Source organism: Vagococcus lutrae (assembly GCF_023299185.1).
GTDB lineage: Bacteria > Bacillota > Bacilli > Lactobacillales > Vagococcaceae > Vagococcus_A > Vagococcus_A lutrae.
This window is the reverse complement of the sequence record NZ_CP097017.1, coordinates 2,005,858-2,058,387: the sequence shown is the minus strand read 5'-3', so window position 1 is coordinate 2,058,387 and position 52,530 is coordinate 2,005,858. Positions and strand designations below refer to the sequence as shown.

Sequence of the window (52,530 nt, the reverse complement as noted above, 5' to 3'; positions counted from 1 at the left end):
AACTCCGGCAGTAGGACTCGAACCTACGACATCATGATTAACAGTCATGCGCTACTACCAACTGAGCTATGCCGGAATAAAACACAAGCGTGGCAACGTCCTACTCTCACAGGGGGCAACCCCCCACTACCATCGGCGCTAAGAAGCTTAACTACTGTGTTCGATATGGGAACAGGTGTATCCTTCTTGCTATCGCCACCACACTTGGGCTATGTTTTTGAGTGTTGTCCACTCAAAACTGGATTTGAAGTTTTTTACAACTGACTTGAACTTACCGCTTGTGGTTAAGTCCTCGACCGATTAGTATTGGTCCGCTACATGTATCGCTACACTTACACTCCCAACCTATCTACCTGATCGTCTCTCAGGGGTCTTACTTTCTTAAAGAAATGGGAAATCTCATCTTGAGGGGGGCTTCACGCTTAGATGCTTTCAGCGTTTATCCCGGCCACACGTAGCTACCCAGCGATGCTCTTGGCAGAACAACTGGTACACCAGCGGTGTGTCCATCCCGGTCCTCTCGTACTAAGGACAGCTCCTCTCAAATTTCCAACGCCCGCGACGGATAGGGACCGAACTGTCTCACGACGTTCTGAACCCAGCTCGCGTGCCGCTTTAATGGGCGAACAGCCCAACCCTTGGGACCGACTACAGCCCCAGGATGCGACGAGCCGACATCGAGGTGCCAAACCTCCCCGTCGATGTGGACTCTTGGGGGAGATAAGCCTGTTATCCCCAGGGTAGCTTTTATCCGTTGAGCGATGGCCCTTCCATGCGGAACCACCGGATCACTAAGCCCGACTTTCGTCCCTGCTCGACTTGTTGGTCTCGCAGTCAAGCTCCCTTCTGCCTTTGCACTCTTCGAATGATTTCCAACCATTCTGAGGGAACCTTTGGGCGCCTCCGTTACCTTTTAGGAGGCGACCGCCCCAGTCAAACTGCCCATCTGACTATGTCTCCCAGCACGATAAGTGCTGCGGGTTAGATTGGTCATAACACAAGGGTAGTATCCCACCAGCGCCTCACACGATACTAGCGTACCGTCTTCTTAGGCTCCTACCTATCCTGTACATGTGTCACAAACAATCAAAATCAAATTACAGTAAAGCTCCATGGGGTCTTTCCGTCCTGTCGCGGGTAACCTGCATCTTCACAGGTACTAAAATTTCACCGAGTCTCTCGTTGAGACAGTGCCCAGATCGTTACGCCTTTCGTGCGGGTCGGAACTTACCCGACAAGGAATTTCGCTACCTTAGGACCGTTATAGTTACGGCCGCCGTTTACTGGGGCTTCAATTCTGAGCTTCGCCGAAGCTAACCCATCCTCTTAACCTTCCAGCACCGGGCAGGCGTCAGCCCCTATACGTCATCTTTCGATTTTGCAGAGACCTGTGTTTTTGATAAACAGTCGCCTGGGCCTATTCACTGCGGCTGACTTGCGTCAGCACCCCTTCTCCCGAAGTTACGGGGTCATTTTGCCGAGTTCCTTAACGAGAGTTCGCTCGCTCACCTTAGGATGCTCTCCTCGACTACCTGTGTCGGTTTGCGGTACGGGCAGCAGTCTTCTCACTAGAAGTTTTTCTTGGCAGTGTGATGTCAGAGACTTCGGTACTAAACTTCCCTCCCCATCATAGCTTGTCAACTCGGTCATAAGCATTTGACTCATCACCTGACTCACTATTTGGCCACGCTTTTCCAACTGCGTGGATTCTCCTAACCTCCTGCGTCACTCCATTGCTCAAACAAATACTACTGGTACAGGAATATCAACCTGTTGTCCATCGCCTACGCCTATCGGCCTCGGCTTAGGTCCCGACTAACCCTGGGAGGACGAGCCTTCCCCAGGAAACCTTAGTCATACGGTGGACAGGATTCTCACCTGTCTTTCGCTACTCATACCGGCATTCTCACTTCTAAGCGCTCCAGCCGTCCTCACGATCGACCTTCAACGCCCTTAGAACGCTCTCCTACCAACGTTCCATACGGAACGTTCCACAGCTTCGGTAGTATGTTTAGCCCCGGTAAATTTTCGGCGCAGGGTCACTCGACTAGTGAGCTATTACGCACTCTTTAAATGGTGGCTGCTTCTAAGCCAACATCCTAGTTGTCTGTGCAACCCCACATCCTTTTCCACTTAACATACATTTTGGGACCTTAGCTGGTGGTCTGGGCTGTTTCCCTTTCGACTATGGATCTTATCACTCACAGTCTGACTCCCGGACAGAAATAATGGCATTCGGAGTTTATCTGAATTCGGTAACCCGGGATGGGCCCCTAGTCCAAACAGTGGCTCTACCTCCATTATTCTACACGTCCGAGGCTAGCCCTAAAGCTATTTCGGAGAGAACCAGCTATCTCCAAGTTCGTTTGGAATTTCTCCGCTACCCACACCTCATCCCCGCACTTTTCAACGTACGTGGGTTCGGTCCTCCAGTGCGTTTTACCGCACCTTCAACCTGGACATGGGTAGATCACATGGTTTCGGGTCTACGACTACGTACTCATTCGCCCTATTCAGACTCGCTTTCGCTACGGCTCCGCTTCTTCAGCTTAACCTCGCACGCAATCGTAACTCGCCGGTTCATTCTACAAAAGGCACGCCATCACCCATTAACGGGCTTTGACTTGTTGTAAGCACACGGTTTCAGGTTCTATTTCACTCCCCTTCCGGGGTGCTTTTCACCTTTCCCTCACGGTACTGGTTCACTATCGGTCACTAGAGAGTATTTAGCCTTGGGAGATGGTCCTCCCGGATTCCGACGGAATTTCACGTGTTCCGCCGTACTCAGGATACTCATAGGTGTGCGACTGATTTCGCCTACGGGGCTTTTACCCACTCCGGCTGACCTTTCCAGGTCGATTCGACTATCATTCAACACTACCATGGCTGAGTCCTACAACCCCAACAAGCAAGCTTGTTGGTTTGGGCTCTTTCCGTTTCGCTCGCCGCTACTAAGGAAATCGAATTTTCTTTCTCTTCCTGCAGGTACTTAGATGTTTCAGTTCTCTGCGTCTACCTCTAATACGCTATGTATTCACGTAAAAGTAACAGCCTATGAAAGCTGCTGGGTTGCCCCATTCGGAAATCTCTGGATCATAGCTTACGTACAGCTCCCCAAAGCATATCGGCGTTAGTCCCGTCCTTCGTCGGCTTCTAGTGCCAAGGCATCCACCGTGTGCCCTTCTTCACTTAACCTCATTGCTAACACAAAGTGTTAGGCTTTTGGCTTCCGCTAACTAGCGATAGTTAGTTCCACCAATCCTCATTGTTTAGCGTTTTGAACTTAATTGTTAAAAACTCTTTCAACGCGGTGTTCTCGGTTTGTTGTAAAAATTTTACTTCAATATCCAGTTTTCAATGAACAACTATAATGTTTGAGAGTAAACCTCTCAAAACTGAGCAAAGTAAGAACGAACTGTGTAGTTTCCGTAATATTCCTTAGAAAGGAGGTGATCCAGCCGCACCTTCCGATACGGCTACCTTGTTACGACTTCACCCCAATCATCCATCCCACCTTAGGCGGCTGGCTCCCGAAGGTTACCTCACCGACTTTGGGTGTTACAAACTCTCGTGGTGTGACGGGCGGTGTGTACAAGGCCCGGGAACGTATTCACCGCGGCGTTCTGATCCGCGATTACTAGCGATTCCGGCTTCATGCAGGCGAGTTGCAGCCTGCAATCCGAACTGAGAACAGCTTTAAGAGATTAGCTAAACCTCGCGGTCTCGCAACTCATTGTACTGTCCATTGTAGCACGTGTGTAGCCCAGGTCATAAGGGGCATGATGATTTGACGTCATCCCCACCTTCCTCCGGTTTGTCACCGGCAGTCTCGCTAGAGTGCCCAACTGAATGATGGCAACTAACAATAAGGGTTGCGCTCGTTGCGGGACTTAACCCAACATCTCACGACACGAGCTGACGACAACCATGCACCACCTGTCACTTTGTCCCCGAAGGGAAAGCTCTATCTCTAGAGTGGTCAAAGGATGTCAAGACCTGGTAAGGTTCTTCGCGTTGCTTCGAATTAAACCACATGCTCCACCGCTTGTGCGGGCCCCCGTCAATTCCTTTGAGTTTCAGCCTTGCGGCCGTACTCCCCAGGCGGAGTGCTTAATGCGTTTACTGCAGCACTGAAGGGCGGAAACCCTCCAACACTTAGCACTCATCGTTTACGGCGTGGACTACCAGGGTATCTAATCCTGTTTGCTCCCCACGCTTTCGAGCCTCAGCGTCAGTTACAGACCAGAGAGTCGCCTTCGCCACTGGTGTTCCTCCATATATCTACGCATTTCACCGCTACACATGGAATTCCACTCTCCTCTTCTGCACTCAAGTTCCCCAGTTTCCAATGACCTTCCCCGGTTGAGCCGGGGGCTTTCACATCAGACTTAAGGAACCGCCTGCGCTCGCTTTACGCCCAATAAATCCGGACAACGCTTGCCACCTACGTATTACCGCGGCTGCTGGCACGTAGTTAGCCGTGGCTTTCTGGTTAGATACCGTCAAGGTGAGAACAGTTACTCTCTCACTTGTTCTTCTCTAACAACAGAGTTTTACGATCCGAAAACCTTCTTCACTCACGCGGCGTTGCTCGGTCAGACTTTCGTCCATTGCCGAAGATTCCCTACTGCTGCCTCCCGTAGGAGTCTGGGCCGTGTCTCAGTCCCAGTGTGGCCGATCACCCTCTCAGGTCGGCTATGCATCATGGCCTTGGTGAGCCGTTACCCCACCAACTAGCTAATGCAGCGCGGGCCCATCCATCAGTGACACCCGAAAGCGTCTTTTATCTTTCTGTCAGGCGACAAAAAGAATTATGCGGTATTAGCACCTGTTTCCAAGTGTTATCCCCCTCTGATGGGCAGGTTGCCCACGTGTTACTCACCCGTCCGCCACTCCTCTTTCTCGGTGGGTGCAAGCACCCGGTGAAAAAGAAGCGTTCGACTTGCATGTATTAGGCACGCCGCCAGCGTTCGTCCTGAGCCAGGATCAAACTCTCATTAAAAGTATGATAACATCCGAAGATGTTTAGCTCATTTGTTGTTTGCTAGCGAATTGACTTCACTATCAGTTTTTATAAAAAACTGTAAAATTGTGTTTGTTTTTACACTTGTAAAAACGCCCTACACATTTGGTTCGTCTTACTTTGTTCAGTTTTCAAAGGTCTACTTCGTTGCCGTTTGTGACAACCTCTAAATAATATCACAGTTAGTTGACTGTGTCAACAACTTTTTTGAAATTATTTTTTATTTGTTTTTTTCGTTGTCGTTTGTGACAACTTCTAAATAATATCACGATTAGTTGAATCCGTCAACTATCTTTTGAAAAAATATTATTTGTTTTTTTGCCGTCGCTTTTAAAAGCGACAACTTTTAAATCTTAGCACATAATTAATATCAATGTCAACTATTAAAATAAAAAAAGCTAGGAACGATTAATATAATATTTGTGCTGATAAATACTATATCAAACTTCCTAGACATTTGCAAGTATGAATTATTGAAAGATTGGAACGCCAGTCACTTGACCTCGACTTAAGACTTTGCGTAGAGTTTCAGGTGTTTCCCATTGAAAAGACTTCGCAATGTTTTTCACTTCTTGATTTTCATCAATTTCAAAAACATATAATGGTATCTTCTTATCATCGACCTGCACATTTGTTAATTCAACTAAATTCAAATTTGTGACATCAACTAATACATCTGTTTTTAAACGATGAAGAATTGAGGCTAAACTTGTGTAAGTTTCTTCAATTGTGGTCATGATAAAATCAAATTCTGTTTGATTTTGCTTCACTAAAAACTTTTTACTTCCATCTACACCATTTAATATCACTGTTCCAGCAACAAGTTGATTCCCCACAACTTCCACCTCTGTTTTCATTGATTTCCAACATTTGCCAACCTTTTTAATCAACTATAACATATTTTCAGAAAAAAAACACTTATTTATCTGAAAGGCGTGTCATGGCTTCCTCAATCCAAGCTGGCATATTATCCGCTAATGATTGAAAGCCTATCTCATGATGTGGATGCGTAAAGAAATGCTTTTTTCGATAGCGTCGCGTGTAATTTTCTTGGCTAAGACTTCTTAAGGAAAGGCTACATTTTTTTGTATACTCATCTATATCAATAATTTGGACAGTTACCTCCTGTCCAATTTCAAGATATTCTGCAATATCTTTGATATAACCTGATTTCACTTCCGAAATATGGATTAAGCCTTGAAACTCATCATCCACTAAAACAAACGCTCCGTATGGTTGTATACCTGTCACGACACCTGTTACAATGTCTCCTATTTTATACGTCATGACCATCACTCAATTATAAAGTAATCTCGATCGTGTCGATGACCACATCATGGACAGGTTTGTCTTGTGGGCCACGTTGAACGTTCGCGATTTCTTCCACAACCGACATCCCATCTAATACGTGACCAAAGACTGTATGACGGAAGTCTAACCAAGGTGTACCGCCTTTTCGGTAAGCTTCTATGATTTCTTCAGGAAAACCTGCATCTTGCATTTGTCCAATCATATTATCAGGCATTTGATTGCTTTGAACGATAAAGAACTGACTACCGTTTGTATTTGGGCCTGCATTCGCCATAGAAAGAGCCCCTTTAAGGTTGAATAATTTATCTGAAAACTCATCTTCAAATGCTTCACCATAAATACTCTCACCACCCATACCTGTACCTGTTGGGTCGCCACCTTGAATCATAAATTCTGGAATAACGCGATGAAAAATAACACCGTCATAATAACCTTTTTTTGATAATTCAATAAAGTTTTCAACTGTTTTAGGGGCGTGTTCTGGGAATAATACTATTTGAATATCGCCTCTATTGGTTTTGATTGTCGCTTTTGGACCTTGTTGATTTTGTAAATCTAATTGTGGGTAACTCATATTTATCGCTCCTCTTCAAATTAACTGTTCTTTACTATCATACCCAATAATTTCTCTTTTTACTATCATAAAGTTTTAAAATAAAAAGTTTGGCTTATCTTTAAATTTTCACTATAATATGAAAGGATAAGGTAGATAAATGAAAAAGATGGAGGTCTTTTCTTAATGACTGAAACAAAAGAGATATTCGATATTATTATTATCGGTGGTGGACCTGTTGGTATGTTTGCTTCCTTTTATGCTGGAATGAGACAAGCAAAAACGATGATTATTGAAAGTTTACCCGCTCTAGGTGGTCAACTAACAATGTTATATCCTGAAAAAGAAATTTATGATGTCGCTGGCTTTCCACATATAAAAGCCAAAGATTTAGTTACTAATCTTCACGAGCAAATAGATATGTTTAATCATGATATTCACTTAGAAGAGACGGTTAAACACATTGAGCCTCTAGAAAACCAATTGCTCGAAGTAACGACATCAAAAGGATTATATATAACAAAATCAGTGATCATTGCAGCTGGAAACGGCTCTTTCCAACCACGTCGACTAAAAATAGACGACATTGAACCGTGTGAGCAAAAATCTATGCACTATCATATTACTAATCTTGAGCGTTTTAGAGATAAAGAAGTATTAATCGCTGGCGGTGGTGATTCTGCTATTGATTGGGCGCTTACTTTAGAAAATATCGCCAAGACCGTGCATGTCGTGCATCGTCGTAATCAATTTCGCGCACTTGAACATAGTGTCGACTTACTAAAACAATCGTCCGTTCAAGTTCACACTCCTTACGTCATTCAAGCAATCGAACACGAGGAAGGTCAAATTCACACTGTTACCTTACATAACCCGAAAGAAGACTTGAAGGAAACGTTGATGATTGATGAATTAATCGTCAATTATGGTTACAGTTCTTCTCTAGGCCCTATTAAAAATTGGGGTCTCGATTTAAACAAACAATCTATTTCGGTAAATAGCGATATGTCTACCAATATTCCAGGTGTTTATGCCTGCGGTGATATCGTAACGTACGATGGGAAAGTGGCACTCATTGCTACTGGTTTTGGCGAAGCTCCCACAGCTGTTAATAATGCGTTACATTTTGCTAATCCTGATTTACGTGTCCAACCTGGACATAGTACTAGTTTATTCGAAAAAAACAGAACAGAGAAAAGAGGAAACTAAATGGTAACAGATAAAAACATTTTAGAAATGACAGCACGCAACTTACTCAATGAACGTGGTGTTTCCGTTGATGATATAGCGGAACTCGTCCATTTTTTACAAGCTCCCTACGTTGAAAATCTGGATTTAAAAACCTGTGCTGAAAATGTTGATAACGTCTTGAAAAAAAGAGAAGTCCAAAATGCTATTGTGACAGGGATTCAACTTGATATATTAGCGGAAAAAGAAGCATTGCTTGAACCACTTCAAGAAATCGTGACGAGCGATGAAGGGTTGTATGGAATCGATGAAATCATGGCGCTATCGATTGTCAACGTATACGGGTCAATTGGTTTTACCCATTATGGTTATATTGATAAAGTAAAACCAGGTATCCTTGAAAAACTAAACGACAAAAATAGTGGGCACGTTCATACATTTTTAGATGATATTGTCGGTGCGATAGCTGCCGCTGCTGCCAGTCGTCTAGCACATGCCAAAGAAGGTATTGAATCATAAAAAAAGAGTTGCGATGATGAAAATCGCAACTCTTTTTAATTTATGACGCGCCATTGACGTTTTCCTTGAACATAAGCAATCCCCACAAACAGTTCAAACAATATAATCGCTAACACAAAAGAGTGCATGAAAAACATCTCTGGTAAGACGGTTATAATGGGGTCTGTTACTGGATCGAAAAGCCACGCATCGTTATTAAAAAATAACTGATGAAATAACACAAAAAAGGTATCAAATCCTACAAACATAAAAAAGGCTAACACAACTGGCACAATCGCGGCTAATTGGAAAAATCGCGTAAAACGCCACCATTCATTGCGTTTCCAAGAATAATGCATAAACCAAATAGCTGGAAAGAAAGATAAAAGTAATACGGCGTAGTTTAATAAAAACAAGCGTTTCACTTCATAAAAATGTAAAGCACCTGATGCTGAAACAGGAAAATCAGGTAGTGAAAGTGTTGTATTCCACGGGATATTTAAATATCCTAACAAGGCACGATAATTTCTTAATAAATCTTTTTCGCTTAAATCAACCTGATCAAGAATATTCAAAAACGAAATATCAAACTTATAAAGGGGAACCGCATTAATCGTTAACGTAATTGCTAACGAAATAAAAAATAATAAAACGATGGTAAGATAGGTCCGCTCTTGCCATTTCATCATAGCTTGTTACTCCATTCATCCAGACTGTCCAAAACATAAGTTGGCGCTATTGGAAGAGAAGCCACTTCTTCTTTTTGAGTAAATCCTGTTAAGACGAGCAAGGTGTCCATCTCATTTTGAATCCCTGTTTGTATATCTGTTTCATAGTTATCACCCACCATGATGACTTCCTCTTTTTTTAAACCTAGGCGAGCTAGAGCTCCGTCTAAAATATAATGATATGGTTTTCCGATATATACTGGGTCGACTCCAGTGGTCGTTTTAAAAAATCGTACCATAGAGCCTGCGCCTGGCAACAGTCCTTGCTCAGTTGGAATGTTTTTATCAGGATTTGTTCCTATAAAATGCGCGCCGTTTTGAATAGCTAGGGTCGCTAGCGTCATTTTATGATAAGAAATCTCTTTATCTAATCCCACAACGACATAATCTGGATTCTCTTCATCCCAAATATAGCCCGCCTCTTCAATAGGATTAACAAGCCCTTCCTCACCTACAACATACACTTTATTGCCAAGATTTTTTTGCTTCATATAATCGACAGTTGCCAATGAAGCGGTATAAACTTGTTCTTCTTCCACATGAATATCAAACGCATCTCGCAAACTTTCAACAACGGTTTTGGGGCGACGTGTCGTATTGTTCGTGACAAATAAAAAAGGAATATTTTTAGCTTGTAATGTTTCGATAAAACGTTTGCCTGCTGGTATCAGTTCATTCCCACGATAAATCGTCCCATCTAAATCAATTAAATAACCTTGATATGTCATTTCTCTGTTGCTCCCTTTTCATCTGTTTGTCGAATAGTAAAATTACGCGTTGGTTTTGAAGTCTCTTCTTTACGCTGGTCATCTTGTTTCTTACCAGTTTTTTTTCGTATTTTACCTTTTCGTTTATTTTTATTTTGTGAGACTGTTTGTTTTTTCTCATCAATATGAGCCGCTGCTTTTTTCTTTTTCTCAGGTTCACTTTGGATTTTTTCTAACACAAAGTAGGCACAGCCAAAATTACAGTACTCGTATAAATAATCAGCTAATGTTTCGATGCGTTGATCGACAGGCGTTCTTTTTTTATGATTATGAAAGAACCCTTTTAAACGAAGCTGTTCGTAGCCCATATCTCCTACGATAAAATCATATTTTCTTAAAATGTCACTATATCTTTCATCAAACAGACTCATATCAAAAGATTCACGATAATCTTTTACTAGTTCGTATATGTCTTGATTGATTCGATAATGTGTATCAGATATTTTTTCAATATATTTTAACGGTTCTTTTACTGTTTCTTGTACTTGTTCGTCAATCACTTCTTGAATATTCTTTTCTGTCATGTTCGTCACGACCTTTCTAATTATCTCTAATCGCTTGACCAACCACTTCTCTTAAAAGTGAAGGACAAAGCGACGTCACGTCTCCTTTTTCAGTAAGCAATGGAAAAAAGGGGATAAATATAAGATGATCGACCGTCACCATTGTATACACCCTCTCATCTTCTAACGGTTGTTGGTGAATGAAATAACGACCGTCTGCTTGACGTGTTACTCCTCTAAATGCTAAATCACCAAACACTTTCCCTCTAAACCCCATACCTATCATTGGGTAGTGCGTATGTTGGAACGATTGTTCATACAAGTCATCTAATACTTCAACTAACTCCGTTCCTTTCACAGCAATACGGACTAAATGCATGGGATGCGGCAGACTTTGATGTAAGTCGTAACGCGTAACTTTCCCTTTCGGTAGGGCTTTTAAAAATAACCCCGTATTCAAAAGACTAATATCCGCTTGTGCATAATCTTGTATTATTTCAAGACTTTTTTGACAAAAAGTACTTGATACACCCTCGACATCCCATTCTTCATCTATATAGCCAATTGTTTGTTTTTGTAGCTCTTGATTGCCGGTCATAAACCAACCGTCACTTTCTGCTTCATCTGTGACATTCGTAGGTAAACTTGTTAAAGGATAAGTTCTTGCCTGTAAAGGTTGAAGTCCTAAGGCTGTAACTTCTGCCGTCACTTCACCAACGGCGTAACCAAATTTCCCAGCCGCCGCAATCAATGTTTCTCCAACCCATTTCCCTCGCTCATAAAGATGATGTGTATGGGAACCTAAAATAATTTTGATCATAGGAAACGCTCGCGCGATTTCATCGTCTACATCTTTTCCTAAATGCGATAATAATAAAATCTCATCGCAATCGTTTAGCATCTTTGGAACGAGATGCGTTAATGTCTCACAGGCTTCCTGAACGCACCAACCAGCTGGTTTATAGCTGAATGGAAAAGGAGCCGTCAAACCAACGACACCAAGCTTCAAGCCATTATCTAATGGATAGACTGCATAAGACTTTGCCCAATGTGGGAGCGACTGAGTATCACAGTCGGACAAATTAGCTAAGACGACTTCAAACTCGGCTGCTTGATATAAAACGTTAAGCTCATCCTTTGTATTACTTAATCCTTCATTATTACCAATTGTTGCATAGTCATACGCCACTTGATTCATCAATTGAACATTCGCTTGTCCACTGGTTGCTTCTGTTAACGGATGAATACGATCTGAAAAATCACCTAAATCCACCGTCAACACAGTATGTCCTTTTGCTTCTAATTCTTGTTTTCGCTGGTTTAAAAAGCGCCGAATAGCAGGCCAGTGAGCTAAATGTGAATGTAAATCGTTCGTATGTAGAATTGTAAATTGTGACATTTATCCACCTGAATTCTTTGAAATAAAAGACTATTCTTAATCCTAAGAATAGTCTTTTGTCTATTATTCAGTATAATCGTTTTGTAGCTTTTCGACAAGCTTATAAGATAGTCCTAACCCTTTCTCAACATATCCCATAACATCACCGTACTGTTTATGAATTTCTTCTAATGACGTGTAAAGATAGTCAGCTTTAACTTCTAACATGGTTTTAACCCCTGCTTGTTGCTCCAAAGATGCCCCGTTTTTAGCCATCTCTTCAATCATTTGTTGATTAGCAGCCGCACGTAAACGATTGGTTTCAAGATAATCTGACATGATTTGTTTTTCATCAACCTCTAACAGCGATAGCAACAACATGGCGGCAAACCCCGTTCGATCTTTCCCAGCAAAGCAGTGAAAAATAAACGGTTGTGTATCTTGTGCAATTTCTGTGAGAAAGGCGGCATAGCCTTTGCGTGCTGACTCTGTGGTAACAAAATCACGGTATAACTGATACATATAATTTTCGGCGTTTTCTCTAGACGAAACCAGACTTTCTAAACTACCGGAATGGTCTCCTGAATCTTTTGAAATATCAATCGCAAACGTTTTGACATGTGGAAATGACATATTAGGTCGTTGGCGTCGTTCGCCATCTCCTCTAAAGTCAAAAATACGTTGAATCCCATACCTTGTTTGAAAATCACGATAATCATCCGGCGTTAAAGACGTAATTTCACCACTACGATACATAGCATGAGAACGCGTCACGCGGGATTGTGAAGTGGACATGCCACCAAGATCACGAAAATTAACTAAAGACTGCATACTTTCTACCTTCTTTCCATCTCTTTCATTTATCATACCATTTACATTATGTTAAAATAAATATACTTTTCAAATTTATTTAATCTTAATTGGAGGCTTATAATGAATCAAAAAAATCGCTCTTCTTATTTACTCATACTTTTATCTTTACTTGGTATTTTTCATGTCGCTTTTCCACTTTTACAAATCAGCACGGCTCCTGTAAATAAACAAGCTACTCTTCTTTTTAACAGTCTCCAAGTTGCCTTAGGGATATTGCTCCTCTTTTTACCACCCTTTATCGAAAAATTAGCCCGTATTCGTTTACCAAAACAGTTAGTCACACTCTATTGGCTATTTATATACTTTTCCGTCTTCTTAGGAACTGGCTTAGGTTTTTATGGAAAACTACCACTTTGGGATAAGTTCTTACATACATACAGTGCCATGTTATCCGCTTCAGTTGGACTGACATTAATGTTAACACTCATCCCACCTAAAAAATTTAAAAAACACGCCCTCATCGGCTACTTGCTATTTGCGTTTACCTTCTCGATGACAGTGGGAGTTCTTTGGGAGTTTTATGAACACACATTTGATGGCTTGCTCTCTTTAAATATGCAACGACATACGCGTAAAGGAACTCCCTTAATAGGAAGAGAGGCTTTAAAAGACACGATGGGCGACTTATATGCAAATGCTATAGGTGCAACCATCTATTCGGTAGGAACTTATTTTCAACTGCGTCATAACAAGCAGAAACGCTCTCACTTAACCACAAGAAAAATCACTCGCTCTTAGCTAGAAAAACTTATTTTTCTTTAATTGCCATATAATAATAACGCTTAGCAAAAGAATCAAGAGACTGACAAACCAAAAAGCAAATGGACTTTCTGCAAACGGCAAAGCAACATTCATCCCATAAATACCACCCACAATCGTCGGGACAGTCAGCACTATGGTAATAGACGTCAAAACTTTCATCACGTTGTTTTGATTATTTGAAACAATGGATGAAAACATATTACCTAACTCACTCGCCACTTTTAATAATGTCTCCGCCGAAGAATGTGCTTGCTTAAACTCTACTAAAACATCTCGCAGTAGCTCTTTTTCTAAAGTGGTCGTAGCAAATGTCGTAAGCTGTTTCAAGTCTTCTATCACTTTTACATTTTGTTTTAAGGCTTCAATCATAAAAATCAAACTTTTTTGTGTATCCATTAATTGATAAAGCTGCTCATTTTCCGTTGCGACACGCAACTCACTTTCTAGCGTTTCAATTGAATCACGAAGTTGTCTAATTTGATCATTGTACTGATAAGCAATATACCAGCATATTTTTAGCATTGTGGCTTTGGCAAAATCCACACCTTCAAATCGTTTATTAAAGCTTGGCTGATTGACAATTTTTTGTAAAACAGTCGTCGTGTAGTCACCTGCCGTAATCAAGTGGTTATCGACTAAAATAATACTAAAAGGTGACGTATCTATCTGTCGAAAACCGCTTGGACTCATCGTTTCTTCTGAAAACTGCATAAGCACTAATTTTGGCTTATTTTTCTCTTCAGAATAAAATCCTTCAATACGCGAAATTTCTTGAAAATCTAAAACACTTGTTAAGTAATCTTTAGGCATCTCATAAAGGTCATGAAGTTGATTAATCTCTTCCATAGTTGGTTGACAGAGATGCACCCAATTGGCTTCTTTTACATCCCGCACTTCCGTAACCATTCCCATCTCATCTATTTGAAATAATTCCATTTTCTAACACTCCTTTGATTGTCTCTTCTATTATAAGCTATCTTAATACAAAAGTATGGCATTTCATAAAAAAAACGACCAAAAATTGGTCGTTTTTTTAAGATTGGATAGTCTCATGATTTACAATGATTCAAAGGGGGACAGATAAAAATCAATCGAGAGCTATCCAATGATTCACTTTTTCTTAGTCTACTTTGTATGCCCATTTGTAATCATAAGGAGCGCCAGCAGGATTCACTACGACATCTTTCACTTTTTCTGTACGTAAATGAGCCTCTGCTTTTTGATAAAGTGGAATTAAGCCCATTTCATCCATTAAAATTTTCTCTGCATCAAGCAAATCTTGCCAACGTGCTGCTGGGTCATTCGCATTATCAACCGCTGCTGATTTTACTAATTTATCATACTCTGGATTAGAATATTTCCCTTGGTTGTAAGAAATGTTTGATGAGAATAAATCGATAAAACTACTTGGGTCATTGTAATCAGCATTCCAACCAGAGTTTAACATATCAAAGTCTTGTTTTAACCCACGTTCAATACGAATCGTAAAAGTTACTGGACTGACCGTCACATCTAATCCATCTAAATTTTCCATAAACGTACCTTGTAAATATTCTGATACTTTTTTAGCTGAATCTGTATCGGCAGTGAGTATGTCAAAAGATAATTTATCTTTGCCTAGCTCTTTTTTCGCTTTTTCCCAATGTTCTTTCGCTTTGTCTAAATCAAATTTCGCAAAATCACCTGATTCTTTCGCAAAGTCGTGTTCCTTACCATCGATATTTTGTACCATACCGCTTGGAACAAGGCCAGTAGGAGCAATCGAGCCATCTCCAAGAATTTGTTCGACTAATGCCTCACGGTCAATTGTGTAAGATAACGCTTTTCTTACATTTTCATTTTTGAATAGCCCATCATCTTCACTTTGGTTCATTTCCAAATACATCATGGAAGCTTTCTTATCCGTCACAAAGTCCGGATCACTTGCCATTTGTTGTGCTAACTCCCCTGTCAACACGACATCTTCTGCTTGACCGTCTTGATATAAATTCAATGCCGTTGAGGCTTCTTTAATTACCTGTACTTCTACTTTATCTAGTTTAACAGCATCTTTATCCCAGTACGTATCATTTTTCTCATACGCCCACTCAGTATCCGTTCCTGGACCGTCAAAGTCAGCTAAAGTAAATGGACCATTATAAACTGCTTTGTCACTTGTGCTAGCATAATCTTTTCCATATTTTTCAACAATGTCTTGACGTTGAGGATAAAATGTTGAAAAGGCTACTAAATAATCAAAATATGGCGTCGGTTTTTCAAGCGTGACTTCTAGTTCATAATCACTCAACGCTTTCACACCTAATTCCTCTACTGGTTTATCCCCATTTATAACATCTCCACCATTTTTCAAGTTTTCCATGAAGAAAGCATACTCAGAACCAGAATCAGGGTTCGCTGCTCGTTGCCATGCATACACATAGTCTTTGGCCACTACTGGTTCTCCATCTGACCATTTAGCATCTTCTCTTAATTTAAACGTATAAACTAAACCGTCATCACTCACTTCTGCCATTTCTGCTGCTCCAGCAGGTTGTGCTTTTCCTTCTCCGTCAAAACGATACAGTCCTTCATACACACTGTTTAAGGCAACTGAGCTGATAACATCCGTGCTTAACGTTGGGTCAGCTGTAGGCATCTCCGAGCCGACAACCGTTTTAAAAACTTGTTCCTGTGCTAAATCTGCTTTCCCTTTATCTTTTCCGGAGTCACCGGCATCCTTTCCTTCATTGGTTGTGCTACATCCTGCTAACATGACTGGTACCACTAATGCCAATCCTAATTTTACTAATCGTTTATAATTCATTCTTTCCGCCCCTTTTCTCTGCTAGTTTTGCTTGATACATTGGTACTTCTTCATCACTACAATAAACAAAATGTTCTGGACTTATCTCTTTTAATGACCTCACTTGATTATCTTGTGGTGGTGCTTGATATGGAATACGTTGACGTTGGCGCTCATACTCTGGATCGGGTAATGGAATCGCCGAGAGCAAACTTTCCGTGTAAGGATGAACACCGTAGTGATAAATTTCATCACTCGTTCCAATCTCTACTAATTGACCATAGTACATGACACCTATACGGTCACTAATATATTTCACCATCGATAAATCGTGAGCGATGAAAAGATACGTTAAGTTTCTTTCTTCTTGTAATTGTTTTAATAAATTGACCACCTGTGCTTGAATCGAAACATCCAAAGCTGAGATGGGTTCGTCACAGATAATAAATTTAGGTTGTACGGCTAAAGCTCGAGCAATACCAATCCTTTGACGTTGTCCCCCTGAAAATTCATGAGGGTAACGAGTCGCATGACTTTTATCCAAACCGACGAGTTGTAACAACTCATTTACTTGTCGATCACGATCGGCTTCATCTTTGGCTAATTGATGAACATCAATCCCTTCAGCAATAATATCCTTTACTTTCATTCTCGGATTAAGTGAAGCATACGGGTCTTGATAAATCATCTGAACATCTCGTCGAAACTGCTGCATTTCTTTCTTCCCTTTAATCTCACGAATATTTCGTTGATTAAATAATATTTCTCCGTCTGTCGGTTCATATAAACGGATAATGCTTCGACCCGTTGTTGATTTCCCACAGCCAGATTCACCAACTAATCCAAATGTTTCTCCTTCAAAGACGTCAAAACTGACATCTTGAATCGCGACAACTTCATCATCACGACCTTGATTAAATACTTGGCGTAAATGATTGACTTCTAAAATAGCGGATGACACCGACTTCCCCCCTCTCTAACTCATTTGTTCTAAATATTTTTTCTGACGCTCTTGAATCGCAACGGGCGGTAACACTTTCGGTGCTTCATCGGCTAACAACCATGTTGCTGCCTTATGCGTTGGAGACACCTCGAAGAATGGCGGCGCCATTTCAGCATCGATTTTCAAAGCAAACTCATTTCGTGGATAAAAAGCATCTCCTTTAGGTGGCGATAATAAATCCGGTGGTGAGCCTGGGATAGCGTATAATTCATCCGTCGTATCCAATGTTGGCATCGAACTTAACAGTCCCCATGTATAAGGATGTTGTGGATTATAGAAAATCTCTTCTGCTGTCCCAATTTCAATAATTTTCCCTCCATACATGACGGCAACTCGGTCAGCCACATTGGCGACGACACCTAAATCATGCGTGATGAAAATAATCGAAGTGGAAATTTTATCTTGAATTTCTTTCATCAGTTCGATTATTTGAGCTTGAATCGTCACATCTAACGCAGTCGTCGGTTCATCGGCAATTAAAATCTCTGGCCGACAGATCAACGCAATCGCTATAACAATCCGCTGACGTTGTCCACCTGAAAACTGATGAGGATAGTGATGTATCCGTTCAGTTGGATTAGGGATTCCCACTAATCGCAACAACTCGACAGCTGTTTTCAAGGCTTCCTTTTTACTAATCTTTTGATGCTTTCTTAAAGGCTCTGTTACCTGATTACCTATCGTCTTTGTAGGATTAAGCGACGTCATCGGATCTTGGAAAATCATCGCGATTTCCTTTCCTCTAATTTTTTGCATCTCTTTATCTGTTTTTTCTAATAAATTTTGTCCTTTAAAACGTATTTCCCCTGATTCTACGACCGCATTGGTTGATAATAATTGCATAATGGCACGAGTCGTCACTGATTTACCTGAACCAGACTCGCCTACAATGGCTAACGTCTCACCTTTTTTTAAATCAAAATCAACACCTCGAATGGCTTGAACTTTCCCAGCAAACGTTTCAAAGGAAATGTTTAAATCTTTTACTTCTAATAATGTTTCCATCTCATCACTCCCTATTCTGCCATTTTAGGATCAAAGGCATCTCTTAAACCGTCTGCAAGAAGGTTAAAACAAATCATAATGACCGATAACATGATAGCTGGATACCACATTAAATGCGGTAAAAATCGAAACGTTTTATACCCTTCACTCAATAACATCCCTAATGATGAAAGAGGTGGACGAATACCTAACCCGATAAAACTTAAAAAGGCTTCAAAGAATATCGCAGAGGGAATACTAAACATCATCTGAACAATGACAACACTCGAAATATTAGGTAGGATATGCTTCATCGCAATTTTTCCACTAGATTGTCCGAGTGTACGTGCAGCGAGTACATATTCTTGATCTTTTATCTTTAATGTTTGAGCACGAACAATCCGTGCCATTGTAATCCAACCTGTAATCGCCATAGCTAAAATAATGGTTTTCATTCCCGGCTTAAAAATCGTCAGCATGAGAATCATCACGACTAAGTTAGGAATACCGGATAGTATTTCTAATATCCGCTGCATGATATTATCTGTTCGCCCACCTTTCATGGCGGAAATCAAACCATACGTCACGCCAATCGTTAAATCGAGAAAAGCAGCCACAAAGGCAATAATTAAAGATGAACGAGTGCCCATTAATAAACGGGAAAGCAAGTCTCTTCCTAAGCTATCCGTACCGAGATAGAAATGCACATCATTTGGTACTTTCATCTGTTCATATTTATCAACCCGCTTATCTCCTACTACTGCCGTCCCATTAAAACCATTCAAGGAAACTCCAGGTATTTTAGGGGGTAGATTAATATAATTAACATTTTGTTTCGCTGGGTCATGCGGTGAAATCCATTGAGCACTAAAAGCAATCACGGAAATAACCAATAATAAAAATAATGAAATGACCGCTCCACGATTTTTTTTCAAACGTCTCCAAGAGTCTTGCATAAACGTTAAGGACGGAGCAGCTATCTCATCGCTTTGATGAAATTCACGATGTCCTACTGGTTCAAAAAGTTCTGGATTTATCGTTGTTTTTTCAATAGATGCCATTATGAATGTTCACCTCCTGATACACGAATACGAGGATCAATTAAGCCATATAGTAAGTCGACAATTAAAATGACTACGACTAACATAGTTGAAAATAATATCGTTACCGCCATAATCGTCGGGTAATCATTATGTAAGATAGATTTAACAAACTGCTCACCAATTCCCGGTATTGCAAATATATTTTCTACAACTAATGACCCCGTCATAAGTGAAACCGCTAAAGGCCCTAGTAACGTCACAAGTGGAATCAGACTGTTGCGCAAGCCATGTTTAAAGGCAACTTCCCAGCTACTTAATCCCTTAGCACGCGCTAGTTCAATGTAGTCGCTATTTAACACTTCGACCATTTCCGTTCGAATAAAGCGAGCGGTATCAGCGAGCGGTGACATAGCTAAAGCGACAGTTGGTAGAACGGTTGACGCAAACCCTTGATTCCAAAGTGCAATCGGCAACCACTGTAACTTAATCGCAAAAACATATTGTAAAAGAACGGCAAAAACGAAGTTCGGTATCGACCGACCTAAGATAGCAAGTAAAGTGGCACCTGTATCAATCCAAGTATTCTGTCGCATGGCTGCAATCAGCCCTAATAATATTCCTAATACTGTTCCTAGAATAATTGCTTGAATCCCCAACTGCACTGAGGGTCCTATCCTGTCTACAATCAATTTAGAGACAGGTTGATTTTTAAATTTAAATGAGGTACCAAAATCTCCTTTTAAAATATTACGCAAATAAATGACGTAACGCTCGGCAACTGGTTTATCAAGACCAGATTGTTTGTTTAAAATTTCAATTTGTTCTGGTGTTAATTTTTGTTGATTGACATACGGTGAACCTGGAATAAGATTCATCAAGAAAAAGGTTACCGTGATAATCAACCAAAGCGTAATCAACATATACATCACACGCTTTAAAAAATACTGTGAAAAATACTTCATCGTTTCGTCCCCTTTACTTTGCTTTGACATCTTTAAAAAAATGCATTAAGGTAATCTTGACATTCCTTTAATGTTAAAAAATACGAAACAGGTGACTTATGCAAAAATTCCGACTGCCCATTGTAACAAATATTTTCTTTTTAATACTTATCACGCTAATCTCTGTCATAAAAAAGGAAGAAATAACGGTCATGCTATTGTCCGATCGCCTTTTTTTATTTGGCTTATTCACTCTCATGATGAGTGCCTTTGTCCAAATCGTGCGTTCAGGTTTTATCGATAACTTTCAAAAGTCATTTCATCAGCGTTCAAAAAAGAAAAAGTATTCATACGTATTAGCGTCACAGTGGTTTAAAACAAAACCGGTGGTTCTCTTTGCGACAAGTGTTGTTTCTTTCTCCTTATCCTTTCTCCTACTTATCTTTAAATGATAAAACGATAAGTAAAATTAAAAAATAATGAGAATGTTTTTTTGTTTAAAGACAATAATAGTTCATTTCTAATCTAATTGCAATCATTTTTTAAGTAAATTTTCAAATATGTTTCAATTATCAAAAATAAACCACATTGTTTGACAAGTGACACAATGTCATCTACACTTTGAAGTGACGCTGTGTCATCAATAGAAAGGAGGTCACCATGCCTACAGCGACTTTTTTTAATTTAAGAGAGGACAAACAAGAAATCATTGTCCAAGCAGCTCTTTTAGAGTTTTCTCAACGGAGCTTACCTGAGGCATTAGTTTCTAATATTGTAAAAGAAAGTGATATAGCACGAGGTAGTTTTTATAAGTATTTTGAGGATATGGAAGATTTGTATTTATACGTTTATAGTTTAATGTCAAAACGTGCTCACTTAGATGTTATTCAAGCTATTCAAGAAGCGGATGGACATCTGTTCAATGGACTTGAACGTTATATGGAGCAAGTCATCCACCTTTATGAAAACCCTGTTTACTATCATTACTTTAAAACCGTCACCTTAAATTTAAACTACACATTAGAACAGCACATACTTGACTATCGTCAGCAAAATGCTCGTGAAAATACGATGGCCAGTTTCATTGATAAAATTGACCTAAGTTCTTTAGACATTCACTCTGTCGAAGAGCTACGTAGCTTTTTCAAAGTTTTAACTCCTGTTATTCATCAATGCATGAGCGACTATTTTGCTCATTCGTGGGATAACGAAACACTCAAAAAAGAATATCAACGTCGAATTAATTGGCTTAAGAAAGGCGTTGAAATATCAGAATAGAAAGAAGGATTATCATTATGACAAAATTAACACGCACAAGTGCTTTTTACGGAATATTAGGATTAGTTTTAGGTGTTTATTATCGTGAACTAACAAAAATGAATGATTTCACTGGGACGACTCAATTAGGAACAAGTCATACCCATGCTTTTGCTTTAGGGATGTTAGTTTTCTTAATCGTTTTACTTTTAGAAGCAAACTTCAAACTTTCAGAACAAGGTAAAACGTATCGTCTTTTCTATATTTTTTATAATATCGGATTAATCATGACGATTGCGATGCTTACTTTCCATGGTACGATGACAGTATTAGGTAATGAAACAGGTGCAGCGGTTTCTGGTATTGCTGGTTTAGGCCATATTTTTCTAGCAATTGGAATGATGTTATTATTCCATACATTAGCGAAAGCTGTTAAAAATAAATAAAAAAAAGTGTTAGGTTGAAAACCTAACACTTTTTTATTTGATATTATAATTCTGGTGCACGATTTAATTTCGCTGTTAGCATCCAAATATTTTTTTCAACCGCACCTTTTATCTCGATGAATAAATCTTCTGTTACATGATCTTCTTCATCTCCTGCAGCATGAATTCCTTCTAATGTTAACTTTTGTAAATAGCGATAGCCATTAATTAATGTTTCAATATGCTCATCCATACTTACATCATAGCTTCCAGGTTTATCTTCTAATTTAGTATGCTCCGCAAATTCTTTTAAGGTTGAGTAAGGAGCGCCACCAATGGTGATTAAACGCTCAGCTACTTCATCTAAGAAGCCATCTACTTCATCCATATACTCGTCCATTTGAGGATGTAAAGTTAAAAATTCTGAACCACGCATGTACCAATGAGCTTGATGAATCATAACTGAAAATTGACTTAAATCAGCTACCATTTGGTTTAAAACTTTTTTTGTTTGTTCAACGTTCATATTCTTTCTTCCTCCTTAATTGTTTCTACTATAAGTATACGCTTTCGTGACATTTTTTTCAAAGAATCTGCTTGTAAATATAACAAAAACCTATCACTTTAGTGATAGGTTTTTATAACATATTATAAATATTTTTCTAAAATACTTGCTAGTTGTTCTTTACGGTGAACACCGACTAATGTTTCAACGACTTTATCGTCTTTTTTCACCATTAATGTTGGAATACTCATAATTCCAAACTTGCTAGCTGTTGCTGGGTTTTGGTCCACATCAACTTTAGCAATAGTCACTTTGTCGCCCATTTCTGCTGCTAATTCGTCTAAGATAGGTCCTTGAATACGACATGGTCCACACCATGGTGCCCAAAAGTCAATTAAGACTACTCCGTTTTTTGTTTCGCTTGCAAATGTTGCATCTGTTACTTGTTTAACCATTAAAAAATCCTCCTAAAATATTAATATTTCTTTATCTAGGAACATTATAGCAAACGGTTATCGAAGTCCCAAAAAGTCTGCTTGTGAAACAAAAGTTATTTAAATTCTACCACTGTAGCTCCTGAACCACCCTGATTTTGAGGGGCTAAGCCAAATGATTTAATTCCACGATAACTACGTAAAAATTCATTAACACCCGTACGCAGCGCACCCGTTCCCTTACCGTGTACGATAATAATCTGACTGTATCCTGATAAAATCGCTTCATCTAAATAATTTTCTAATTCGTGCATCGCATCATCGTAGCGTTTCCCTCTTAAATCAAGTTGACTTTCGACTTTACGACGGCCTACTTTTCCGCCTGAATCTTTAATCGTTACAATTGAAGAACGTGTTTCTTTTTCAGGTGCTAATTTGGTTAAATCACTTTCCGGAAGCGCCATTTTGATAATCCCCATCTGTACTTCCCACAATCCTTCTTTTTGTTTTCCAATAATTGTTCCACGTTGCCCAAAGCTTTCGACTTTCACATCGTCGCCAACTTTTAATTGCTGTTCTTTTTTCGCTTTTTGTAAGACTTTATTTTTCTTTAATTGTTTTTGCTCGTGTCGTAAATCATCTAGCTGAGCATGCATCTCAATAAACTCATGCTCTTTGACTTGCATTTCTCCTACCCGTTTTTGTTTTTCACGAATATCTGACACTATCGTTTCTGCTTCACGACGTGCTTCTTCGATAAGTTCATTTGCAGCTTCTTTTGCTTTTTCTAGTTCTTTTTCTCGTTCTTGTTTCAAATAGCCCACTGCATTTTTCAACTCAGCTAAAAGAGTTTCACTTTCTTCTACCGCTAAATGCAAGTGAGAAGCTTCTTCTTCCGCTTGTTTTTTAGACGATTCCAAGTCAGAAATCATATCGTTTAAATCATGACTTTCCCCATCAATAAGCTGTTTAGCTTGAGTAATAATCGTAGTGGAAAGACCTAAACGTTGAGAAATTTCAAACGCATTACTGCGCCCTGGCACGCCAATCAATAAACGGTAAGTCGGACTTAGCGTATTCACATCAAACTCCATACTCGCATTCGTTGTAAAGGGACGATTATAGCCATATACTTTTAATTCTGGATAGTGAGTTGTTGCCATTACATACGCATTTCGAGACCCGACTTCATCTAAAATAGCAATCGCTAAAGCCGCACCTTCTTGAGGATCAGTCCCCGCTCCTAGCTCATCAAAAAGCACAAGAGAAGTATCATCTACTTCTTCTAAAATCGACACAATATTCGTCATGTGAGAAGAAAACGTACTTAAGTTTTGTTCAATCGACTGTTCATCGCCTATATCAGCAAAAATATTGCCAAAGACACCTAACACACTATCTTCCGCTACGGTAACAGGAATCCCTGCTTGTCCCATTAGTTGTAACAACCCTAATGTTTTTAAAGTAATGGTTTTCCCACCAGTATTCGGTCCCGTGATAACGATTGCTTGATAGTCTTTTCCTATTGTTAAGTCATTGGCAACCGCTAGTTCACGGTCTAAAAGTGGATGACGAGCTTGACGTAAAGACACATGATTCTCTTCACTTAATGACGGAATCACTCCACCAATTTGTTTTCCAAACAGTGCTTTCGTATTAATCACATCGAGCTGTGATAGCACATAGGCATTGTGACGAATTTCTGGCACGTGTGGGGCTATTGCAGCTGAAAGTTCTGACAATATCCGTTCAATTTCCTGCCTTTCCTCACTTTGCAACTGTTTCAGACGATTATTTAACTCAACAACTTGTTTGGGTTCAACATACACCGTTTGCCCAGAAGCACTTTGGTCGTGCACGATTCCACCAAACATACTGCGATACTCACTTTTAGCTGGAATAACGTAACGGTCATTTCGAATCGTTATAAGTGTGTCACTTAAATAACGGGCTTGTTTACCACGTACGATTTTTTCCAATTCTTCACGAATCGTCATCTCACTACGACGCATTTGACGGCGGATTTGCTGTAAAGCAAGCGATGCCTCATCTTGAACACGTCCATCCTCATCTACTGCTTGGCGAATTTCACCCGATACAGCTGGTAAAACAACAAGCTTATCTCCCCAAGCGAAAACAGCTGGAAAATCATGTTCATTGTCTTTTAGCTCTTCAAAGAAACGCACTGTTTCAGACGTGGTATATAACACTTTTCCAATCTGAGCTATTTCCAGACCATTTAGATTGGCATCCATCTCTAAACGTTTTAAAGCCGGACGAATATCCGCCAACTTAGGGAGTGGTAATCCCCCTTTAATCCGTAAAATATCCAGCCCTTCTTTGGTTTCTTTTAATCGTTCTGCGACGCGTTCGTAGGTTGTTTCTGGTTTTAAAGATAACACGTGTTCACGGCCTAGCTCGGTCACAGCATGCTCACTCATCATTCGAATAATCTTATGATAGTCGAGCGTTTCATATATCTTATGATTCATTCTTATCACTTCACTTTCATTCATTAAAAAAGAACACTCGAGAGTGTTCTTTTACCTCGCTATTTTGGTACACTCGACCAAAGTAACATGATTTTATTAGAAAAATAGGGAATATGCTCAATCAATCCTTGCGCTAGCCGACTGCCTTGTAAAGTGTTTTGAACTATATCAAGCGGAATCATTGCTACAAGTGACAACACTGTTCCCCAAGCAATCAATGATACGACTAAAGCCAGTCCTCCCCCAACGGTAGCGTTAAGTGTTTCAGGAATTCGAGCAAACGTTAATTTATAACACAGTATGCCTATTAACCGAGTTATCGCCCAGCCAATAACTAGCAGTATTAGAAACGAAACCCCTGCATAGAAATAGCGATCTAAGTCAAAAAAAACGTCTGGTGAAAAAAACAATAATTTAGACTCTGGTGTTGGCTGTGGATAAGGAATCAACAACTCTAACTTATCAACATACTTAATATAGTTTTTCGCGGCGTAAATAAAGCTAAATAAGTATCCCAATGTATAAACGCCTTGTAACACTGCCCCTCTACGTACACCTGTATGAACCGTAAACAGCAGCGTCAAAATAATGATTAATGATAACATAATTTTACCCTTTTCTTTTTTTGTCTTGTTCAATCTTTGCCAAAGATTGCTTGTTCATAATTTTTTGAACCTCTGCTGGTGATAACTCTTGACGACTTTTCGTTGAATTTATAATGGCTCGTTTTGCTTCAGCTTCAATCGATTCATAACGATGCAAACGTTTTTCAAGCTCTTTCACTTTCGCTACTTCTTTTTTCAACGCTTCACATTCGGATAATTCCGCTTGTAAAATAGCCATTTGATCTTTTAACTCATTAATCGTATGTTGTAAGGTTAGCTGATCTGATAAGGCATTAATCGCTAACAATACCGACTTTTGCTCCAAACTAATATCAGGACTTTTCTTTCCTATCATTTCTAGCTGATGATTAGCTAACGACACGACGGCGTCCATATGTGCTTTTGATTCATTACCTATAATAGTATAATTTTTATCCCCTATCACAGCTTTATAACGTTTTTTACTTTGTGACATTTTCTTTCCTCCCCATTTGTCATTGGAAAGCATTCCCTATTATTATAAATTAGTTTATTTTAATTTACAAACCTTTCTCCTCTTTCCTTCTCCTGATTGTTATTCTATCATTTATTCGTTAAGATAAGAGAGAACGAAATAGAAATGAGGTACATTATGTCTAGTTATACACTCAAAAAACAATCACCCGAAACGTTAAAAAAAATGGCCACTTTTTATAAAGATTATATTCAGAAAAAAGTCCCACAACATGCTCTGTTTCAAGCAAAACATCAAGGGGTCACTATTACCGCTTATAAAACAGGCTCTGTTTTATTTCAAGGAAACCAGGCAGAAACAGAAGCAGCACGGTGGACATCTCTTCCCACCACCGCTACTCCTAAGAAAACTAGTACGGCTTCTCCTCAAGCAAGCGCGACACTGCCTCGTGATTTTTCACATTGGTCTGTTATCGGAAGTGATGAAGTCGGAAACGGCAGTTACTTTGGCCCCTTAGTTGTATGTGCTGCCTATGTTAGTCGTGAGCAGTTAGCCGCCGTCAAAGCGCTTGGTGTGAAAGATTCTAAACTGTTAAAAGATAGCGATATTCAACGGATTGCGTCAAAAATCCAAGACCATATTCCCCATCAACTATTAATCGTTTCACCAAGTAAATATAACGATATACAACCAACCTATAATGCCACGCACATGAAAGTGGCGTTGCATAATCAAGCGATTCGTTTATTGTCCGAGAAAATAGCCCCTACTAAACCAGAAGGAATACTTATCGACCAATTTACAAGCGAAAAAAATTATCGCAAGTATCTTGCGAGTGAAGCTCAACCTGTCACAGAAAATTTATATTTTCAAACAAAAGGAGAAGGCGCGCATTTAGCTGTCGCTGCCGCATCGATTCTATGTCGTAACGCTTTTCTTGTTTCACTTGAACAAGCGAGCCAAGAACTTGGTTATACGATTCCCTCCGGTGCAGGTCACGTCTCTGATACGGTCGCTGCTCGTCTTTTAAAACAAGGTGGCATGCCTTTGCTCCGTCAACATGCGAAACTCCATTTTGCCAATACCCAAAAAGCACTAAAATTAGCTCAGCGCTAAGCCAAAGAACCCTTCTGTCATAGAAGGGTTCTTTTATTCATCTAATTTATCTTTGATAGCACTTGGTATTTCTGACGCCGCTACTTCTTCCCATTCACTCACATATTTGCCTTTTGTAGCGAGTTTTAAATAAGCATCTTCTCTTAACTGGTGACCTGCAAAAAATGACAATGTGACCTCTTCTTCTTCCTCGCTTATCCCAGTTTGCGTATATAAATAACCTCCCGGCTCTTGTTGCGTGCCGTACTGATTAGCTGTTTTCACATAGACATCTTGTTCAGCAACTAGCGGATTAAAACGGTCGACTAGTTGTTTTAACTCTGACGTTGCCATACCGGATTCGTCCGGCATTAAATAAGTAAACCCAATCGGAACGATTAAAACAATCGTCATGATAAAAAATAGTGTTCTGCCGATTTTTTTCATACAAACACTTCCTTTCCTATCTAACATTATCTCAACTCTTCTCCCATTTAACATCCGTAATAAGATGGAATTTATGTCATACTTGAGGCCGATAAAATAACAGCGACTCCTCTAAAATAGTGCGATTATCACAAACGAATGGTTTGCGAGACTGATTTATTTTGTTAGTATTCTTTCTTTATTAAAGAATAGCTCTTTACAAACAGAACGTATGTTCGTATAATAAACTTAACATGACTCACAAGGAGGCCGTTACATGGTAGAACTTAATCATTACTATCATGACCGTGGTATCAAAAAATATCTAGGTTTTTATTTATCGGAACACACGCATGCACTTGAAACGCTCAGTTCTAAAAATAATGACGCTGATTTTGCTGAACAGATGATGTCTGAAGAGCAGATAACAGAGGTGATTGACTATGCCCTAGTTAAAAATCTTCCCGTGCTAGTTCAACCGAATATTTATGAAGAAACGGTCGAACGACTACTCCCTCCCATTAAAGGCTATATTTCCGGATATACGTCGCAGAATCTTTTTATTCATAATACACCTGTACCGCTGTCTTTAATCCGTTCCGTTCGCCTACTTTCTCCAACTAAGTGGTTCACAGAACAGACAGTAGATGATGACCATGTCTTTTAATTATACGCAACACTTTAACTATGCCTTAGAGCGTCAAGAAGACTATCTCTGTATTGATATGAAATCTTTTTACGCGTCAGTCGAATGTGTCGAACGTGGTCTTGACCCCTTGACGACCTTACTCGTCGTCATGAGTAATAGCGACTCACCTGGTGGACTCGCATTGGCGACATCTCCCCGTGCCAAAAAGGAACTAGGACTAACGAACGTTTCACGACGCTTTGAAATACCCGACCACCCAGATTTACATATCGTGCCACCACGCATGCATCTTTACATTGAAAAAAATATTGCCGTCAATCAAATTTTACAACGCTTTGTAGCGGATGAAGATTTACTCATTTACTCCATTGACGAGTCCTTTATTCGAATTACAGCGTCTAAAAAACTATTTGGTTGGAATGCTTATCAGTTTGCCAAAAATATTCAACAAACTATTTTTCAAGAACTTGGCCTTTATTGTACGATTGGCATTGGTGATAATATGTTACTGAGTAAATTAGCACTGGATAACGGTGCTAAACTACAACCAGATATGATTGCTACGTGGCACTATCAAGATGTGCCTAATACCGTCTGGAAAATTGCACCTATGACAAATTTTTGGGGAATTAATACTCGAACAGCTGAACGCTTAAATAAAATGGGGATTCGCTCGATTTACGAGCTGGCTCATTTTGATTTTTTTGAAATGAAAGAACGCATGGGCGTGATCGGACAGCAGTTAATTGCTCATGCATGGGGAATTGACCGTGCCTTTATTTCAGAAAAATATATCCCAAAATCAAAAAACATCAGCAATAGTCAGATTTTAATGCGTGATTATACGAAGCCAGAAGAAATCAAACGTGTGCTACGTGAAATGCTCGAACAAATTGCCACACGTCTTCGAACGAAAAAATTACAAACGAGTTGTTTGCAAATTGGCGTAGGCGTTTCAAAAAACGAAACACTTCCAAGTTTCTCGCGACAAGTGACCTTTACCCCGACCAATCACTCTGCCGATTTAGTAAGAGAAGGCATTGCTTTGTTTGAACGCTACTATACCCGTCAAGTCGTCAGACGATTGAGCGTCAGCTGTTCACAGCTACGAGAAGAAGCAGGTATTCAACTCAACCTCTTTGAATCCCCTCTTAAAACACTCGATAAGCAACAATTAGACACGACAATCGACCTCATCCGTCAGCGCTACGGTTTTGATGCTATCATTCATGCCTCATCGCTTATGGAAGGCGCGACGGCTATTCAACGCAGTCACTTAATCGGTGGACACGCTGGTGGCTTAGACGGTGTTCCTACAAAAAAAAGCTTGCTAGAAAACTAGCAAGCTTTTTAGATATACATTTTTTGAAGAAATGATGTTTTCATGTTTTTAAGCACTTCAAGCTGTCGCTGATGAAGAGCGATATTGTCGTCTAGTTGTTTGAAGAAAGAGCCGATTTTTTGTTGTTCTTCATATCCAGGAACAACAAATTTTAGAGATGAGAAGTCTGTAAAACTTATACTTCTACCATCTCTTATTCCATAAGTGACTGTTTCAAGTTTTTTTATAAATGTTGTACTCGATAATACAAAACGCCAGAATAATGGATAATATAATTCTTTATCTTTAAAGTCTATTACTGTATAAGCTGGAGATGTTATGCCTTCTATTTCTGAGTATGCAAAACCTCCCTGGAAGGACCTTAAATGTATAACAAACTGACCCGGTGAAACTTTTTTATATGTATTCAAGCTTTTTTTATCATACTTAATATCTATACCTATTTTATCTCTTAATATCATACCTTTCTCCTGTGAAGCAGATAATACAGGTAATTCTGGATGTTTTTTTTCAGATATTGACGTAAAAATTTTTATAGCCTTACGCTGTTCCCAATCGTCAGTAAATCCTGCAAAGCGAATTTCTGGTTTGGTTTCGTCTTTTTTCGGAAACATTTTTTGCAAGAAGGACTTTTTAATTTTTTCTAACGCTTCGAGTTTGCGTTGATGGAGAGTGATAGTGTCATCGAGTTGTTTGAAGAAAGAGCCGATTTTTTGTTGTTCATGAATGTTTGGTACATTAATATTCATTTTAGACATCTCTTTACCTGAAACTTCAATAAACGTAGAACCGGCACCCGTAGTTTCTCCATACCTTTTCAATTCTTTTGTTCTTGAATAAATAAAGTAAGTATCTAAAATATCATTCTTAGGTACTATAGATTGAAAACCTTGATTAGTAGCCCCTTCTTTCTCTAAAATTGCTGTGTTACCAATTCCTGCTCGTGATGTAAATAATACAGTACCTATAGGTAGTAATTTAGCAGAACTTTTCTTTAATCCTAGTTCCGTTATTGTTTTTTCACTCTTCTTTAGATATCTTTTACTTCCTATTTCTGCAGGTGCATACCAATCTATGTTCCCATTCCAATATTCAGATACCTTAGTGCTAGGAGTTCCTCCACCAACAATTTCGGCTAGCTCCCCCAACTTACGCTGTTGCCACTCGTCCGTGTAGCCTTTAAAACGTATTTTTGGTTGTTTATTTATCGTTTTCATATGTCATTCCTACTTTATCTTATTTAACTTTATCATAGCATATTTTAAACAATCTGGTCGCTATTCCAATAAAAAAAGAACGCTTATCTAAGATAAACGTTCTTTTAACTTATTATTCTTCTTCCGCTGCGAAAGCGTTGAAAACTTCTTCAATCATGTCCCATTCTTCTTCTGTTTCAATGTTCAATAATTGACCTTCCGTACCTGATGGGCCTTCGATATATTGGTAAGCAAGTAAATCTACTTCTTCCTCATCATCTTCAGCGTCATCCATTTCAGCTGGATATAATAATACGTATTGCTTATTAGCAAAATCTTCTTCACCATCAATAGTCATTAAGATTTCAAATAACGCTTCGTTACCATTTTCATCTACTAATGTGATGTATTCTGATTCTCCGTGGTCGTGTGTGTGTTCTTCTGTCATGAGTGCCATCCTCTTTTCTTTTAGTTATGACGATCTAAATAGCCTTGTAAAATCATTACCGCGGCTAATTTATCAATCACTTTTTTTCGTTTTGCTCGTGAGGCATTTGCCTGTTCTACCAACATACGCTCTACTTCTGCCGTAGACAATCGCTCGTCTTGGTAAATCACTTCGACATCAAAATGATCGACGAGATACTGACCGTATGCTTGTGACGCTTCTGCACGTGGCCCTAGCGTATTATTCATATTTTTGGGCAATCCTACTACGACTTTCTGACATTGGTATTCATCGAGCAATTCTTTTACGCGATCATAACCAAAGTCACCTTGATTTTCATTGATTTGGATGATTTCTAATCCCTGTGCGGTCCATCCTAACCGGTCACTCATCGCTACGCCGACTGTTTTAGAGCCGACATCCAATCCCATTATTCGCATTAAACGTCCATCCCGTGATGGGTTAGGTAAGTTTTAATTAATTCTTCCATAATCTCATCTCTTTCGTGACGACGTATGAGATTTCGAGCGTCTTGATGACGTGGTATATAAGCAGGGTCACCTGAAAGTAAGTACCCAACGATTTGGTTAATCGGATTGTACCCTTTTTCTTCTAATGCTGCATAAACCACCTTTAAGGTTTCACTGATTTCTTGTTTACGATGATCATCAAAATCAAATCGAACAGTTTTATCGGTATAACTCATCCATCTCCACCTCTTTTCTTTCTTTATGTCTTTCATTTTACAAGATAGCTACTGAAACTACAACTAAAGCCACTCTTTAACGCTTATCTTTTAATGTGACTTCCGCAATAGGTTTTCCGATAGGTGTCTCATCAACTAATTCCATAATCCCTGATTGCGCCTCACTTTGAGGTAAGCCTAATTCTCTAGCTGAGCAAATCATACCATAGCTATCAACACCACGCAGATTCCCCGGCCAAATAATCAAGCCGTTTGGCATCATCGCACCGGGTTGTGCTACGACGACATGTAGTCCTTCACGAATATTCTTCGCACCACAAACAATTTGTAACACTTCACCATTTGCAACTTCTGTTTGTGTCACAGAAAGGTGGTCGGAATCTTCATGCGGTACGCATGATTGCACGTAACCGGTCACTAACTTGCCATAGCCGTTATCACTTAAACGATCTTGAACGCCTGCTTTTTCTAGCAGCTCGTTTAAGACGTTCATCTCTTTTTCTGATGGGTAAACTTGCCCATTTCCTTCTATTTCAGGTAAATACTTACTAATGTTGAAAAAATTCAATCCGACTGTTTCTTTCGTGTCCTCTAAATAAATACGTGCGACATCATCCACACGTTCTACCGCTACTTCGCCACCTTTGGCATTAGCAACCACCACAACTAAACAATCTCCAACTGCTTCTTTGTTATACGAAAAAATCATGACTATCTCCTTATACGTTATTTACTCATTTTCTTCTTTTGGACGAACAATTAAAACATCACATGGCGCGTGGCGAATCACATGATCACTCACACTTCCAATCATGAAACGTTCTACGGCATTTAAACCAGATTGTCCGACCATGATTAAATCAACGTGATACTTTTCTGGCAACTCCTCGGCCATTAACACTTTTGGTGAACCAAATGTTAAGACGGATTCCACATTATCAATTCCTTGTTTCTTAGCAAATGCGACATATTCTTCCAGCATCTCTTTTGAACGGGCAGTCTCAACATCAATTAATTCAGAGGTCGTTAACGTATACCCCATGTTACCGTACAAACGGTTTTCAATAATATGGGCCACAATCACACGTGAATTATTACGTTTAGCTACTGCCAACGCTTTTTCAAACGCCTCACGCGCTTGGTCACTACCATCTGTTCCAACTAGAATTGTTTGATACTCTTGTGCTTCCATCATTTTTTTCACCTTCCTGTTTTTTTAAAGATATGTATGTAAGAATGATAAAACTTCTTCTTTTGTTTTACGATTCTTATCAACAAAACGTGCGACCTCTTGACCGTCACGTACGATAACAAGGCTTGGGATACCAAATATTTGCATGCTTTCACATGCTTCAATAAATTTATCACGATTAATCTCTACAAAATCTATTTTGGGAAACGTCGCAACAATATCAGCAAGATGCGGTTTCAAGTAAACACAATCACCACACCAATCTGCCGTAAAGTAAAAAACATGCGTCCCAGTTTCTACCAAGCTTGCAAATTCTTCTAACGTCTGTGGGATAAGCATCCCATTTTCATTATTTTTTTCCATAGACAATTTCCTCAATCTTTTCGGGTGTTAAAGTTTGCATTGTTGTGATTAACATCTGACGCGCTGCTTCGTAGTCTTCAATATTAAACATCGTTTGATGCGTGTGGATATAACGTCCAGGGACACCAATAACAGCACTTGGGATACCGTCACGCACTTGATGTGCCGCTCCAGCATCAGTGCCACCTTGTGAAACAAAGTATTGATATGGAATGGCGTTTTCTTCTGCTGTGTCGATTAGGAAATCACGCATGCGATGTAACATAATCATACCCGGGTCAAAAATACGCATTAAAAATCCTTTTCCAAGATGACCAAAAGCCAATGGATCATCACCCGTATCATTGGCAGGAGAACAGTCAACCGCAAAGAATAAGTCAGGATTAAACTTGTGCGTAGAAGGACGAGCACCACGCAATCCAACTTCTTCTTGAACGTTCGCACCTGCGATTAAGGTAAACGGCAACTCGACATCTTTTAAAGATTCAAGTAGTTCAATAACTGCTACACAGCCATAACGGTTATCCCATGCTTTACTAATAATATGTTTTCCATTAGCTGTACGAATTGTCTCAACATCTGGCACGATGCTATCTCCTGGTCGCACACCATAAGACAATGCCTCTTCGTTAGAAGTAAAACCAGCATCAAATAAAATATCTGTCACAGCAACTTTGGCTTGTGCACCTTTTCCACGCAATAAATGAGGAGGAACTGAAGATGAAATAACAGGATAATCTCCTTTTTTTGTCTTCAATGTATAACGCTGTGCTGATACGACGTAAGGGTTCCATCCTCCTAGTGGGACAACTCTAAACAAACCATTGTCTTGAATCTGAGCTAACATAAACCCGACTTCATCCATATGTGCCGCGACCATTACTTTTGGTGCTCCGGGTTGTTTACTCTTCTTAATACCAAAAATACCATCTAGACCATCATACTCAATTTTATCCACATAAGGACTCATCTTTTTCTTCATGACGCGACGTACGTCATCTTCAAAGCCGCTTGTTCCTTGTATTTCTGTTAATTCTTTAATAAGTTCAAATGTCTTATCTCCCATGAAATTGTTCTGCTAAGGCAGAACACCACCTCGCTTTCTCTTTAATACTATTATACCGTATTTCAGTTTTTTTTTCAGTGTTTTATCTTACCTAGATAGACTGATAGTAAAAGAAGTCATCTATTTTTTTGATAAAATGTGCTACAATAAGAACAAGAAGTTTGACAGAGAGGTGGGAGAAAGATGACAAAAAATAAAACATTAAAATGGACGGGGATTGGATTATTATCTGGCATCGCTATCGGCATGGTAAGTGGCGCCGTAGCACATCGTTATTATCAAGAAAAGAAACATATTGATCCAGAACTGATTTTACAACAAGTAAAAGAAGCCTTTTTAGAACAAGGGGAAATCGAGGGTTCATGGATTGAATTTAATACCTATCCACTTGAAAAAGTGGCTGTTACTTATGATACTTACACTGGTGGTATCACACGTTGTGAAGAGGGAGAACTCGTTCAGTATGAGTTTATCGCTGACGCTAATACAGGCGTTGTGTTGGATTTGTATCGTATATAGTAAAAAAACGTTTCATTGCTCTTTAGCAATGAAACGTTTTTTTAATTGATATATGCCGTTTCAACACGGTAAATCGGTTGTCCTTTTGCTGAGAACTTTTCTTCGTACTCCGTCATAATATTCTCTGGACAGTCATCTTGATGTAAATCAAGTGAGACCTCTTTTAATCGCATTCCATAGGTTGAAAAACTAACCAGCGAGTATTCAAACAAGCCGCGATTATCTGTTTTAAAATGAATTTCTCCACCAGGAACTAAAATTGTTTCATACGTTTCTAAAAATTGAGGTGACGTTAACCGACGCTTAGCATGACGCTTTTTAGGCCAAGGGTCTGAAAAGTTTAAGTAGACTAAGTCCACTTCTCCCACTTCAAAATATTCAGTCAACGCCGCACCATTCGCATGTAATATTTGTAGGTTTGGCAATTGTTCCTCGATTTGTTTTTCTAAGATACTTACTAAAACATTAATCTCAATTTCTACCGCAACATAGTTGATCGAGGGGTTTTGTTTCGCCATCCCGACAATAAATTGTCCTTTTCCAGATCCTACTTCAATGTGTAACGGTTGATTCTTAGAGAAACGTTCTTGCCATTTTCCTTTGTAAGCCGTTGGATTTTCCACTACAAATTCAGGATGAGCTAGTACTTTTTCTTTTGCCCATGGTTTATTTCTTACTCTCATGTATGTTCTCCTTCATTAAAAAACTCTCAGTGTTTACACTGGGAGTTTTAAAAATTAAATATTTTTTGTAACAATAGTATCTCTCGGTTCATTTTTTGTAGTTCAAATTGTTCATAGTAATGTTTAATACGACGCAAAAAGTCCATACCGCTATACCAATAAACACGTTCTAAAACTTCTTCCGTCACGTGATAACCGTAAAATTCCAACCATTTTCGCCATTGATTATAAGGGACATAGCGGCCCAGTATAATCCCTAAATCTAAAGCTGGGTCAGCTAGCACGGTCGCGTCCCAATCGACTAAATATAAACGATCTTCTTCCGATAAAAACCAATTGGAATGGATGGGGTCTCCATGACACACTTGGATGTCTCCATCGTTTGGCAAATGGTCTTCTAAATATCTAAAGACACGATGCAAATAAGGATTATGACGCAACTCTGCTGGCAAGTCCGTACTATATTGACTTAAAAAAGCAAATGCGGTCATCTCTTCGCCACCGAGTCGATATAACATATTTTTAAGGGAACGTGAATGATGTATATCGTGTAAAAGTTGAATAACGGCAGGAAACTCACTCATCTCTGTCGGCGTTAAAGTTTCTCCTTCTAACCACTCTTGTGCAGTCAAAACATTGCCGTCACCTAAGCGTTTCGTCCAAACTAGCTTTGGCACAATCCCTTCACGCGATAAAGCAGCTAAAAAAGGGGTAGTATTTCGTTTTATAAAAACTTTTTGAGAATCTTTCATCCCCATAAAAGTTTGACCGGTTTCTCCATCTATTGGCTGGAGAGACCACGTCTTATCAAATTGAAAATTTAATTCTGTCATTGCTCTCCACCAATCCTTTATTCTCTAGAAACACGTGCCAGTATTATTCATTTTAAGACTCTATATCTCACTCGTCAAGTCTCAAAAGTCTTTTCTCATTTTACCTTTTTAGACGTTTTGGTAAATAGTATTTAATTAAAAACAGTAACTCTATCATCATCGCTGTAATTGTAATGAGTAGATAATCTAGGGACACTGGCCCTATTATCGCAATAACGCTAAAAACGACCAAAACAGCGCTAAGAATGACTGTCCATAAACGTTGAACAGCTCTCGCCTTTTCTGTAACAGGCACAGGATACAGCTGTGTCATCACTTGATAATCATAATGTTGATAAAGTGGCACAAGTTGAAAGCCTATGCCGAAGATAATAACTAGAAAAAGGGGTAACAATAAGCGGCCATCATCAATAAATAGCCCACTTATCATGCCAATTAGCACTAGGCGAAAAGTAACCCCTAAGTAACTCGTCCCTCTTAAAAAACTTCTAATATATAAATAATCGTATGTTTGTGGGTAACGTTGACTATAGCGTTCAATAATGTTGTCCAAATAGCGGCGGCGACGTATCGGTGTTGCCATATTAGGAACATCCGTAAATAAATTAATCATCGCAGCGATTCTCTTTTGACGTGCCTGTTCCAATTCTATCGCTAATAGCCAGTTAAAACTTCCTCTTCCACCTTTTTTTTCGGCATAAAAAAGTATCATACCATAAATAACGATTAAAATGCTACCTAGCCAACTATAAAAAAGTGTACTTGAAAATACAATAATCACTGAAAAAAGCCAGTGGTACACTAATGATGTCTGTGAATATACTGATGACTGTTTAAATGTGTAAAGTCGGTCCATTAAGACTCTGAGATGAATCATCTTTAGACCAAGCAGAGTGACTAAGTAAAAAATTAATTCATACCACTCAACATGACTTATTCTTATTAAAAGTGGCATCGCACCTAAAGTAACTGCAAATATAATAACCGATGGAATTTTCAAAGAATGAAAAAATGCGGCACGGAGATATTCGCTCATTTCATCTTCTTTTGGTAGCAAAAACTGTGCGTCAGCTGCCACTACTAGCGTTGCTAAACTGCCAATGCTTAAAGCTATAAGCCAAACCAGTGCGACAATGATTTTCCCAACAAAAAAAGTGGCATCGACTTGTTCTAAAAATTGACTGTAATAGAACATGCCGCCTCCTAAAATAAAAATCAATACTAACCCAATATGGTCATTAAAAACATATTTTAAATATTTATTGAGTTGTTTTTGATGACGGCGTTGTCGTTCTCTATAAAAAGCTTTCATCACACACGCTCACCTGCTTCTTGTGTTAAACGTATATAGATATCATCTAGGGAACCTGTTGGTAAAGAAAACTCTGAGCGCAAATCGGTCATCGTTCCACTCGCACGAAGTTCTCCCTCGTGTAACACGACTAAACGGTCACAATGTTTTTCTGCTGTTGATAAAATATGAGTTGACATCAATATAGCTGCGCCACGTTCTTTTTCTTGATGCAATAATTCTAAAAAATCATGAATGGCTAATGGATCTAGTCCAAGAAATGGCTCATCAATAATATAGACATCTGGTTGAATTAAGCACGCACAGATGACCATTACTTTTTGTTTCATTCCTTTTGAAAAACGTGAGGGTAACCAATCTAAATGTTCTTCTAAACGAAACATCTCTAATAATGGTTGAGCTCGAACGAACACGTCCTCTTTATCAATCCCATAAGCCATAGCCGTAACATTTAAATGCTCCCTTAAGGTAAGCTCTTCGTATAAGACTGGTGTTTCTGGAATATAGCCAATTTTCTTACGATAGTTATCACCATCTGTCTTCAAACTTAAGCCGTCGATTTCAATTGCTCCACTCATCTTAGGCAATAATCCAATAATGTTTTTAATGGTCGTACTCTTACCTGCACCATTTAATCCAATCAAGCCGACAATCTCGCCGGCATTGACTTCAAATGTTAATTCTTTAAGGACGGGCGCTAGACCATAGCCACTCGTCAATTTATTTATTATTAAACTCATGTTTGTTCCTCCACTGTAATAGTGTTCATATTATACCATATTTTACTATTAGACAGACACTAGCTTTTGACAGATTGTCCCCTTTTCCGTATGATTAAAGAAAAGAACAGAAGGATGGTGTTAGAATGGAAAATTGTATTTTTTGTAAAATCATCAACAAAGAAATTCCTAGCTACCCTGTCTATGAAGATGACGTCGTCTATGCATTTTTAGACATCACTCAGACAACGAAAGGGCACACGTTAGTCATTCCTAAACAACACGTAACAGATATTTTTGAATATGATGAAACACTTGCTAGTGAGCTTTTTTCACGTATTCCTAAAATTGCTCGTGCGATTGAACAAGCTTTTCCAGAGTGCCAAGGTTTAAACATTGTCAATAATAATCGTGAGTTAGCTTATCAGTCTGTCTTTCACTCACATATCCACCTCATTCCACGATATTCAAAAGAAGATGATTTTGGCTTAACATTTAATGACAATAGTCAAAAGTATTCTACTGAGGATATGACGTCGATTGCCCAAGCCATTCAAGAAAAGGTGAAAAATCATGATTAAAAACTTTACAAAAGGCTTACTATTCGGTGCTACTTTAGGTGGGACCTTGGGTATTCTTTTCGCTCCCAAAAGTGGTAAAGACTTACAACGAGATTTAACACAAGAGGTCGATGAAGCGACGGAGATTAGTATGGATTTAAATCGTAGCTTACAAAATTTTAATCGCTCTGTCATGAATTTAAAATTGACGGCTGAAAATACCATTCCTGCCTTTAAAGAAGATATGGAAAAGCATCTGACACGTTTTCAATTCGAAGCAGAACCCCGAGTAAAAGAAATTCAACAATCCGTTTCAGATATTCAAAATCAACTATAATCACAAATCGCCAACGTCTCTTTGATAGAGGTTGGCGATTTTTATTTACAATTGTGAAAAAAGTATGACTTCATTTTAAATATTCTTTTGAAGGACTAGGCGTATTCTCTGATATTATGGTATAGTGATTAAGTGATGACTAAATTTTTATTAAAGAAGAGGAGTACAGAAATGAAAGCAAAGAAACTGACATTAGCAATGCTTGGATTGGTAAGCGCGTTTACATTAGCTGCTTGTTCAAATAGCCAAGATATTATCACGATGAAAGGTGGCACCATTACTGTTGATGAGTTCTACGAAGAAGTCAAAACTGACCAAAGCGCTCAACAACGCTTAACCACAATGGTCATCTCCAAAGTCGCTAACGATAACTATGGAGACAAAGTCGATAAAAAACAAGTCGACAAACAATTTAAAGAAACAAAAGAACAGTTTGGCGATAGCTTTAGTCAACAACTTGCTATGGCTGGTATGACTGAAGATTCTTATAAAGACTCTATTAAAGACGGTCTAGCTTTCCAAGAAATGTTAAAAGCTCATATTAAAATCACTGATAAAGACTTAAAAGAAATTTGGGCGACCTATCATCCAGATGTCGATGTACAATTAATTTCAGTTAATGAAGAAGATAAAGCAAAAGATTTAGCTGAAAAGGCTAAATCAGAAGATTTTGCTAAATTAGCGAAAGAAAATTCAACACACGCTTCAGCAACCGATGAAGGAAAGGTAACTATTAAATCAACAGATACTACTTTACCTGAAGAAGTTAAAGAAGCTGCTTATAAACTAAAAGACGGTGAAGTTTCTGACTTAATTACTGTCTCAGGTTTTAACGGTTACGAAGAAACAAAAGAGTTTTATATCGTAAAAATGGTTAAAAACAAAGAAAAAGGCAACGACATGACGCCTTACAAAAAAGAGTTGAAAAAAATTGCGACAGACCAAAAAATGTCTGACCAAGCATTCCAAACAAAAGTATTAGGTGATGAGTTTAAGAAAGCCAATGTTAAAGTCAAAGATAAAGATTTAACATCATTACTTGCTGCTTTCTTACCACAAGAAGAAAAAACAAACGAAACAAAAGAAAATAAAAAAACAGAGAAAAAAGATACAAAAAAAGAAGACGATAAAAAAGAAGAAAAAACAGACGAAACAAAATAATAAAAAGCACGACGTTGCCGGAACGTCGTGCTTTTTTCTTTAATGTGGTAAGTAAAAACTACGATTATCTAAACCAAATATTCGCTCCGTTCTTTCTCCAGGTTCAATCGATTTTAATGCCCCTAACATCATTTGAATAGATGCATCTAAATTATCTATCTGATGTAAGATTTCTGCTTCCATAATTTGCGGTCTGACTGGCGAACCGTATTCCAACTTACCATGATGAGCTAAAACCATATGTTTCAAAACAATCACATCTTCGCTATATTCATCAATTTTAAGAGCCAAACATGCTTTCGTAATTTCTTCATCCATAATCACTAAATGACCTACTAAATTCCCTACCAATGTATACTCTGTCGAAACAGGACCACTTAACTCGACTGTTTTCCCGATGTCATGAAGTAAGATGCCAGCATAGAGTAACGGCCCATTGATTTCTGGATATTGTTTAGCTAGTGCTTTCCCTACGCGTAACATCGATACCGTGTGGAAAGCCAAACCGCCAGCATACGCATGGTGATGTCGTTTAGCTGCTGGATGTTCAAAGAATGACTGAGCGTATTGTTTCAATATGTAACGCACAATCCGATTCCAGGTGGGATTCGTAATCTCAAAAATAGTTTGATTGATTTCCTCTTCCATCTCTTCGCGACTAACAGGAGCTTTTTCCATATAAAGACTTGGATGGTGTGGCTCTGTTTCCGTTGCTAGACGCATTTGTAAAATTTTAATTTGTGGCATGTTTTGATACATTTCTCTTTTACCACCTAGTAGAACGACCTTACCTGCTTCAAATCGTTTAATCTCTTCTTCTGACGCATCCCAAAATTTTCCGTCAATACTACCTGAAGCATCTTGAAACGTAAACGCGATAAACTTTTTGCCGTTTTTGGCAACGCGGACATCGGCTTGTTTAATCAATACAAACATTTCAAATGTTTCATCGACGACTAATTCTCTTAATTTTTTCATTGATACCACTCCTTTTTATTCCCTATAAATACGAAGGAGAGCCTGTTTCATCTTCATATTTTCTACTTTCATCATACCTTTTTCTAGGTAATTGTCCAGAAAAAAACAAAAAAGCTCCTCATAAAACGAGGAGCTTCCTATCTTCTATTCTGCGTATAATTCTTGGATAGGTTGCATGATAATGCGGTTTAAATCGTTAATAATCATGCTGAAGGCTTGTTCTTTAGCCATTAAAGTATTGATGCGCTCTGATTCTTGCACTTTTTCTGCTAATTCTTGCGCTTGTTGAATTTCTTCCTCTGTGAAGTCTTCACCTTGGAATTGTTTTTCTTGTAGTTGACGTTGTAAGTTTTGGAATTCGCTAAATAAGGCAAAGTCTGCTTCGTCTGCTTTAATTGCTTCGTAAGCTGCTTTTAACTCTTCAAATTCTGGTAATTGGCGAATCTCTCTTTCAATCTGATTAGCACTATCATAAATATTCACAGTCATGTAATTAGCCTCTTTCTCTTCATAATTAGTTTACGTTTTCATTGTAACATGTTCGCTTTTGTTTTCATAGACTAACGGTTAGTTTGAAAATCTTGCCATAATTCACTCACACGGTCACGGACATATTTAGCGCCTTCTTTGACTTGTCCACCCCAGTATTCAGCCCCCTCTTTCACTTTTCCTTCAAAGTCTTCCATGAGCTTGTCCCTGTCAATCTTATCTTTTTGATTTTGAGCGTTTTGAGCAGCTATATCATCCGCATCAAAAGGCGTTCCCGCTGTATGTGGTAAAATACGCTGTGCCTCATCTTTAAAGATTTGAGAAACAACTTGTCCACTTGTCCCAGTTAGATAGTGCGTTTCACTACTTTTATCAAATCCTATCCAAGTAGCCAGCACAACGTCAGGTGTATAACCGATAATCCACTGGTCTTTTGATTGAGAGTCTGCATAGACACTCTCGGTTGTTCCTGTTTTACCTGCCATTTCATAACCGTAAGGCTGAGCTGCCATCCCTGTTCCTGAACTAAAGACACCACGTAACATCCCTGTCATTTCATTTGCGATTTTACGAGTCGTCACGGCAGTGGATTTCGCTTCTTCATTTTCATATACGACGGCCCCTGAAGCATCTTCAATCTTGCGAATAAAGTGCGGTTCTTTGCGTCGCCCTTGATTGGCAAAGACAGTATACGCACTTGCCATGCGCATTGGTGTGGTTCCTTTTGTCATTCCTCCAAGAGATAAGCTATAGTTGAAATCCGCTTTTTCTAGCTTAATACCAAATTTCTCAACTTTTTGAGCACCACGCTCGACGCCAATTTCATTATATAGCCAGACTGTCGAAGCATTTAAACTTTCTCGTAACGCATCGTACATTGTCACTTCGCCACGATAAACACGGTCGTAGTTTTCAACATCATAGAATGGCAGTGCCTCATCTTTTAATAATGAGTCAGGACGATAGCCTGCCTCTAATGCTGGTGTATAAACCGCAAGTGGCTTCATCGTTGATCCTGGTGAAAGTGACGATTGTGTTGCACGGTTGAGTCCTCTAAAGGTATGTTCACCCCGTCCACCAACAACCGCTCTTACACCACCTGTTTGAGGGTCAATAGCAATCGAAGCTCCTTGAACCATCTCACCATCTTCAGCATTCGGTGGAAACAGGGCATCATTTGCAAAGGTCGTATCCATTCCTTGTTGATGCATTTGATCCATAGTGGTATAGACTTTATATCCCTTATTTAATAAATCATCTACTTTTATCGACGTTTTTCGTTCGACTTCATTGATGACCGCATCAAAGTAATAAGGATATTGATACCCTCTATCTCCTTCTTGATAATTATCTTGCGTGTAAAGTGGCTCGTTTTTCAACTGGTCGCACGTCGCCTGATCGAGTTTACCGTTGTCGACCATCACTTGTAAAACAGTATCACGCCTTGCCACTGCATTATCCATATAATCAATAGGGTTATAGATTCCCGGTCCTTTTAACATCCCTGCTAAAACAGCCGCTTCGTCAATCGTTAAATCTTTTGCACTTTTAGCAAAATAACGATGTGACGCATCTTCTACGCCCCATACACCATTGGCAAAGTAGGCATGATTTAAATACATTTCTAATATTTCATCTTTAGAATATTGTTTTTCTATTTCAATCGCTAAAAATAATTCTTTAGCTTTTCGCACCATAGTTTGATCTAAATCGAGATAGGCATTTTTTGCCAATTGCTGTGTCAATGTACTCCCACCGCCAGTAATGCCACCTGTCCGTAAAATCCCGAATACAGAACGCAATATCCCTCTAATATCAAAGCCGTTATGTTCGTAAAAACGACGGTCTTCTGTTGATATAACAGCATCCACGACATAAGGAGAAATCTCATCTAACGTCACAAAGGTTCCAGTTGCTCCCCTTAGCGTCCCTGCTTCATCCCCGTCTTTATCATAGACGGTTGTCACACGTTGTAAGCCATCTCGCAACGTCTTAACATCGGACTGCTTGGCAAGATAGAATAAATAAATACTTACAATTAAGACACTTAACATCGCCAACAATAGCAACACTTTATTGACTTGATACTTTTTCCATATACGCTTGCGTTGTTCGTGAAACCGAATCAGATATGGTTTTAACCATTCCCAAAAGACAAACCACTTCTCTTTCACCTTTTCTATAATTGCTTTTATATCCATTCTTTTACCTCTTTATCATTTAATAGATTTGTATTACACTAAGTTTACCATACTTTCTAAAACGTACATCCGACTCAAGTATGAACTCAGTCGGTGTGTATGTTAACATTAACACGAAAAAATTAATAAAGTATGATACCTTTTTTAAAAATATATTAAGAAAATGAGGAAACAAGATGTTAACCTATCATATTACCTTACCCGATACGTTTGAAACGTGTGATTTACGCACGCTTTTACAAGATAAGTGGTTAATCCCAAGAAAGGTACGCCATTATTTACGAATGAATAAACAAGTTTTAGTGAATGATGTCTCCCAACACTTTCATGAAAATGTCCACGCTGGCGACCTAATTACAATTCACTTGGATGAAAAAGACTATCCAAAACCAGAAATTATACTAGGCAATCAAGAGAAAATAACCCCTTTATATGAGGACGAGCATTTGTTGATTGTGGATAAACCAGTTAAAATGAAAACACATCCTAATCAACCAGATGAAAATGACACTTTACTTAACCATGTAGCAAGTTATTTGGCTGACGAACAGGTCAGTCCTTATATCGTCCATCGCCTTGATAAAGAAACAAGTGGCGTCATTATGTTAGCTAAGTCCCCTCTTATTTTACCAGTGCTAGGGCGCATGTTAGAGAACAAAGAAATCCGTCGTACGTACCAAGCGGTTGCTAGTGGCAAATTAAATGAGCCACAGTTTGTCATTTCAAAACCGATTGGGCGTGATCGTCACGACAAACGTAAGCGACGTATTAGCGAGCGCGGTCAGGAAGCTATTACACACGTTTCTGTATTGAAAACTTCTGCTCAGCAAAGTGAGATTTCCTGTCAACTTGAAACTGGACGAACCCATCAAATTCGTGTTCACTTAGCATCAATAGGACATCCGATTATAGGTGACCCCCTCTATCATCCTAAATCAACCTCTACAGAACGATTAGCGTTACACGCTAAAACCCTATCCTTCAAACATCCGTTTACAGATGAAGAGATAACCGTAGATAGCCCATTTTCTCTCTACTAAAAAGCAAAAAGAAGAACGTCGTATTATAGCGACGTTCTTCTTTTATTTTATAAACGAGAAGTATCTAGCGTATGATACGATTTGAAAAATGGCGTTAAACATTGCAAGGTCTCGGCAACCTTACCTTCGACATCATTTTCCACTTGCAAGACTAACAACGGCTCATGCAAACTTAAACGCAGTAAAAACCAACCTGAGCCTAGTTTTCCTCCAACATTCACACGAATACCTTCTTCATTTTCTGGGTCTAATGAAAAGCCATCCGTTTTTTCAACAAATTCTGACATATCTTCAATGATTGCCATACCTGTTTGACGGACATCATCTGCCTGAATATTGAAACGGACTTCATGGGTTTCTGCTGGTTGTTTTAAAGTAGCAATCAGGTCTGATAGCGTCCGTTTTTCTTTCATTAGTTGAGGTAAAGCGATAAGCAACTTAGCAATCACATAGGCACCATCATCTAAAAAGTAATTTTCTCTAAAAGCAGCGTGTCCACTCGTTTCAATCGCAAGTGGTGTGTTAATGCCCGCTTTGTTTAATTCAATTCCTTTATTTATCACATTTCGATAACCACTAATGTAGCGATATTGTTTACCGCCTAAAGACTCAATATAAGCTTTTAAGTGACTTGATGTAGGCGAGTTTGTGACAATCGTTGCACCTGGCTCATCTTGTAAAACAAAATAAGCAAGAACTGCAATCAAGTTATTACGATTAAGCGGCAAACCGTCACTCGTAATCACAGCAGCACGGTCGACATCCGTATCAAAAATAATACCTAAATCGGCGTCACTTTCTTTTACCGCTTTTTGAATACTTGCAATCGCCTCTTTATTATCTGGATTGGGTATGTGGTTGGGAAAAGTCCCATCTGGTTCTAAAAACTGACTGCCTGTCGTATCTGCCCCTAGTGGTTCTAATACATGCGTAGTAAAAAAGCCTCCCGCACCATTTCCTGCATCAACTATTATTTTCAAGCCAGATAAGGGTTGTTCAGAAACATTGCCAATCCCTGCTCGTATTTTCGTCACTAAATCTTTTGCATATGGGGTAATTAGATCTTTTTGTAATATATCCCCTGGTGTTTCAGCGGCTTCAATAGGCGTGTTAGCATACGTGAGTATTTTTTCGATATCTTCATGTTCTGCGCCACCTTCAACAGTAAAAATCTTTAAACCATTATAAAAGTAAGGTAAATGACTAGCAGTAAACATGACGCTAGCATCACACGCAAATTTATTAAATTGTGTCGCCATAAACATAGCTGGTGTTGTCGCTAGTCCCACATCAATGACTGTCACACCCAGTTCGGATAAAACCTCTTGTAAAGCTGTTTTCAATCCATCTCCAGATAAACGACTATCCTTCCCTAAAGCAATTCTTAACTGCTTACGTGAAAGCCCTTTGTCTTTTTCAAGCCACTGGACTAACCCATAACCTATCTTTCGTACTTCGTCTGGTGTTAAATTTGCCTCGTGCTCAGTAGTTGTAATTGAGATACCACGAATATCTGAGCCATTTTGTAAGTCATTCATGTCTATGCGCCCCTTTTCTTTTTAATCTAACTCTTTTAAAATATGATTTTTCAAGCGAGTAGCCGCTGCTTTATCAATCGCGATAATCACTAACGTATCTTTCCCTGCCAAAGTTCCAGCAACTTCTGGATAGTTTTTCTCATCCAGTAACGCCGCCACCATATCGGCTGACCCTAATTTTGTATGAATGATTAAAGTGAACTCTACCTGTTTGATGTCAGTCACTTGTTGTAGCACCATTTTTTCTGTGCCAATCTCTTTGGCAGTCTTTTTTGGCTCTTGATAGAGTCCGTACTTTACTTCTCCTTCTGCCCCATGCTCTTTTACTAAGCCTAACTCACTTATGTCACGTGAAAGAGTAGCCTGTGTAACTTGAACGTCTCTCAAGTGAAGGGCTTCCATTAATTCTTGCTGTGTACGAATAACATGGTTACTGATGATGTCGATGATTAAATCTTGACGTTGTTTTTTATTCATCACTTTATCCTCTTGCTATCTTTTATTGAGTTTTAAAAAAACTCGTTTCATCTATTCTATCATATCTTATTTTTTCTTAATAGAAAAGGTAGTAACTCACCGTTTTATTATCTAATGATAGTCACTGACTCAAATTTTTGCTATAATTTAGAGTGATGTTTTATCCACTCTTTTAATTAGGGTAAAAATAAATAGATCATGATATCATAGGAGGTCTCTCATGAATGAAAGACGATTAGTCGCAGAAGCGTTAGCCCAAGTCATTGGCGAGCATCTATCTGTTGACGACATATTAACGTTGTTAGAACAACCAAAATTAGCACAGTACGGCGATGTGGCGTTTCCTACTTTTTCACTGGCTAAAACCATGCGCAAAGCGCCTCAACAAATTGCAGCAGAAATTGCGGAAGCATTACCAACACAAGATTTTGATGAGGTCAATGTCGTAGGCCCTTACTTAAACTTCTTTTTAAATAAAGAAAAATTAAGTGCGGCAACGTTACAAACTATCATCGACCAACCAGAAAGCTATGGCGATTTAGCAATTGGAAAACAACAAACTGTTCCGATTGATATGTCTTCGCCAAATATCGCTAAACCCATGTCAATGGGCCATTTGCGTTCGACTGTTATCGGAAATAGCTTAGCTTTAATCATGGAAAAAGTTGGCTACCAACCGATTAAGATTAACTATATTGGCGACTGGGGAACTCAGTTTGGTAAGTTAATTGTTGCTTATAAACTTTGGGGGTCAGAAGAAGCAGTTAAAGCCGACCCTATTAAAGAATTGTTACGTTTATATGTTGATTTCCATGAGAAAGCAGAAGAAGATCCTGCTTTGGAAGATGAAGGACGTTTATGGTTTAAAAAATTAGAAGACGGAGATGAAGAAGCTCTAGCTTTATGGGAATGGTTCCGTCGTGAGTCACTTGGTGAATTCCAACGTATCTATGACCTTTTAGGCATTTCTTTTGATTCTTACAATGGTGAATCTTTCTATAATGATAAGATGGATCGTGTCGTAACGCTACTAGAGGAAAAAGGCTTGCTCGTTGAAGACCAAGGTGCACAAATTGTTGACTTATCTGCATACGACTTAAACCCAGCTCTTATTAAAAAATCAGATGGTGCGACTCTTTATATCACACGTGACTTAGCATCTGCTTTATATCGTAAAGAGACGTATGAGTTTGCACAAGCGCTATATGTCGTTGGAAATGAACAATCGATTCACTTCAAACAACTAAAAGCCGTTCTTAAAGAAATGGGATATGACTGGTCTGAAGATATTCACCATATACCTTTTGGCTTAATCACAAAAGACGGTAAAAAACTTTCGACACGTAAAGGTAAGATTGTCTTATTAGAAGAAGTTTTACAAGAGGCCATTACACTTGCTCATAAGCAAATTGAAGAAAAAAATCCAACTCTGGAAAATAAAGAAGAAGTGGCACGCCAAGTCGGTGTCGGCGCCGTCATTTTCCATGACTTAAAAAATGACCGCCTAAACAATTTTGACTTTGCCTTAGAAGAAGTTGTACGTTTTGAAGGAGAAACAGGTCCGTATGTCCAATATACACATGCCCGTTGTTCGTCTATTTTAAGAAAAGCAGACTGGCATGCAACAGCTGAGCAAGACTATCGTTTGCAAGATAGCGACAGCTGGGAAGTTATTAAATTACTTCAATCTTTCCCAGCAACGGTAGAACGTGCCGCAACACGCTTCGAACCTTCAGTCATCGCTAAATATGTCATTCAACTATCTCAAACCTTTAATAAATACTATGCACACGTCAAAATACTAGAAGACGATGCACAACGTGATGCTCGATTAGCTCTCGTCTACTCAGTTAAAGCAACCTTAGCTGAAGGCTTGCGTTTACTCGGTTTACAAGCTCCTGAAGAAATGTAAAAAAAAACGGCTAAATTAGCCGTTTTTTTTATATATTTTCTAATTTTAACACTTTATTAACACCGTACATGATTGGTGCTGATAGCGACATTATCAGTAACTCGCTTAATGCGGTTGTCGCATACGTCATCCAAAATGGTAAGCCTAACATCATCGTTAACATTAGTGCAATTAAAAACATACTCACGGTGAAGAAAACGATGTTCAATACTAACCGTTTTGGGACACTCTTGATATAGCGATGCATTAATGCAGATAAACTTAACGCAATAAACGTTTGTCCACCGCCAAATAAGACATCTACTAGACCAAACTCGGCAAAAAATAGGTTGAAAAGAACAACCCCTGCCAGCACGCCCCAACGTAATTTCCGATTAAATACGACGAGATGATTTAATCCTTCTGAAATCCTAAATTGGATTGCACCTTGTGCAACGGGACTGACAGCCAATGTTAATGCAATATATAACGCTGCAATCATGCCGTTTAACACTAAATTTTTTGTTTTACTTGTTGTCATTTTATTTCCCTCCTCCTAGTTTTGATAACGCGGGATGGTATGAATGAACCGCGGAGAGTGACGCTCTCAAAAAATATCTTTTACAGACGCCTTTCACTTTACGCTTTTTCGCTTAACATGTCAATCTCTCTTTTTAATCTTTTCTATTGCTTTTTAAAAACTAGCGTTATATAATGACATCAGGAATTTCGTTATGACTATCGTTATGGTTTGCCTTTCGTAGCACGATTCAGAAAGGAGTTAATACTATGATGTTAGCTAACAAACCCATGACATACCGTATCGCATTAGACACTGTGCAACAAGTCTTTATGGCTTATGATGTAACAGATGAAACAAAAGTCGGTTATGGTATAACCATCGAAAAAGCCATTGCAGCTTTAAAAAACATAATCTAAAGGAGACTCGGTATCCAATGGACGACGCTTGTTGTAATACAAGATAAAAGGGATTTAGTAAACAACAGTTACTAAATCCCTTTTTTATTTGGCTATCATTTCGGTAATTTCTCGCTTCATCTTTATAAAAGACAAATCTTCATCAAGATGGTAGGTTGGATTGTTTAATAGTTCTTCTTGGAAAGTTGGATGGAATGTTTCCACTAACCTACCCGGATTGGCGCTCATGACGACCACTTTCGTTCCTAAACGCAATGCTTCCTCAATGTCATGGGTAATCAACAACACCGTTTGATGATTTTTTCGCCATAAATCGCTTAAAAAATCTTGCATTTTCTTACGTGTCATCGCATCCAATGCACTAAATGGCTCGTCCATTAACATTAATTCTGGTTCATTAATCATAACACGAGCAAGCGACACACGCTGCTTCATTCCACCAGATAGCTCAAATGGATAGTTCTTCGAAAAGTCAGCCAGCCCTACTTCTTCTAAATACTTTTCTGTCAATTCTTCAATGATTTTTTCATCTAAATGACGAACGGTCGGACCAAAACGTATATTGTCTTCAATCGTCAACCACGGATACAAGGTAGGCGACTGGAAAACAACACCGCGTTTCCAATCAGGTCCCTGAATTGCTTCACCGTGCATGAGTACTTCTCCTTCTGTTGGTTGCAGGTAACCAGCAATCGTCTTTAACAATGTACTTTTCCCACATCCTGAAGGCCCTACTAAACAAACAAATTCACCTTTTTGAATCTCCATATTTACTTTTTCAATCGCTTGAACGCTATTTTGATTAGATTCATAGCGCACAGAGACATTGTTCATTTCAATGATGGTATCTGAGTGTGTCATCTGTTTACTCCTTATCTGTTTGGATAGCTTCCAAGTATTCTGTGTTTATAAATTTCTCAACGGCTTCTTTTGTAGGAACTTTAGAAATAGCTCCTTGTTCATTTAAAAAGACGGCAGTATCATAAAAGACTGTTGTAAATTGTCCTGGTTTATCGTTTGTTCCAAGATATGCGTCACTTAGTTGATCCTTAATTGATAACCAAGTTGTTCCTTCCATTTGTTCCTTCGCATCTTCTTCTGTAATTTCTAACTGCTCTGCTGCACTTTTAATCGCTTTCTCTGGTTGTTCACGGTATAACGTGACTGCTTCATTCAACGCTGTTAAATAGTCACTGACTAATTCAGGATATTTTTTTGCAAAGTCTTGATGAACTAACTCAATATTAGCCGTTAAATAGCCTTCTTCAGCTAATTGTTTTGAATCAATTAAAACACGACCTGTTTCTTTTAACTCAGATAAGGTCGGCTCCCAAGTATAAGCACCGTCAATATCTCCACGCTCCCATGCGGCAACAATTTCGCTTGTTTGCATATCTAATAAGGTCACGTCTTTTTCTAACCCTTTCGATTTTAACGCGTTGAGTAAGCTATAATGTGAAGTCGAGCTAAAAGGTGTCGCGACTTTCTTACCTTTTAATTCCTCAATCTTATTAATATTACTATCTTCTTGAACAACAAGTGCTTCATTTGTACCTAAAACTTCATGAATCCATACTAATTCTACTGGTATATCCGTTGCCAAAGCGACAACACCATTGGTATATCCCATTTCTGCAAAATCGATAGCGCCTGATGAAAAAGCTTGATTAGCTGCTACACCAGAGTCAAAGAACATAAACTTAGTTTTAATTCCTTTGTCCGCAAAATATTCGTCAAAATACTTTTCTTTCATCGCCACCGTCTTATCATTAGGAACTCGAATAATCCCAATTGTCACTTCTTTCGGCTGTCCTTCTGCTTCTTTTTTGCCATCGCCACAAGCGACTAATCCTATTACACC

Annotated in this window: 56 protein-coding genes, 1 tRNA gene and 3 rRNA genes (1 of these 60 only partly in view); 16 read left to right on the top strand and 44 right to left on the bottom strand. The window is 38.9% G+C overall.

Going from position 1 to position 52,530, the window contains the following annotated elements; all coding sequences use genetic code 11:
- Window positions 1-2: 2 nt before the first annotated feature.
- The 7 genes from M2919_RS09920 to M2919_RS09890 all read right to left on the bottom strand — a co-directional run bounded on the left by M2919_RS09920 (window position 3) and on the right by M2919_RS09890 (window position 6,908).
- Window positions 3-76: transfer RNA gene (locus tag M2919_RS09920), tRNA-Asn, on the bottom strand.
- An 11-nt stretch (window positions 77-87) separates the two neighbouring features.
- Window positions 88-203, bottom strand: a 5S ribosomal RNA gene (gene rrf / locus M2919_RS09915).
- A 77-nt stretch (window positions 204-280) separates the two neighbouring features.
- Window positions 281-3,195: ribosomal RNA gene (locus M2919_RS09910) — 23S ribosomal RNA — on the bottom strand.
- A gap of 247 nt (window positions 3,196-3,442) precedes the next feature.
- Window positions 3,443-5,002 (bottom strand): 16S ribosomal RNA (locus tag M2919_RS09905).
- Together the 16S, 23S and 5S rRNA genes with 1 tRNA gene alongside form the textbook arrangement of a ribosomal RNA operon.
- 491 nt (window positions 5,003-5,493) lie before the next feature.
- The gene (locus M2919_RS09900) at window positions 5,494-5,880 is read right to left on the bottom strand and encodes a hypothetical protein (protein WP_126760599.1); all 387 of its coding nucleotides are present in this window, start codon (window positions 5,878-5,880) and stop codon (window positions 5,494-5,496) included.
- Between the two features lie 61 nt (window positions 5,881-5,941).
- On the bottom strand, window positions 5,942-6,310 hold the full coding sequence (locus M2919_RS09895) for a CvfD/Ygs/GSP13 family RNA-binding post-transcriptional regulator (RefSeq protein WP_248848797.1): 369 nt from the start codon (window positions 6,308-6,310) through the stop codon (window positions 5,942-5,944).
- A gap of 13 nt (window positions 6,311-6,323) precedes the next feature.
- Window positions 6,324-6,908 (bottom strand): peptidylprolyl isomerase, encoded by a 585-nt coding sequence (locus M2919_RS09890; protein WP_248848796.1) that lies wholly within the window; start codon window positions 6,906-6,908, stop codon window positions 6,324-6,326.
- A 165-nt stretch (window positions 6,909-7,073) separates the two neighbouring features.
- On the opposite strand from M2919_RS09890, the gene M2919_RS09885 reads away from it, so the two are divergent.
- Entirely contained in the window at window positions 7,074-8,096 is a 1,023-nt protein-coding gene (locus tag M2919_RS09885) for an NAD(P)/FAD-dependent oxidoreductase (protein WP_248848795.1), read from the top strand.
- Window positions 8,097-8,594: a phosphatidylglycerophosphatase A family protein gene (locus M2919_RS09880; protein WP_248848794.1), complete on the top strand. Its 498-nt coding sequence runs from the start codon at window positions 8,097-8,099 to the stop codon at window positions 8,592-8,594. It begins immediately after the preceding gene.
- A 35-nt stretch (window positions 8,595-8,629) separates the two neighbouring features.
- Here the strand turns inward: M2919_RS09880 and M2919_RS09875 are convergent, their stop codons facing one another.
- The 5 genes from M2919_RS09875 to M2919_RS09855 all read right to left on the bottom strand — a co-directional run bounded on the left by M2919_RS09875 (window position 8,630) and on the right by M2919_RS09855 (window position 12,780).
- On the bottom strand, window positions 8,630-9,262 hold the full coding sequence (locus M2919_RS09875; protein ID WP_248848793.1) for a TIGR01906 family membrane protein: 633 nt from the start codon (window positions 9,260-9,262) through the stop codon (window positions 8,630-8,632).
- Window positions 9,259-10,029: a TIGR01457 family HAD-type hydrolase gene (locus M2919_RS09870; RefSeq protein ID WP_248848792.1), complete on the bottom strand. Its 771-nt coding sequence runs from the start codon at window positions 10,027-10,029 to the stop codon at window positions 9,259-9,261. Before M2919_RS09870 ends, M2919_RS09875 begins: the two co-directional genes overlap by 4 nt.
- Window positions 10,026-10,592, bottom strand: a complete 567-nt coding sequence (locus tag M2919_RS09865) for a YutD family protein (protein ID WP_248848791.1) — start codon at window positions 10,590-10,592, stop codon at window positions 10,026-10,028. Before M2919_RS09865 ends, M2919_RS09870 begins: the two co-directional genes overlap by 4 nt.
- Window positions 10,593-10,608: 16 nt before the next feature.
- Window positions 10,609-11,970 (bottom strand): bifunctional metallophosphatase/5'-nucleotidase, encoded by a 1,362-nt coding sequence (locus M2919_RS09860; RefSeq protein WP_248848790.1) that lies wholly within the window; start codon window positions 11,968-11,970, stop codon window positions 10,609-10,611.
- A 63-nt stretch (window positions 11,971-12,033) separates the two neighbouring features.
- Window positions 12,034-12,780 (bottom strand): tyrosine-protein phosphatase, encoded by a 747-nt coding sequence (locus M2919_RS09855; protein WP_248848789.1) that lies wholly within the window; start codon window positions 12,778-12,780, stop codon window positions 12,034-12,036.
- Window positions 12,781-12,882: 102 nt separating this feature from the next.
- Between M2919_RS09855 and M2919_RS09850 the strand changes: the two genes are divergently transcribed.
- Window positions 12,883-13,560 carry a DUF2238 domain-containing protein gene (locus tag M2919_RS09850; RefSeq protein WP_248848788.1) on the top strand — a complete coding sequence of 226 codons (678 nt, stop codon included), beginning with the start codon at window positions 12,883-12,885 and terminating at the stop codon, window positions 13,558-13,560.
- On the opposite strand, the gene M2919_RS09845 is transcribed toward M2919_RS09850, so the two are convergent.
- From M2919_RS09845 to opp3b, 6 genes are all read right to left on the bottom strand, one after another.
- A complete protein-coding gene (locus M2919_RS09845; RefSeq protein ID WP_248848787.1) occupies window positions 13,561-14,520 on the bottom strand; it encodes a magnesium transporter CorA family protein in 960 nt (319 codons plus the stop codon).
- A 184-nt stretch (window positions 14,521-14,704) separates the two neighbouring features.
- Window positions 14,705-16,387 (bottom strand): peptide ABC transporter substrate-binding protein, encoded by a 1,683-nt coding sequence (locus tag M2919_RS09840; protein WP_276520492.1) that lies wholly within the window; start codon window positions 16,385-16,387, stop codon window positions 14,705-14,707.
- On the bottom strand, window positions 16,377-17,327 hold the full coding sequence (locus M2919_RS09835; protein ID WP_126760610.1) for an ABC transporter ATP-binding protein: 951 nt from the start codon (window positions 17,325-17,327) through the stop codon (window positions 16,377-16,379). Before M2919_RS09835 ends, M2919_RS09840 begins: the two co-directional genes overlap by 11 nt.
- Before the next feature lie 15 nt (window positions 17,328-17,342).
- Window positions 17,343-18,374, bottom strand: a complete 1,032-nt coding sequence (locus M2919_RS09830; protein WP_248848786.1) for an ABC transporter ATP-binding protein — start codon at window positions 18,372-18,374, stop codon at window positions 17,343-17,345.
- Window positions 18,375-18,385: 11 nt separating this feature from the next.
- On the bottom strand, window positions 18,386-19,414 hold the full coding sequence (gene opp3C / locus M2919_RS09825; protein WP_248848785.1) for an oligopeptide ABC transporter permease: 1,029 nt from the start codon (window positions 19,412-19,414) through the stop codon (window positions 18,386-18,388).
- On the bottom strand, window positions 19,414-20,358 hold the full coding sequence (gene opp3b, locus M2919_RS09820; protein ID WP_023606517.1) for an oligopeptide ABC transporter permease: 945 nt from the start codon (window positions 20,356-20,358) through the stop codon (window positions 19,414-19,416). Before opp3b ends, opp3C begins: the two co-directional genes overlap by 1 nt.
- A gap of 98 nt (window positions 20,359-20,456) precedes the next feature.
- Here opp3b and M2919_RS10140 point away from each other — a divergent pair, with 98 nt between their 5' ends.
- From M2919_RS10140 to M2919_RS09810, 3 genes are all read left to right on the top strand, one after another.
- Entirely contained in the window at window positions 20,457-20,789 is a 333-nt protein-coding gene (locus M2919_RS10140; RefSeq protein ID WP_465250130.1) for a DUF3899 domain-containing protein, read from the top strand.
- Window positions 20,790-20,997: 208 nt separating this feature from the next.
- Window positions 20,998-21,615 carry a TetR/AcrR family transcriptional regulator gene (locus M2919_RS09815; RefSeq protein ID WP_222318578.1) on the top strand — a complete coding sequence of 206 codons (618 nt, stop codon included), beginning with the start codon at window positions 20,998-21,000 and terminating at the stop codon, window positions 21,613-21,615.
- Window positions 21,616-21,632: 17 nt separating this feature from the next.
- Entirely contained in the window at window positions 21,633-22,040 is a 408-nt protein-coding gene (locus M2919_RS09810) for a DUF2871 domain-containing protein (RefSeq protein WP_202584980.1), read from the top strand.
- Between the two features lie 43 nt (window positions 22,041-22,083).
- Here the strand turns inward: M2919_RS09810 and M2919_RS09805 are convergent, their stop codons facing one another.
- From M2919_RS09805 to zapA, 5 genes are all read right to left on the bottom strand, one after another.
- Window positions 22,084-22,545, bottom strand: coding sequence for a Dps family protein (locus M2919_RS09805; protein WP_248848784.1), 462 nt, complete (start codon window positions 22,543-22,545; stop codon window positions 22,084-22,086).
- Between the two features lie 122 nt (window positions 22,546-22,667).
- A complete protein-coding gene (trxA, locus tag M2919_RS09800; RefSeq protein WP_126760615.1) occupies window positions 22,668-22,979 on the bottom strand; it encodes a thioredoxin in 312 nt (103 codons plus the stop codon).
- A 95-nt stretch (window positions 22,980-23,074) separates the two neighbouring features.
- Window positions 23,075-25,450 (bottom strand): endonuclease MutS2, encoded by a 2,376-nt coding sequence (locus tag M2919_RS09795; protein ID WP_248848783.1) that lies wholly within the window; start codon window positions 25,448-25,450, stop codon window positions 23,075-23,077.
- 59 nt (window positions 25,451-25,509) lie between these two features.
- Complete coding sequence (locus tag M2919_RS09790) at window positions 25,510-26,055, bottom strand: CvpA family protein (RefSeq protein ID WP_202584982.1); 546 nt, start codon at window positions 26,053-26,055, stop codon at window positions 25,510-25,512.
- A gap of 4 nt (window positions 26,056-26,059) precedes the next feature.
- Complete coding sequence (zapA, locus tag M2919_RS09785; protein ID WP_023606510.1) at window positions 26,060-26,530, bottom strand: cell division protein ZapA; 471 nt, start codon at window positions 26,528-26,530, stop codon at window positions 26,060-26,062.
- A 156-nt stretch (window positions 26,531-26,686) separates the two neighbouring features.
- On the opposite strand from zapA, the gene rnhC reads away from it, so the two are divergent.
- A complete protein-coding gene (rnhC, locus tag M2919_RS09780) occupies window positions 26,687-27,625 on the top strand; it encodes a ribonuclease HIII (protein WP_222318582.1) in 939 nt (312 codons plus the stop codon).
- Between the two features lie 33 nt (window positions 27,626-27,658).
- On the opposite strand, the gene M2919_RS09775 is transcribed toward rnhC, so the two are convergent.
- Window positions 27,659-28,051 carry a YxeA family protein gene (locus M2919_RS09775; protein WP_202584984.1) on the bottom strand — a complete coding sequence of 131 codons (393 nt, stop codon included), beginning with the start codon at window positions 28,049-28,051 and terminating at the stop codon, window positions 27,659-27,661.
- Between the two features lie 256 nt (window positions 28,052-28,307).
- Between M2919_RS09775 and M2919_RS09770 the strand changes: the two genes are divergently transcribed.
- Window positions 28,308-28,697 (top strand): hypothetical protein, encoded by a 390-nt coding sequence (locus M2919_RS09770; RefSeq protein WP_248848782.1) that lies wholly within the window; start codon window positions 28,308-28,310, stop codon window positions 28,695-28,697.
- Window positions 28,687-30,021: a Y-family DNA polymerase gene (locus M2919_RS09765; protein ID WP_376716192.1), complete on the top strand. Its 1,335-nt coding sequence runs from the start codon at window positions 28,687-28,689 to the stop codon at window positions 30,019-30,021. The genes M2919_RS09770 and M2919_RS09765 overlap by 11 nt, the downstream gene beginning before the upstream one ends.
- A gap of 8 nt (window positions 30,022-30,029) precedes the next feature.
- Here the strand turns inward: M2919_RS09765 and M2919_RS09760 are convergent, their stop codons facing one another.
- The 8 genes from M2919_RS09760 to pepA all read right to left on the bottom strand — a co-directional run bounded on the left by M2919_RS09760 (window position 30,030) and on the right by pepA (window position 34,992).
- Window positions 30,030-31,238, bottom strand: a complete 1,209-nt coding sequence (locus tag M2919_RS09760) for a restriction endonuclease subunit S (protein WP_248848781.1) — start codon at window positions 31,236-31,238, stop codon at window positions 30,030-30,032.
- A 112-nt stretch (window positions 31,239-31,350) separates the two neighbouring features.
- Window positions 31,351-31,665 (bottom strand): DUF1292 domain-containing protein, encoded by a 315-nt coding sequence (locus tag M2919_RS09755; RefSeq protein WP_126760623.1) that lies wholly within the window; start codon window positions 31,663-31,665, stop codon window positions 31,351-31,353.
- Between the two features lie 20 nt (window positions 31,666-31,685).
- Window positions 31,686-32,105, bottom strand: coding sequence for a Holliday junction resolvase RuvX (gene ruvX, locus M2919_RS09750; RefSeq protein ID WP_023606503.1), 420 nt, complete (start codon window positions 32,103-32,105; stop codon window positions 31,686-31,688).
- Complete coding sequence (locus M2919_RS09745) at window positions 32,105-32,371, bottom strand: IreB family regulatory phosphoprotein (RefSeq protein ID WP_023606502.1); 267 nt, start codon at window positions 32,369-32,371, stop codon at window positions 32,105-32,107. Before M2919_RS09745 ends, ruvX begins: the two co-directional genes overlap by 1 nt.
- Window positions 32,372-32,447: 76 nt before the next feature.
- Window positions 32,448-33,080: a YtpR family tRNA-binding protein gene (gene ytpR, locus M2919_RS09740; RefSeq protein WP_248848780.1), complete on the bottom strand. Its 633-nt coding sequence runs from the start codon at window positions 33,078-33,080 to the stop codon at window positions 32,448-32,450.
- Between the two features lie 21 nt (window positions 33,081-33,101).
- Window positions 33,102-33,563, bottom strand: a complete 462-nt coding sequence (locus M2919_RS09735; RefSeq protein WP_038100787.1) for a universal stress protein — start codon at window positions 33,561-33,563, stop codon at window positions 33,102-33,104.
- A gap of 24 nt (window positions 33,564-33,587) precedes the next feature.
- The gene (locus M2919_RS09730; protein ID WP_237662104.1) at window positions 33,588-33,902 is read right to left on the bottom strand and encodes a thioredoxin family protein; all 315 of its coding nucleotides are present in this window, start codon (window positions 33,900-33,902) and stop codon (window positions 33,588-33,590) included.
- A 10-nt stretch (window positions 33,903-33,912) separates the two neighbouring features.
- Entirely contained in the window at window positions 33,913-34,992 is a 1,080-nt protein-coding gene (gene pepA / locus M2919_RS09725; protein WP_248848779.1) for a glutamyl aminopeptidase, read from the bottom strand.
- Window positions 34,993-35,175: 183 nt separating this feature from the next.
- On the opposite strand from pepA, the gene M2919_RS09720 reads away from it, so the two are divergent.
- The gene (locus M2919_RS09720; RefSeq protein ID WP_023606497.1) at window positions 35,176-35,511 is read left to right on the top strand and encodes a PepSY domain-containing protein; all 336 of its coding nucleotides are present in this window, start codon (window positions 35,176-35,178) and stop codon (window positions 35,509-35,511) included.
- A gap of 41 nt (window positions 35,512-35,552) precedes the next feature.
- On the opposite strand, the gene trmB is transcribed toward M2919_RS09720, so the two are convergent.
- The 4 genes from trmB to M2919_RS09700 all read right to left on the bottom strand — a co-directional run bounded on the left by trmB (window position 35,553) and on the right by M2919_RS09700 (window position 39,079).
- Window positions 35,553-36,194, bottom strand: coding sequence for a tRNA (guanosine(46)-N7)-methyltransferase TrmB (gene trmB / locus M2919_RS09715; protein WP_023606496.1), 642 nt, complete (start codon window positions 36,192-36,194; stop codon window positions 35,553-35,555).
- Window positions 36,195-36,241: 47 nt separating this feature from the next.
- On the bottom strand, window positions 36,242-37,027 hold the full coding sequence (locus tag M2919_RS09710) for a phosphotransferase family protein (RefSeq protein ID WP_023606495.1): 786 nt from the start codon (window positions 37,025-37,027) through the stop codon (window positions 36,242-36,244).
- Between the two features lie 100 nt (window positions 37,028-37,127).
- Window positions 37,128-38,339, bottom strand: coding sequence for an ABC transporter permease (locus M2919_RS09705; protein WP_248848778.1), 1,212 nt, complete (start codon window positions 38,337-38,339; stop codon window positions 37,128-37,130).
- Window positions 38,339-39,079 (bottom strand): ABC transporter ATP-binding protein, encoded by a 741-nt coding sequence (locus M2919_RS09700; RefSeq protein ID WP_248848777.1) that lies wholly within the window; start codon window positions 39,077-39,079, stop codon window positions 38,339-38,341. Before M2919_RS09700 ends, M2919_RS09705 begins: the two co-directional genes overlap by 1 nt.
- A 125-nt stretch (window positions 39,080-39,204) precedes the next feature.
- Here M2919_RS09700 and M2919_RS09695 point away from each other — a divergent pair, with 125 nt between their 5' ends.
- The 3 genes from M2919_RS09695 (at window position 39,205) to M2919_RS09685 (ending at window position 41,116) form a co-directional block, all read left to right on the top strand.
- Window positions 39,205-39,639 (top strand): HIT family protein, encoded by a 435-nt coding sequence (locus tag M2919_RS09695; protein WP_023606492.1) that lies wholly within the window; start codon window positions 39,205-39,207, stop codon window positions 39,637-39,639.
- Window positions 39,632-39,955 (top strand): YtxH domain-containing protein, encoded by a 324-nt coding sequence (locus M2919_RS09690; RefSeq protein ID WP_248848776.1) that lies wholly within the window; start codon window positions 39,632-39,634, stop codon window positions 39,953-39,955. The genes M2919_RS09695 and M2919_RS09690 overlap by 8 nt, the downstream gene beginning before the upstream one ends.
- A 171-nt stretch (window positions 39,956-40,126) precedes the next feature.
- Window positions 40,127-41,116: a peptidylprolyl isomerase gene (locus tag M2919_RS09685; protein WP_168414169.1), complete on the top strand. Its 990-nt coding sequence runs from the start codon at window positions 40,127-40,129 to the stop codon at window positions 41,114-41,116.
- Window positions 41,117-41,155: 39 nt separating this feature from the next.
- Here the strand turns inward: M2919_RS09685 and M2919_RS09680 are convergent, their stop codons facing one another.
- The 3 genes from M2919_RS09680 to M2919_RS09670 form a co-directional block, all read right to left on the bottom strand.
- The gene (locus M2919_RS09680) at window positions 41,156-42,094 is read right to left on the bottom strand and encodes a 3'-5' exoribonuclease YhaM family protein (RefSeq protein WP_222318605.1); all 939 of its coding nucleotides are present in this window, start codon (window positions 42,092-42,094) and stop codon (window positions 41,156-41,158) included.
- Window positions 42,095-42,238: 144 nt separating this feature from the next.
- Window positions 42,239-42,583: a YlbF/YmcA family competence regulator gene (locus tag M2919_RS09675; protein WP_023606488.1), complete on the bottom strand. Its 345-nt coding sequence runs from the start codon at window positions 42,581-42,583 to the stop codon at window positions 42,239-42,241.
- Window positions 42,584-42,654: 71 nt separating this feature from the next.
- On the bottom strand, window positions 42,655-44,784 hold the full coding sequence (locus M2919_RS09670) for a PBP1A family penicillin-binding protein (RefSeq protein WP_126760634.1): 2,130 nt from the start codon (window positions 44,782-44,784) through the stop codon (window positions 42,655-42,657).
- Between the two features lie 176 nt (window positions 44,785-44,960).
- Between M2919_RS09670 and M2919_RS09665 the strand changes: the two genes are divergently transcribed.
- Complete coding sequence (locus tag M2919_RS09665) at window positions 44,961-45,824, top strand: RluA family pseudouridine synthase (protein WP_248848775.1); 864 nt, start codon at window positions 44,961-44,963, stop codon at window positions 45,822-45,824.
- Between the two features lie 47 nt (window positions 45,825-45,871).
- Here the strand turns inward: M2919_RS09665 and M2919_RS09660 are convergent, their stop codons facing one another.
- Both M2919_RS09660 and argR read right to left on the bottom strand, forming a co-directional pair.
- The gene (locus tag M2919_RS09660) at window positions 45,872-47,362 is read right to left on the bottom strand and encodes a phosphohexomutase domain-containing protein (RefSeq protein WP_248848774.1); all 1,491 of its coding nucleotides are present in this window, start codon (window positions 47,360-47,362) and stop codon (window positions 45,872-45,874) included.
- Window positions 47,363-47,383: 21 nt separating this feature from the next.
- A complete protein-coding gene (gene argR, locus M2919_RS09655) occupies window positions 47,384-47,839 on the bottom strand; it encodes an arginine repressor (protein ID WP_202585006.1) in 456 nt (151 codons plus the stop codon).
- 220 nt (window positions 47,840-48,059) lie between these two features.
- Between argR and argS the strand changes: the two genes are divergently transcribed.
- Complete coding sequence (gene argS, locus M2919_RS09650; RefSeq protein ID WP_248848773.1) at window positions 48,060-49,751, top strand: arginine--tRNA ligase; 1,692 nt, start codon at window positions 48,060-48,062, stop codon at window positions 49,749-49,751.
- Window positions 49,752-49,779: 28 nt separating this feature from the next.
- On the opposite strand, the gene M2919_RS09645 is transcribed toward argS, so the two are convergent.
- Window positions 49,780-50,271 carry a QueT transporter family protein gene (locus M2919_RS09645; protein WP_126760639.1) on the bottom strand — a complete coding sequence of 164 codons (492 nt, stop codon included), beginning with the start codon at window positions 50,269-50,271 and terminating at the stop codon, window positions 49,780-49,782.
- A 248-nt stretch (window positions 50,272-50,519) separates the two neighbouring features.
- Between M2919_RS09645 and M2919_RS09640 the strand changes: the two genes are divergently transcribed.
- Window positions 50,520-50,669 carry a hypothetical protein gene (locus M2919_RS09640; RefSeq protein WP_023606481.1) on the top strand — a complete coding sequence of 50 codons (150 nt, stop codon included), beginning with the start codon at window positions 50,520-50,522 and terminating at the stop codon, window positions 50,667-50,669.
- An 84-nt stretch (window positions 50,670-50,753) separates the two neighbouring features.
- On the opposite strand, the gene M2919_RS09635 is transcribed toward M2919_RS09640, so the two are convergent.
- Both M2919_RS09635 and M2919_RS09630 read right to left on the bottom strand, forming a co-directional pair.
- Window positions 50,754-51,530 carry an ABC transporter ATP-binding protein gene (locus M2919_RS09635; protein WP_248848772.1) on the bottom strand — a complete coding sequence of 259 codons (777 nt, stop codon included), beginning with the start codon at window positions 51,528-51,530 and terminating at the stop codon, window positions 50,754-50,756.
- Between the two features lie 4 nt (window positions 51,531-51,534).
- On the bottom strand, window positions 51,535-52,530 hold the 3' portion of the coding sequence (locus M2919_RS09630; protein ID WP_202585009.1) for a taurine ABC transporter substrate-binding protein. It continues 51 nt past the right edge of the window; the window shows 996 of its 1,047 coding nt (coding positions 52-1,047); the start codon falls outside the window, past its right edge; it ends in the stop codon at window positions 51,535-51,537.

Bases quoted from the DNA above. Each gene is read 5' to 3' on its own strand.
- argR (WP_202585006.1), bottom strand. From the start codon at position 47,839: ATGAATAAAAAACAACGTCAAGATTTAATCATCGACATCATCAGTAAC.
- M2919_RS10140 (WP_465250130.1), top strand. From the start codon at position 20,457: ATGCAAAAATTCCGACTGCCCATTGTAACAAATATTTTCTTTTTAATA.
- M2919_RS09795 (WP_248848783.1), bottom strand. From the start codon at position 25,450: ATGAATCATAAGATATATGAAACGCTCGACTATCATAAGATTATTCGA.
- M2919_RS09840 (WP_276520492.1), bottom strand. From the start codon at position 16,387: ATGAATTATAAACGATTAGTAAAATTAGGATTGGCATTAGTGGTACCA.
- M2919_RS09745 (WP_023606502.1), bottom strand. From the start codon at position 32,371: ATGAGTTATACCGATAAAACTGTTCGATTTGATTTTGATGATCATCGT.
- M2919_RS09790 (WP_202584982.1), bottom strand. From the start codon at position 26,055: ATGTTATCATTAATCATTATTTTGACGCTGCTGTTTACGGTTCATACA.
- M2919_RS09735 (WP_038100787.1), bottom strand. From the start codon at position 33,563: ATGGAAGCACAAGAGTATCAAACAATTCTAGTTGGAACAGATGGTAGT.
- M2919_RS09850 (WP_248848788.1), top strand. From the start codon at position 12,883: ATGAATCAAAAAAATCGCTCTTCTTATTTACTCATACTTTTATCTTTA.
- trmB (WP_023606496.1), bottom strand. From the start codon at position 36,194: ATGAGAGTAAGAAATAAACCATGGGCAAAAGAAAAAGTACTAGCTCAT.
- M2919_RS09890 (WP_248848796.1), bottom strand. From the start codon at position 6,908: ATGAGTTACCCACAATTAGATTTACAAAATCAACAAGGTCCAAAAGCG.
- trxA (WP_126760615.1), bottom strand. From the start codon at position 22,979: ATGGTTAAACAAGTAACAGATGCAACATTTGCAAGCGAAACAAAAAAC.
- M2919_RS09640 (WP_023606481.1), top strand. From the start codon at position 50,520: ATGATGTTAGCTAACAAACCCATGACATACCGTATCGCATTAGACACT.
- M2919_RS09720 (WP_023606497.1), top strand. From the start codon at position 35,176: ATGACAAAAAATAAAACATTAAAATGGACGGGGATTGGATTATTATCT.
- rnhC (WP_222318582.1), top strand. From the start codon at position 26,687: ATGTCTAGTTATACACTCAAAAAACAATCACCCGAAACGTTAAAAAAA.
- ytpR (WP_248848780.1), bottom strand. From the start codon at position 33,080: ATGATTTTTTCGTATAACAAAGAAGCAGTTGGAGATTGTTTAGTTGTG.
- M2919_RS09675 (WP_023606488.1), bottom strand. From the start codon at position 42,583: ATGACTGTGAATATTTATGATAGTGCTAATCAGATTGAAAGAGAGATT.
- M2919_RS09765 (WP_376716192.1), top strand. From the start codon at position 28,687: ATGTCTTTTAATTATACGCAACACTTTAACTATGCCTTAGAGCGTCAA.
- opp3b (WP_023606517.1), bottom strand. From the start codon at position 20,358: ATGAAGTATTTTTCACAGTATTTTTTAAAGCGTGTGATGTATATGTTG.
- M2919_RS09845 (WP_248848787.1), bottom strand. From the start codon at position 14,520: ATGGAATTATTTCAAATAGATGAGATGGGAATGGTTACGGAAGTGCGG.
- argS (WP_248848773.1), top strand. From the start codon at position 48,060: ATGAATGAAAGACGATTAGTCGCAGAAGCGTTAGCCCAAGTCATTGGC.
- ruvX (WP_023606503.1), bottom strand. From the start codon at position 32,105: ATGCGAATAATGGGATTGGATGTCGGCTCTAAAACAGTCGGCGTAGCG.
- M2919_RS09875 (WP_248848793.1), bottom strand. From the start codon at position 9,262: ATGATGAAATGGCAAGAGCGGACCTATCTTACCATCGTTTTATTATTT.
- M2919_RS09900 (WP_126760599.1), bottom strand. From the start codon at position 5,880: ATGAAAACAGAGGTGGAAGTTGTGGGGAATCAACTTGTTGCTGGAACA.
- M2919_RS09645 (WP_126760639.1), bottom strand. From the start codon at position 50,271: ATGACAACAAGTAAAACAAAAAATTTAGTGTTAAACGGCATGATTGCA.
- M2919_RS09860 (WP_248848790.1), bottom strand. From the start codon at position 11,970: ATGTCACAATTTACAATTCTACATACGAACGATTTACATTCACATTTA.
- M2919_RS09705 (WP_248848778.1), bottom strand. From the start codon at position 38,339: ATGAAAGCTTTTTATAGAGAACGACAACGCCGTCATCAAAAACAACTC.
- M2919_RS09880 (WP_248848794.1), top strand. From the start codon at position 8,097: ATGGTAACAGATAAAAACATTTTAGAAATGACAGCACGCAACTTACTC.
- opp3C (WP_248848785.1), bottom strand. From the start codon at position 19,414: ATGGCATCTATTGAAAAAACAACGATAAATCCAGAACTTTTTGAACCA.
- M2919_RS09665 (WP_248848775.1), top strand. From the start codon at position 44,961: ATGTTAACCTATCATATTACCTTACCCGATACGTTTGAAACGTGTGAT.
- M2919_RS09690 (WP_248848776.1), top strand. From the start codon at position 39,632: ATGATTAAAAACTTTACAAAAGGCTTACTATTCGGTGCTACTTTAGGT.
- M2919_RS09730 (WP_237662104.1), bottom strand. From the start codon at position 33,902: ATGCTTATCCCACAGACGTTAGAAGAATTTGCAAGCTTGGTAGAAACT.
- M2919_RS09815 (WP_222318578.1), top strand. From the start codon at position 20,998: ATGCCTACAGCGACTTTTTTTAATTTAAGAGAGGACAAACAAGAAATC.
- M2919_RS09865 (WP_248848791.1), bottom strand. From the start codon at position 10,592: ATGACAGAAAAGAATATTCAAGAAGTGATTGACGAACAAGTACAAGAA.
- M2919_RS09700 (WP_248848777.1), bottom strand. From the start codon at position 39,079: ATGAGTTTAATAATAAATAAATTGACGAGTGGCTATGGTCTAGCGCCC.
- M2919_RS09805 (WP_248848784.1), bottom strand. From the start codon at position 22,545: ATGAACGTTGAACAAACAAAAAAAGTTTTAAACCAAATGGTAGCTGAT.
- zapA (WP_023606510.1), bottom strand. From the start codon at position 26,530: ATGTCACAAAGTAAAAAACGTTATAAAGCTGTGATAGGGGATAAAAAT.
- M2919_RS09770 (WP_248848782.1), top strand. From the start codon at position 28,308: ATGGTAGAACTTAATCATTACTATCATGACCGTGGTATCAAAAAATAT.
- M2919_RS09685 (WP_168414169.1), top strand. From the start codon at position 40,127: ATGAAAGCAAAGAAACTGACATTAGCAATGCTTGGATTGGTAAGCGCG.
- M2919_RS09855 (WP_248848789.1), bottom strand. From the start codon at position 12,780: ATGCAGTCTTTAGTTAATTTTCGTGATCTTGGTGGCATGTCCACTTCA.
- M2919_RS09755 (WP_126760623.1), bottom strand. From the start codon at position 31,665: ATGACAGAAGAACACACACACGACCACGGAGAATCAGAATACATCACA.
- M2919_RS09695 (WP_023606492.1), top strand. From the start codon at position 39,205: ATGGAAAATTGTATTTTTTGTAAAATCATCAACAAAGAAATTCCTAGC.
- pepA (WP_248848779.1), bottom strand. From the start codon at position 34,992: ATGGGAGATAAGACATTTGAACTTATTAAAGAATTAACAGAAATACAA.
- M2919_RS09830 (WP_248848786.1), bottom strand. From the start codon at position 18,374: ATGGAAACATTATTAGAAGTAAAAGATTTAAACATTTCCTTTGAAACG.
- M2919_RS09660 (WP_248848774.1), bottom strand. From the start codon at position 47,362: ATGAATGACTTACAAAATGGCTCAGATATTCGTGGTATCTCAATTACA.
- M2919_RS09885 (WP_248848795.1), top strand. From the start codon at position 7,074: ATGACTGAAACAAAAGAGATATTCGATATTATTATTATCGGTGGTGGA.
- M2919_RS09775 (WP_202584984.1), bottom strand. From the start codon at position 28,051: ATGAAAAAAATCGGCAGAACACTATTTTTTATCATGACGATTGTTTTA.
- M2919_RS09670 (WP_126760634.1), bottom strand. From the start codon at position 44,784: ATGGATATAAAAGCAATTATAGAAAAGGTGAAAGAGAAGTGGTTTGTC.
- M2919_RS09680 (WP_222318605.1), bottom strand. From the start codon at position 42,094: ATGAAAAAATTAAGAGAATTAGTCGTCGATGAAACATTTGAAATGTTT.
- M2919_RS09870 (WP_248848792.1), bottom strand. From the start codon at position 10,029: ATGACATATCAAGGTTATTTAATTGATTTAGATGGGACGATTTATCGT.
- M2919_RS09635 (WP_248848772.1), bottom strand. From the start codon at position 51,530: ATGACACACTCAGATACCATCATTGAAATGAACAATGTCTCTGTGCGC.
- M2919_RS09895 (WP_248848797.1), bottom strand. From the start codon at position 6,310: ATGACGTATAAAATAGGAGACATTGTAACAGGTGTCGTGACAGGTATA.
- M2919_RS09760 (WP_248848781.1), bottom strand. From the start codon at position 31,238: ATGAAAACGATAAATAAACAACCAAAAATACGTTTTAAAGGCTACACG.
- M2919_RS09710 (WP_023606495.1), bottom strand. From the start codon at position 37,027: ATGACAGAATTAAATTTTCAATTTGATAAGACGTGGTCTCTCCAGCCA.
- M2919_RS09810 (WP_202584980.1), top strand. From the start codon at position 21,633: ATGACAAAATTAACACGCACAAGTGCTTTTTACGGAATATTAGGATTA.